Origin of the sequence: Microbispora bryophytorum, from assembly GCF_006874465.1 — a bacterium.
In the GTDB taxonomy this organism is placed as follows: Bacteria; Actinomycetota; Actinomycetes; order Streptosporangiales; family Streptosporangiaceae; genus Microbispora; species Microbispora bryophytorum.
Genome location: NZ_VIRL01000001.1, coordinates 168,970 through 223,075, shown reverse-complemented (window position 1 = coordinate 223,075; position 54,106 = coordinate 168,970). Strand labels below are relative to the sequence as shown.

Below are 54,106 nucleotides of genomic sequence, written 5' to 3'. Positions count from 1 at the left end.
CTCCTGCAACATGATGCCGACGTTGCCGCGCACCTCGGCGCGGTCTTTGACCGGGTCGAGGCCCAGCACCCTGACCGAACCGGTGTCCGGCTTCTGGAACCCGGTGAGCAGTTCTATCGTCGTGGTCTTGCCCGCGCCGTTGCGGCCGAGCAAGGCGAAGACCGTTCCCGCCTCGACCTCGAACGAAATGTCGTTGACCGCCTGGAATCCGCTGTAGCTCTTGCTGAGATGGTTCACCTGAATCGCTGCCACGCCTCGATCCTTCGTGAGGAGCGGTCACGGAAACAGTGAGCAATTCACAACCTGGTGCCCCGACCGGGCTGACGACCTCTCTGGATCGGGGGTTTCCGGACCCGAGGTCGGTCGATGGGTCAAGCCCTGCGGGAGGTGCTCATCCGCATCATCACTGTCAGTCGACCAGGCCGGCGCGGTAGGCGGCGATGGCCACCTGTACGCGGTTCGTGACGGCGAGCTTGTCGAACAGGTTCGCCCTGGCCGTCCTGACAATCCTCGCCGCCACCACCGCCCAGCAGCCTGACGCCGACCCGGAGATGATCGCGCTGACCGTCGCCGAGATCCGCCGACTCCTCAACGCCTTCGTCCTGGCCGTGGCGCTACCGCCAGAGCACACCCTGCACTGGTCAACCTGGCGACGAACATCCCAAGCCCGAGCCCGACGATCCCACTACCAGCGCAGACTCGGCCACTTAGCTTGAGACTTACTCGTCTAGGGCTCGAGTGTGGCGGGCATGCTGAAGGCGGCGACGTGACGGGCACCGATGAAGGCGTTGCTCTCTACGATCTTCCCGTTCTCGATTCGGAGTACGTCGACGACCAACGCCTCGTAGTGCGGGCTGCCGGGCCGGCGGAGATAGTTGATCAGTGCCGGGCGCCCGTTGGCCGAGGTGGGGAACGTACGCCAGTCGAGCGGTCGGCCGAGGAACTCCGCGGCCGCGTCGATCCCGACGACCGGCGGCTCGGGCGGCATCGTGATCCGTACGTCCTCGGCGAGCAGTGCCCGGATCGTCTCCGGGCCCTTCGCGTTGGCGTTGGCGTAGCGGCGCAGGATCTCTTCGTCCTCACTGGTGAGCTGCGGGCGGCGCCAATCCTTCGGGTCCGACGGAGCGCGCCGCCGGAGGGTGTGGCGGGCCCGCTGGAGGAGGCTGTTGACGGCCGCTACGGCGGTGTCGAGCGCGGCGGCGATCTCCTGCGGCGTCCAACCGTAGACGTCGCGCAGCACGAAGGCCGCCCGCTGCCGCGGCGGCAGGTACATGAGCGCTGCGATCACGGCCAGCTCGACGGTCTCCCGGGCGGCGAGACCGGTCTGCGGATCGTCGGCCAGCAGGGCGTCGGGATAGGGACCGAGCTCGATGGACCACTCCAGCGGATCACCGTACGGTACCGTCCGGTGACCGGCCGCCTTGCGGCTGTCGAGGAAAACGTTCGTGGCGATCCGGTAGAACCAGGTGCGTGCCGAAGCCCGACCCTCGAAGCGGTCGCGAGCCCGCCAGGCACGCAGGAAGGTCTCCTGCACCAGGTCGTCCGCGTCGGTGACGTTCCCGGCGAGGCGGTAGCAGTGGACGTGTAGCTCACGCCGGTGCTCGTCGAAGGCGCGCTGCAGCCAGACCGCCTGCTCATCAGGCGAGTCGGACATGTGATTTCTCCGGGGCTGAGTGATCCTCACAACCGTACTGACGACCGCGGACCCATCCGTCATCGGTCACCGATGACGATCGCCGACTCGGTCGTCTGTACCTGTGACCGATCCCCACTCCACGAAGGAGATAGCCATGACGGCAACCCCCGCGTCCAGCGCCGCCGCGCCCCCGGTCGTCGACCGGGAGACCTGGCTGCGCGAGCGCGACGAACTGCTGGTCCGGGAGAAGGCCCATACCCGCGAAGGAGACGCGATCGCAGCCGCTCGTCGTCAGCTGCCGATGACCTTGATGCCGACGGTGACGGTGCGGGGCCCTGGCGGGGACACCCCGCTGGTGGAGGTGTTCGAGGGCCGCCGGATGCTCATCGCCTACTTCCACATGTGGCACGACGGCAAACCGTACGAGCATCAGTGTGAGGGGTGCACCTTCTCGACCTGTCACATGCGGATGCTGGACTACCTGCACGCTCGGGACGTCACCTACGCCGTGTTCTGCGAGGGTCCCTACGACGAAAGTGCCCCGTTCGCGGAGTTCATGGGCTATAGGTTCCCTTGGTATTCGGCGAAAGACTCCGACCCGGCTCTGGCCGACGGTCGTGACTTCGGGTTCATCGCGTGCTACCTGCGCGACGGCGACAAGGTCTACGAGACCTACTGGACCACCGGGCGGGGCGTGGAGGCGTTGATGACCACCTACCACGCCCTGGACCTCACAGTGTACGGCCGGCAGGAGAACTGGGAAAACTCGCCTGAAGGCTGGCCGCGGGTCACCGGGCACCCGTGGCGTCTCAACGGCCGCCCCACCGCGCAATGGTCACGCCCCGGCGTCGCACCGCGATGACGTCCTGATGATCGAGGTGATCATGCTCGGGTCGGCCGCGGTGTCAGCCTGCTGCTGCGTCGTGCCGCGGGCGGGCGCTTCCCGCAGAGCCCGAATGCTTGCGGGTGCGACGGTGGCTGTCATGGTCGCGGTGACCCTCGACGCCGCACCGGTTGTGCAGCACGCGGGCACGCTGCTGCTCCTGGCCTTGGCGGTGGCAATCGTCGTCGGCGGTCCGACCGAGCGCGGTCCGGAGCTGGAGTGGCACCGTATGGCCGGGGCCGTGCTCATGGCGCTCGCCGTGCTGATGCATCAACACGGCGAGTCGATGGCTACTCACCACATGACCGCCGGGCCCCGGACGGACCACGGCACCGTCACCGGCCATGACGCGGCGCTCGTGTTGCTACGCGCGCCGCCACGGCGGCTTACCTCTGCTGGATGGCGACCGCACTCGTCCGGCTGCGCAATCGACCGATCACGGACCTGCTCCATTGGGAGCACCTGGCCATGGGGGCAAGCCTCGCGGCCATGATCTTCTTCATGAGCTAGCCGAGCAAGCCAGTCGGCCGATCAAATGACGTTGGAGTATTAGGCGATCCAGTCGAAGGTGAAGCGGTCCGGATCCCAGCGCTTGCGCGGGTTGGCCACTCCGACTACGACCGTGCGGACGGTCGCGGAGATGATCGCTCGTTGCTGGGAGACGTTCATCGCCTCCCACCGGTTCACCATCTCCTCCGCGGTGCCGATGAAGCCCAGCAGCGGGGACGCGCGCGACATACGGGCCAGCTGAGCGCGGGACTTCTCCAACCGCGCGTCGATCGGGGCACGGGCGGCCATCCACTCCTTGCGGCTGATCTCACGGGCGGCCCACGCTTGGGCCAGCTCTTCCAACTGCTCCTCATCCGCTCGCACGTCCTCGGCCAGGCCGTCGTCGTCTCCGGCCTGGTGGCGTACCCGCTTGGCCAGCTCGGGAGAGTCCAGCGCGGTCAACACCATGTCCCGCACGTGCTCGTCGGTGCGGGCGGCGTTGGTGGCCACGCCGCCGCAGGACGCGGTGCCGGGCACGTTCGGGCACACATAGCGCGGCACGCCGGAACGGGGGCGGCCGTTCATCCGCCACCCGCACCGGCCACACCGCAAAATCCCGGACAGCAGATAGGTCCGTCCGGTGGCGGCCTGGGCGCGGAAGTCACGGGCCGGATCGCTCAGCAACGTGCGCAGACGATCGGAGTCGGTGGCGCTGATGATGGCGGGCCAGACGGCATCGGCCACGATCACGCCCAGCAGCGGGCGCGTGCTCTCAGAAGCGCTGTGGGGCGTGTGCTCGCGCCGTCCGCTGATCCGCGCCGAGGCCAACAGCCGGCGCAACGTCGTCGGGACCCAGTGACCCCTGGTCGACGTCATGATGTCGCGCTTGCGGAATTCCCGGCACACGCTCGACAGCGACTCTCCAGCGAGCACCCGCCGGGCGGCCTCGCAGATCACCTCGGCTTCCTCATCGATGACCGTGATGCGGTCCTCGGCATAGCCGTACGGGCGCGTCCCGCCGCCGGAGACCTTGCCCGCCTCGGCACTCTGGCGGCGCTGGCGTTTCTGCCGCTCGGCTTTGTGTTCGGCCTCATGCCGGGCGGCGGCTCCAAGCATCCGGGCGATCAGACGACCGGTTGGCGTCGCGAGGTCGATCTCTCCGGTGACTGTGGCCAGCTCCACGCCGCGCCGGTCGGCCAGGTCGATCACGTTCTCCAGCTCACGCGGGGAACGGGTCAGCCGGTCCACGTGCCAGCAGGCGATGGCATCGATCGTCCCGTCTTCGATGTCGGCCAGCAGACGCTTCCAGGCCGGGCGTGGGGCTCCGGAGTAGGCGCTGACGTCGTTGTCGGGGTAGACGTCCACCATGACCCAACCCTTGCGGCCGATCAGGGCTCGGCAGTCGGCTTCCTGGCGGGCGACGCCCAACCCTGCGCCCTCGCGGTCCTGGCTGATCCGGCAGTAGATCGCTGCTCGTCGCATGGGTCACATAGTTACACCCTGGTAGGCACCGGCATCTCCTACCCCATAGTCTCACCGCCGGCGGAGCCCGAACCGTACCCCTGTGGACGAGGCTTGGCTTGGAAGTTGCCAGTGTGGCCTTCTTCGTCATGGGCCGCTTTCCAGACAGTCAGGTAACCGTGCCTGGCTGTTTCTCTTCCCTTTTCATACGTTTCGGGTGATGTGTCACACATCATCAAGGCGAGGGGACGTATGGCGACCTACACCGGGAGTGAGGAGGAGTCCGCCGCCACAATGTGGGTGCGGATTCGATCATGGTTCACCTGGCAGACGAAACTCACAAGACAAACGCTGCAGGCCGTCGAGGAAGCGCGCTCTGCTTCCGCGGCCGCCAGAGAGGCATCGGAGAGGGCGGCAGAAGCAACTGCCGAAACCCGAGCCGCCATCCTGAACTACCTTGACGGCGCGGCGACGGCAGCGAAGGAGGGGCCTCGGGGTACTCCCGAAGAAGAGCTCGGAAAGCTATTACACGCCTATTTGCAGAGGGGACGCTGGCGGAACATATCCATCACCAAGATGCTGACGGATCTGGACAACGAGGCCGGAAAACTCCACCGGGGTGCTCTATTGGCCGTCGACACCGTCCTTCTGGCTGATAGGGAGGAAAAAGACGCCGTCCCCGCCGGACCCATGAAGGTGCTCATGGACTGGAAGGTGCATGAGCTGGAAGGCGATCGGCCACCGGCCTGAGCGATGCCGGTCTCGAAGGTCGGCTTGAGTTCGCTGAGTATCCATGGCGTGAGGAAGCTGCCGAGTTGAGCGTGACAAGGCACGCTAGCCCGCGAATTGTTGCCCCAAGTGCGCCGCTACCACCAGCAACCCTTTTCAAGGTGCCGAACAATTTCGGCGGCATCGGCGGCTCCTGCTCCGGGGGCCTGACCGCCGGCGACGCCTGACTCGTACGAGCCCGCCCTCATCCGAAGGGCGGGCGTTGCGGGGCGTCAGTCCATGCCACGCCGTCCGGGAGTCCAGAACGGTTTCACGACGACGGCTTTACGGGGCCAGCCGCGTTCCCGGACGAGGTGAGCACGCACGGCCTGGCAACTACGGGCCTCTCCGGCGAGGTAAGCGACGCCCGGCGTATCTGGGAGCTCCAGGGAGCGGACCACGTCGGCGAGATCGGTCGGCCGACACCTCCAGGTGAGGCGATCCGCATGTTCCAGTGGGAGACGGTCGCCGGGGTCTTCGACCGAGATCGCGCCATGGGCGATCGCGGACGGCGGCAACGCGCGCAGCATCGCGCCGAAGGCGGCGGTCGCGGTCTCGTCGCCGGCGAACAGGTGGTACCGCGCATCCTCGCGGAGGACGAGCCTGCCTTCCGGCGGGGTGAGAGCCGCCTGGTCGCCGACGCGTACCCGCCGTGACCACTGCGCTCCGGGCCCGGCGGACGAGTGGTCGAGTATGCACAGGTCGAGGCGGCCGGTGGGGGAGTAGTCCCAGATCGAGTAGGTGCGGAGTAATCCACGCAGCCACGAGCGGGGCGAGCGGGGGTCGCCGACGCGCAGACGGGTGTGCATGCCTGGCACCCAGGTCAGGTCGCACAGATCAGGGCCGGTGATCCGGACCCGGCGCATGCGTGTGGAGATCTGCTCGATCTCCTGGATGGTTCCGTACAGGAACATGCTCATCGTGCCGACTCCCAGCGCTCGCCCGTGGGCAGGTTTACCACTGTCAGATCCGTTCCAGCCAGGGTGATCGCGTCTGAGGCGGTGCCTGTGGTGCGGAACAGCGCCGAGAGCGGATCGCGGCCGTGGGCGTCGTGCACCGGGACCAGCACCTTCGCGCCGAGTACGGACGCCCCGGCCACGGCCTGGGCGGGACCCATCACCAGCGGCGGTCCGAGCAGCGGCCGCAGGCCGTTCACCGGCAGCAGGGCCAGGTCCGCCGGTGGATGCTCGGCGCGATACCGCACCAAGAGCGCGACGTCGGCGATCTCTCCGCCGAAGAACAGCCGGGAACCCGCCGTGCTGAACGCGTAGGCGTTGTTGGGCCACACCAGGGTCCGCCCAGCAGGCACGACCCGCATGGACAGCTCGGGCGCGATCTCGCGCGTCTCGCCCCAGCGCACCTGCTCTACGCGCCGGAAGCCCAGCGCCCTCGCCCGGCGGGCCATGCCCGCGGTGGGCACGTACAGCGGCGTGGAGTCCTTGCCGGGGAACGCGCGCAGCCCGCGCAGGTCCCAGTGGTTGGTGGCCGGATTGGTGACGACGATCGCGGCGAGTGGCGGCAACTCGGCGACCCGCAGCCCGAGTGGCTCGCCGCGGCGCAGGAACCATCGTTCGGTGAACCACGGGTCGGTGAGCACCGCGTGGCCGTCCATTTCCAGCAGCACACATGAGTTGACCACGCGGGTGACGGCGATCGCTTGGTTGAGCATGCGGCCAACGGTGCCGGTTAATGTACGCATGAAGTCAAGCGAGGAACTGACCATCGGAGAGTTGGCGGACCGGTTCGGCCTGGCCACGCATGTGCTGCGGCACTGGGAGAGCATGGGCCTGATCGAACCCGCTCGGCGTGCCGGTGGTCAGCGCCGCTACGGACCGGACGCGCTGGTGCGAGTAGCGCTGATTCTGATGGGAAAGGAAGCCGGTCTCGGATTGCGCGAGTTGAGCGCCGTGCTGTCGGCTCCCGATCCGATGGACCACCGGGACCTGTTGCGCCGCCACGTCGTCGAACTGGAACAGCGCATCGCACAGGCGCACGCGGCCAAGGAGCTGATCGAGCACGCCCTCACCTGCCCGCACAGGTTCGCGGACTGCCCGCACGCCCACGAGCAGATCACGGCGCGTATCCCGGCCGGCCGGTCGGACCGCGCCGCGGATGCCTGAGACGAGGTGCTATCACCAGCACTGTTTGAATGCGGTGGGCAGTCGCAGCAGTGACCGCGGGTGCGTCAGAACCGGAACCGTACGATGCGAGTGGAACGTTTCACGGCAGCGACGCTACGCGGTCAAGGAACTGTGTGAACAGCTCCCGGGCTGCTGCCCGCTCGTCCGGTCTCCTGCCCCGTGGGCCTGACGACCTCCGAGCGGCGTCGCGCTGCTCGGAGGTCTTACGAGGCGCCGATGCATCGCTACGGCGAACGATCTCAGGGTTGCGCGTGCCGGTCGAGGCCGAGCGTGGCGATGAGGTCTTCGTGGAGCTCGAACCAGACGCGATGGCAGGAGTCCACGCCGGTGCGGTCGACCCAGGAGCCGTCCCCGGCCCGGGCGCGCGCCAGGGCTGTGGTGAATCGTGTGTCGTATCCGCGGAACCGCGTGAGGACGCGGCCGAGCCGGTCCGCGAGCGGCGTGAGTGCCCGGTCGACGCAGGCGAGCTCATGGAGCACACCGGCGTCCCAGGTGGGATCGGAGTGGTCGTTGACGGCGAGCCGATCGCCCGCGGTGGGCCGCAGCTGCCAGTCGGTGCAGGCTTGCAACAGGAGGGCGTTCAGCGGGAGGAACGCCCGGTAGACGTCCCGGACCTCGTCGGCGGCGCCGGCGCGGGTGAGTTCGGCCGCGAGCAGGCGCTCGTTCTCGGCCCGGCCCGGTTCGGTCAGCGACCAGCCTCCGTCGCCGGCGAAGGCCGTGTGCTCGACCCAGCCACGTGCCTCGGCGTCGAGCAGCACCTCTTTCGTCGTGGACGCGTCGAGGCCGTACCGACGAGCGATCACCGCGGTGTCCGCGAACCCGGTGATACGAACGGCGTGCAGCACCAGGAGGCCGAGAGGGGAGTCCCGCGTCACGAGCCGCCGTCCTGTCGCGCTGTCAGGCGGGTGTAGTGCTGCTGGCACGCCTGCGGGGAGTTGAACCCCATCACGTGCGCCATCTGCGCCCAGGTCAGTCCTGCGCTCCGGGCGATGAACAGCAGGGCGGATTCGAGTCCGTCGACCTCGGCTCGTGCGGCGGGCAGGAGGGCGAGCGCGCTCAGAACGTCCTCCGGGTCCAGGTCGGCGTTGCGCCAGACGGCGAACTGCACAAGGTCGACCGCGGACGGCGGGGCGGGTGAGGGGCGCCACGGGCGGGCGTCGAGCTCGTCCGCGCCCAGGTCCAGAAGACGGTCGCGTGCGTCCCGCTCACGCTGTGCCTGGGCGTGGTCGGCGTGCACGCCGTCAGCCATCTCGTGCTTGCGTTGCATGGCTCTCACAATGCACAATCAACAAATTGTTGTCAATCTTCTGTTGAAGGGCGGAGTGGGTGATCGTACCTCTCGTGGAGGCCGTCGCCGATACCTGCGGGGGCAAGGCCGGCGCACTCGGCGCGTTGCTCCGCGCGGGTCTGCCGGTTCCCGACGGCTTCGTCGTCCCGTTCGCCGCCTACCTGGCCGTTGCCCGCGACCTGGACCTCGGGCGATTCGCCGGTGAGCCGGACGACGCCGACGCGGTGCGGCAGACGATCGAGGCCCGCTCGGTGCACGCGGACGTCATCGATGCGCTGGGACGCGCGCTCGACGACATCGGCGACCCACCCGTGGCGGTGAGATCATCGGCAGCCGGGGAGGACACCGGTCAGGAGTCGGCGGCCGGTCAGCACGAGAGCTTCCTCGCCGTGCACGGAGTCAGTGCGGTCGCCGAGGCCGTGCGTGCCTGCTGGGCCTCGCTGTTCTCCCCGCGTGCCATCGCCTACCGGGCCGCCTACCGGGCCGCCTCCGGCCGCGACGGCCAACCGCCGGACGATCTTTTGATGGCCGTCATCGTCCAGCGCCATCTGGACGCCGAGATATCCGGCGTCATGTTCACGCCCGCGGACCCAGACGACGCGACCCGGATCGAGGCGTCCTGGGGCCTCGGTCCCAGCGTCGTCGAGGGCAAGGTCACCCCTGACGCCTACCGCGTCGCCGAGGACGGGTCGGTCACCCGCACCGTCGCGGACAAACAGAAGCGCCTTGACCGGCGCGGCACGCGGCTCGTCGTCCGCGACGTGCCCTCCGCCGCCCGGAACCAGCCGGCACTCGACGACGCGACCGCCGCGCGGCTGGCCACGCTGGGCGCACAGATCGCCGCCGCGCTCGGCGGACCGCAGGACGTCGAGTGGGCGATCGCCGACGGCCGCACCTGGGTTCTGCAAGCACGGCCGGTCACCGCCGCACCCCCACCACCGACGTCGCCTTCCGGCGCCTCCGACGTCCCGGCCGCCACCTTCGCCGGAACGCCGGGCAGCCACGGGACCGTGACCGGCACCGCGAGGATCGTCCGTGGTCCCGGCGACTTCGCGCGCGTGCGCCCCGGCGACATCCTCGTCTGCCCCTTCACCGACCCTGCCTGGACGCCGTTGCTACGCATCGCCGCGGGCGTCGTCACCGAAACCGGAGGCGTGCTCTCGCACGCCGCGATCGTCGCCCGAGAGCACGCCATCCCCGCCGTCCTCGGCGTTCCGAACGTGACGAGCAGGCTCCGCGACGACACCGTCGTCACCGTCGACGGCACCTCCGGCACCGTCACGGCGACGAACGCGTGACTGATCACCTCCGTTCGCGGGCGAAGCGTCCCGCCGCCGAACCGCCACGTACGGATCGAAAGGAGAGGGGAAACGGCCCGCGCGGGCCCCGTCCCCGCCTACGCATGACAACTCGACACCTCTACCTCACACGCCACGGCGCGGCCGACGCGTTCGGGGAGCTCACCGACGCCGGGCGCCGGCAGGCCGGCCTGCTGGGCGAACGGCTCGCCGGCGTACCGGTCGACGCCGTGTGGCACTCGCCGCTGCCACGGGCCGCGGCGAGCGCGCACGAACTCGCCCGCCATCTCCCGGACGTGCCCGTGGCCGAGGCCGCCGAACTCGTCGACCACGTGCCCTACGTGCCCAGCGCGGCCGAGACGCCCCCGTCCTGGGCCGGCTTCTTCGACGGTTACGACGACACCGAGGCAGCCTCGGGGCGGCGGCTCGCCGAGGCGCTGATCGCCCGGTTCGCGAAGGTCTCCGACCCTGGCACACAAGGGACCCGGCCCGGCGCACACGAGGTCCTGGTGACGCACGCCTATCCGATCGCGTGGCTGGTGCGGCACGCACTGGACGCGCCGCCGTCCCGGTGGCTCGGGTTGAACAGCGCCAACACCGCGCTGACGGTGATCGAGTATCGCGACGGCCTGCCGCCCACGATCGTGATGTTCAACGACATGAGCCACCTTCCGCCCGACCTGCGGTGGACCGGGTTCCCCGCAGGCATCCGGCCGTGAGGCGGTTCCCGCTGCCCGTACGCGCGTGACGCCCCGATCGTCACGGACCTCGGTGACTACGGCATCCCCGTGACGGTCGGCCCGCCGCCCGCCGGCCCCCGACCGGCCCGCCTGCTCCGGCGCGTGCCGGTCAGGCGTCCCGCGACGCGACCGACTCCCGGAGGCGGATGGGCATCGGCACGCGATGCACGGCGCCCTCCCCACCACTGCTCCTCCCGGCGGCGCCCTCCGCGCCGTCGCCGTCACGGTCACGGCCGATCTCCGTGAACAGCACGTCGACGGCCTTGCGGCCGAGCTCGTAATGGGGGAGGGCCACCGTCGTGAGCTGGGGACGCATCCACGCGGCGATGGGATGGTCGTCGAAGGACACGACGGAGACGTCGGCGGGCACCTTGAGCCCGAAGTCGTCGAGTGCCTGGTAGGCGCCCAGGGCGACCCGGTCGTTGAAGCAGATCAACGCCTGCGGGCGCTCCTTCTTCAGCAGTTCCCGGGTCACGGCGAGGCCGTACTCCGGTTGCCAGTCGGCGCAGACGTGGCCGCCCGCCAGTTTGACCCCCGCCTCGGCGAGCACCTCGCGGATGCCGATGAGCCGTTCGACGGCGGCGACACTTCCCCCGGCGGGGACGTTGCGCCGTCCGGGGCCGGCGCCGATCAGGTGGATGCCCTCGCGATGGCCGGCGTCGAGCAGGGCCCTCGCGGCGACGCGGCCGGCCTCGATCTCGTCGGGGATGACCGAGGGCAGCGCCGACGGCTGTTTGGGGAGCGCGTTGAGCAGGACCGCGGGGGCGGCCGCCATGCCCTTCGGCACCTTGATGGTTCTCGTGTACATCGAGGCCAGGATGATCCCGTCCACCTGACGGTCGTGCATGGCCTGCAGCAGGAGCCGCTCGAGTTCGGCGTCCCCCTCGGTCTCACCGATGAACAGCATGAAGCCGCGCTCCCGCGCGGCCTCGAGCGCTCCCTTGATCATGTCTCCGGCGAGCCGCGACGTGGCTACGGTGTCCGAAACAAAGCCGATAGTCCGCGTTGTCCCAGTTCGCAGGCCTACGGATACGATGTTTGGCCGGTACTGCAACTCGGCCGCTGCCTTAAGGACACGCTGCTCGACATCCTGAGAGATGCGCAGCTCCCGGCCGCGTCCTGACAGCACGAGCGACGCGGTGGTCGGCGAGACGCCCGCGATCTTGGCGACGTCCGCCAGAGTGACCCGTCGTGGGCTCACCGAGCGACCTCCTGCGATGTGGGGGTTGACACTCCGCGACTCGTGTGATGAGACTATCGCACTGCTAATCCGATTTAGCAAACCTGAGTCATGGGGCGTCCGGTATGTGCCGGCGGGTCCCCGAGCAATCAAGGAGACGCAGATGTCGCGTCGAACTCGCTGGAACGGGGCCGCACTCGCGGTCGTGATGGGGGGAACGCTGGCGGCGGGCTGCGGGGCGCCCGGCGGCGACGCCCCCCAGCCGGAGGCCACCGGCGCGTCCCTGGCGGCCGCGCCGACCTGTGGCACGGCGCCGGTCACGCTGAACGCCTACATCGAGACCGGCTTCCCCCTGCCGAAGGAACTCAGCACCGAGTTCTCCAAGCAGTACCCGAATGTCAAATGGAACATCCGCGAGGACCAGTTCGCGGTGATCACCCAGAACGCGCCGCGCGTCCTCGCCGACGATCCGCCGGACCTGATGCGGCTTCCGCAGGTGTCGGAGCTGGTGAAGAACAACCTGCTGAAGAACCTCGACGGCTACGCGAAGGCGTTCGGCTGGGACTCCTGGCCCGCCTCGCAGCTGGAGCAGATGCGGCTGGCCCCCGGCGGGAAGACCCGCGGCGAGGGATCGCTGTACGCCATGGGGCTGAACTTCAGCATGACCGGTGTGTTCTACAACAAGAAGCTCGCGGACAAGATCGGCATGTCGTCCCCGCCGACCACCCTGGCCGAGCTGGACGACGCGATGGCGAAGGCCAAGAGCGCGGGCATCACCCCGATCGCCCAGTTCAACGGCGGGGCCACCGGCGGTCTCGCCTTCCCGCTGCAGGACCTCATGGCCTCGTACGGTCCCTCGGGGCCGATCAACGACTGGATCTACCAGAAGCCGGGCGCCACGATCGACACCCCCTCCAACGTGCAGGCGACGCAGCACCTGGAGAAGTGGATCAAGGCCGGGTACTTCTGGAAGGACATCAACGCCGTCGACTACGCGACGATGATGAGCCGCTTCATCAAGGGCGAGGGCCTGTTCTCGTTCAACGGTGACTGGGAGTCGGGGAACCTCGACAAGCAGATGGCGGGCAACGTGGGCTTCTTCCTGATGCCGCCGGTGCAGCAGGGCGGCAAGCAGGCCGCCATGTCGGCGCCCCTGACCTACGGGATCAGCTCCAGGGCGAAGAACGCCGACTGCGCGGCGTTCTTCCTCAACTGGGTGGCGACCGACCCGAAGGCGCGTGAGATCGGCGTGAAAATCGGCGGGTCGCACCCGATGGGCCCGGCGGACGCCCCCATGCCGGAGGTGGCGGAGGGCACGGTCACCGCGAGCACCCTGGATGCAGGGGCGAAGATCGCCCAGGACAACGGCTCGATGGACTTCATCGCCAACGCCACCGGCGCGATCTACGCCAAGAGCTGGACGCCCCAGTTGCAGAAGCTGGTCGCCGGGCAGCAGACCCCGGAGGAACTGCTGAAGTCGGTGCAGAGCGACTACACGAGCCAGGTCGGGGGGAGCTGAGCACCGATGACACGGCCGACTCCCGACAGCGCGGTCGATTCCCCCGCGACCCGCCCCGGGCCGGCAGCCGTGACGAGGAAGCGGAGCCCCGCCCGCGCGGGCGGGCTCCGCACGCCGAGTCGGGTCGGCTGGCTGTTCGTGGCTCCGGCGCTCATCGTCTACGCGGTCTTCGTCCTACGGCCGATCGTTCTCACCGTTCAGTACTCGCTGTATCGCTGGGACGGTATCGGCCCGTCCACCTGGGCCGGACTCGGTAACTACGTCAAGGTGTTCACCGACCCCGACCTGTTCGCCTCCATCCTGAACGCGGTCAAGCTGATCGCCTTCTTCAGCGTGATCCCGGTCGTGCTGGGTCTGGCGATCGCCTCGACGATCCGCCGGATCGCCGCGAGCCGGCTCGCGCTGGTGGCGCGGACGGTGCTGTTCCTGCCGCAGGTCATCCCGCTCGTCGCCGCCGGCATCGCCTGGAGCTGGCTGTTGTCGTCGACCGGGCTGGTCAACCAGCTGCTCGGGTACGTCGGGCTCGACGGCGTGGCGCGCGCGTGGCTGGGCGACTTCTCCACGGCCCTGCCGGCGGTCGGCGTGATCGGGGCGTGGGTGCTGCTCGGCCTGTGCACGATCCTTCTGCTGTCCGGCATGAGCAAGATCGACCCGTCGCTGTACGAGGCGGCCCGGATGGACGGAGCAAACTCGCTGCGCGAGTTCATCTCGATCACCGTGCCCAGCCTGCGGCAGGAGATCGGTGTCTGCGTCACGGTGACCGTGATCGCGGCTCTGGCCAGCTTCGACATCGTCTACGTCTCCACCCAGGGCGGGCCGGGGAACGCGACCATGGTCCCCGGACTGGAGATCTACTACCTGGCCTTCTCGGAACGGCAGGTGGGCATGGCGTCCGCGCTGGCCGTCGTGCTCATGCTGCTCGTCATCCTCGTCGCCCTTCCCATCCAATGGCTCACCAAGGACAGGTCCTAATGATCGTCGGACGTCGAGAGGCCTGGACCGGAAGGCTGCTGCTCGTCCTGCTGATGGCGGTCACGCTCATGCCGTTCCTCAGCCTGTTCGTCACCGCTCTGCACCCGTCCGGCAGCTACCCGTCGGGCCTGGAGTGGCCGAGCGACCCGCAGTGGGGCAACTTCGTCAAGGCCTTCCAGGCCGCGCGGATGATCGAGCTGATCAAATCAAGCGTGCTCATCGTGCTCGGCGTGGTCCCCCTCTCGTTGCTCCTCGGGACGCTGGCGGGTTTCGCCATCGGTCACCTGCGGATGGCGGGACGGAACCTGGTGTTCCTCGTGTTCGTGCTCGGGCTGACGCTGCCGTTCGAGGGCATCATCACGCCGCTGTACTACCAGGTGCGCGACATGGGGCTGCTGAACACCCGGTGGGCCATCATCCTGCCGCTCATCGGGCTGTTCATGCCGTTCGGGGTCTTCTGGATGCGGGCGCACTTCGTCAACGTGCCCGAGGCGCTGTCCGAGAGCGCGCGGATAGACGGCGCGAACGTGTGGCAGCTCTTCTGGCGCATCCACGTCCCGCTGGCCATGCCGGCGCTGTCGTCCCTGGCGATCCTGCTGTTCCTGTGGACCTGGAACCAGTTCCTCCTGGCGATCGTCCTCGTCGACGACCCGTTGAAACGGACGATGTCGGGAGCCCTGGGCGCCTTCCAGGGGCAGTGGGGGACCGACATGCCGCTGCTGTGCGCGGGATCGCTGCTGATCCTGACCCCCACGCTCGTGATCTTTCTCATCTTCCAGCGCCGCTTCGTCACGGCTCTGCTCCAGGGTTCTTTGAAGGGGTGACGCGCGTGGACGGAGCTGCCCCGTTCTACGGGGGGATCGAAGCGGGCGGGACGAAGTGGGTGTGCGCGGTCGCCGACGCCGAGGGAGGCGTTCTCACGACCGAGGTGATCCCCACGACCACATCGGAGACGACCATCGGCGCCGCGGTGCGGTTCTTCGAGGACCATCCGCCGCTCGCCGCGCTCGGCGTCGGCACCTTCGGCCCGGTGGACGTGCGACCGGGTTCGCCGACGTACGGCCACATCCTGGCCACGCCCAAGCCGGGCTGGGCGAACGTGGACGTCGTCACCCCCTTCCGCGCCGCGCTGGACGTACCCGTCCGCCTGGACACGGACGTCAACGCCGCGGCGCTGGGGGAATGGCGGCGGGGTGCGGGCGCGGGGCTCGGCACGCTCGCGTACATCACCGTGGGCACCGGCATCGGCATGGGGGCGGTGGTGAACGGCGGGCTCGTGCACGGGCTCCTGCATCCCGAGTTCGGGCACATCCGCATCCCCCACGACCCGATCCGGGACCCGTTCGAGGGGAGCTGTCCCTTCCACGGCGACTGCCTCGAAGGGCTCGCGTCGGGCGAGGCGATGCGCCGGCGCTGGGGGCGTCCGGCCGAGTATCTGGACGACCCGTCGGCCTGGGAACTTGAAGCCGAGTACGTCGCCCTCGCCGTCATGAACCTGACCTACGCGCTGTCGCCCGAGCGGATCGTCGTGGGCGGGGGCGTCGCCAAGCACCCCGCGCTGCTTCCGGCCGTGCGGGCGCGGCTGCTCACCCTTACCGCCGGCTACCCCGGGGCGCCGGTGCCCGTCGGCCCCGCGGCGATGGGGGAGTACGTCACCGGCCCCTCCCTCGGCGACCGCTCGGGAGTGGCCGGTGCGGTGGAACTCGCACGCGCGGCACGGGCCGCGCCGAACTGACCCCGGTTCTGCTGACGCTTTTCTGATGACGCTTTCTGTGACGCGCCGGGAAACGGCCCGCGCGACTGAGTTGGAGGTTCTTCGCATGGCTCCATGGGGGCGGCGAGACGGCACGCCCGGACCGGAGATCCGGTCCGGCGCGTACGAGGTGCTCGCCGGCGGGCGGCGACGTGACGGGGGGACCGCGTGAACGGCGAGCCCGCGCGCTGGACGCGGGAGCACCTCGCCGCGCCGGCCGGCGACGCGGCGACGACCGCACCGGTCATCGGCCTTCCGGCGCCGCCGCGCGTGCTGCCGGACGACGACATCTGGGATCTGTGGCCGATCCAGGAGGAGGACGGCTCGACGTCCGTGGTGCGCGGCAGTGAGTTGTGGATGGCGCTTTCCGCGCCCGCCCTCGGCCACCCGGAGGAGCGGCACGACCGCGCCCGCCTCCGGCTGCTCGCCAAGGACGGCGACGGCTGGACCGACCTCGGTCACGCCTTCGCCGACGGAGTCTCACCGGGCAGCCGCGAATGGTCGGGATCGGCGGTCCGCAGACCGGACGGCACGGTGTCGGTGTTCTACACGGCCGCGGGCCGGCGAGGGGAGGCACGCCCGACGTTCGCCCAGAGCGTCGTCGAGGCCCGCGCCCGGCTGGTGACCGACGGCGGCCGAATCCTGCTGGACCAGGCGGCCGAGCACACGGAGATCCTGCGCTCGGACGGCGTGACGTATCTGCCGGCCGACGAGGTCGAGGGAGGACCTGGGCGGATCAAGGCCTTCCGCGATCCTGGGTGGTTCCGCGACCCCGCCGACGGGCGCGAGTATCTGCTCGTCGCCGCGTCCGTCGCGGCGTCCCCCGGCGCGGACCACGCCTTCATGGGCGCGGTGGCCCTCGCCGCCGCGACCCCGGACGGCTGGTCGCTGCGGCCGCCGCTCCTCGTGGCCGACGGAGTCAACCACGAGATCGAACGGCCGCACATCGTGGCGCACGGGTCGTCGTACTACCTCTTCTTCTGCACGCATCGTCACTCGTTCCACCCGCCGGGAAGCGCGCCCACCGGGCTCTACGGCTTCGTCGCCCCCAGCCTCACCGGGCCGTACACGCCGCTGAACGGCTCGGGGCTCGTGCTGCGCAACCCCGCCGAAGAGCCCGACCAGGCGTACGCCTGGGTGGTCCTGCCCGACCTGAAGGTCGTGGGCTTCGTCAACTACCGCTCCACCGGAGTGACGGATCCGTGGCAGGCCGAGGCCGCCGAGGCCAGGGCCGCCTTCGGCGGGACGATCGCGCCCGTACTCGAACTCACCCTGCACGGAGCCGCCACCTCTCTGGTCGTTCCCGTGTCCACGGGAGCGGGGCGTTGAGCACGCCGCGCGGCGCGGCGGCGGGAGTGGCCGCGGCGTCCGCCGTCGCGGCCACGGCGGCGGCCACGGTGGCGGTCTCGGTGGCGCGTCGTCACCACACGCTGTCGGCCGTCGCGCCGGAGCTGAGGACACCCGCGCTGTGGCTGCCGCGCCCGATCACCGGCAAGTGGAGCCTGTCCCGCGCCCGGCGGCGCTCGCGCCTGGCGACGGACCCGGTCGCGGGGGTGGCGATCACGCGGCACGACGTCCCCGGCGGCCGGGACGCCTTCGTGTACGAGCCGCCCGGTCACCGGCGCCCCGGCGGGGCGCTGCTGTGGATCCATGGGGGCGGCACGATTCTCGGCCACCCAGAAAGCGACCACGAACTGTGCAGCCGCATCGCCCGCGACCTGCGGATCGTGGTGGTGAGCCCACGCTACCGGCTCGCTCCGGAGCACCCCTTCCCCGCCGGGTTCGACGACTGCTTCGCCGCGCTGCGCTGGCTGCACGACGCCGCCCCCGCGCTCGGCGGGGAAGGCACGCGTGTCGCGGTGGGCGGAGCGAGCGCCGGCGGCGGGCTGGCGGCCTCGGTCGTGCAGAAGGCGCACGACCACGGGCTGCCGGTGGCGTTCCAGATGCTCCTCTATCCCATGCTGGACGACCGTACGGCGCTGGTGCGCGACCATCGGGGACGCGGCAGGGTCGGATGGACGCGGCGCTCCAACACGTACGCCTGGACCTGCTATCTCGGTCGCGGGCCGAGTGTCGCCGAATCCCGCCCCTACGCCGCGGCGGCCCGCCGGGAGGACCTGCGCGGTCTGCCGCCCGCGTGGATCGGCGTCGGCGACCTCGACCTGTTCTACGCGGAGAACCTGAGCTACGCCGAACGGCTCAGGTCGGCCGGCGTGCCTGTCGACCTCGTCGTCGAGCCCGGCATGTATCACGGCGCCGACTTCGACCACCACGCGACCGTGCCGTCCATGCACGCGTTCCGCCAGGGCATGCTCGACGCCCTGGCCGCCGGGCTCGCGCTCGGCCCGGCGGCCGAACGGTCATGAGGGAGCAGCGGCGCCGGTGCGCTCGTCCGGGCGCTCGTCCGGGCGTTCGTCCGGGCGCGCGGCGCCGCCGCGGGTCGCCCAGAGATAGACCAGGGCGCCGAGGAACAGCACGATCGAGGTCCACTGGTTGATCCGCAGCCCCAGGAGCGTCACCGCGTGGTCCACTCCGCCCACCGGGTCGATCCGCAGCCCCTCGATCCAGAACCGCCCGAAGGTGTAGCCGGCGACGTAGAGGGCGAACAGGCGGCCGTGGCGCAGCGTGGACCGCCGGCCGGCGGGGATCAGTCTGAAACCGATCAGTCCGAAACCGATCAGTCCGAAACCGAGCGCCGCGTCCCACAGCGACTCGTACAGGAACGTCGGGTGGTAGAGCACGCCCGGCTCGCCGCCGTGCGCCTGGTCGATCTCCAGGCCCCACGGCAACGTGGTCGGGCCGCCGTACAGCTCCTGGTTGAACCAGTTTCCCCAGCGGGCGATCGCCTGCCCGAAGGCGATGCCGGGCGCGACCGTGTCGGCCACGGCGCCGAGAGGCAGCCCCCGGCGGCGGCAGGCCAGCCACACGCCCACGCCTCCGAGGGCGACCGCGCCCCAGATGCTGAGCCCGCCTTCCCAGACGAACAACGCCCGGTAGGGCTCCTTGACCGCGCGCGGGCCGAAGTAGGTCTGCCAGTCGGTGATGACGTGGTAGAGGCGGGCGCCGATCAGGCCGAAGATCACTCCGGGGACCGCGATGTCGCTGATCGCGCCCTTCTCGCCGCCGCGGGCGCGCCATCGGCGCTCGCTGAGCCAGGTGCCGAAGACGATCGCGATGATGAAGCACAATGCATAGGCCCGGATCGGGATGAATCCGAGATACCAGACCCCTTGGACAGGGCTGGGGACCGAGGCGAGCGGCATGCCGGTGAGGCTAGTCAACGTGAGGCCACTCGACCGCCTTCGTGACCTGATCGCAAGGCGCCGTGGGGTGACGTAGAGGGCGAACAGCGGGGGCGGCGCCCGCTCGGGCGCCGCCCCCGGTGATCCTTGTTGATCAGGCGACGGTGCAGGGGCTGCCGTTGAGGCTGAAGGCGGTGGGCTTGGCGGCGTTACCGGTGTGGGTGGCCTGGAAGCCGACCTCGGTGGAGGCTCCGGGGGCCAGCGACCCGTTGTAGCTCATGTTTCTCGCCGTGACCTGTCCGCTGGTGGGGGAGTAGGTGGCGTTCCATCCGCCGGTGATGGTCTGTCCGCTGGGGAGGGTGAAGGCCAGCGACCAGCCGTTGACGGCCGAGGAGCCGGTGTTGGTGATGGTGAGGTTCTCGGTCAGGCCGTTGTTCCAGGCGTTGACGGTGGCGCTGACCCGGCAGGCGCCCGATCCGCCGCTGGGCGATGCCGACGGAGAAGGCGACGCCGACGGGGACGCCGACGGGGACGCGGACGGGGACGAGGAGGGCGACGCCGACGGGGACGGTGAAGGAGAAGGAGACGCGTCGGACTGGAACTGCGTGAAGAACTTCCACACCTCTGCCGACGTCCAGGTCCTGGCACCGCTGGTCGAGGTGGACCCGTCGTTCGGAGAGGGGGTGTGGTCCCCGTCGAACGCGGCCCAGACGACCGGGTAGCCGGCCCGGCATCCCTGGTAGGCGGTGATGATGTGCGTCAGGCTGCCCTGTGAGGGCTCTCGGGGGTTCGTGGGGGTGCAGCCGTTGTTCGAGACGAACCTGTCACGCAGCGAACGTCCCTGGGAGATGTTGAGCACCGAGTCGTGGATGCCGTGAATTCCCATGTACGCGACGGGCTGAGTGCCGCCGTTGCACCCGCTGAGCTGCGCGCCGGAGTAGACCGCGACCGCACGGAAGATCGTCGGCCGGGCACAGGCTTCCGCGAAGCTCATCGCGCCGCCGTAGCTCCACCCCATGGCGAAGCGCTGCGACGTGTCGACGCAGAGATCGCTCTCGACACGCTTCAGCACGTCGTCGGTGAAGGTCAGGTCTTCACCGTTGGAGTTGCCCCAGCCGTTGTTGATGCCCTGGGGTGCGATGAAGATCGTGCTGTTGTTCGAAAGCTGCTTGAGCCCGTAGTAGGCCCAGACGGATCCGTCCGATCCGCCCGTGTCGACGATCTGGGCGGTGCCGTTCAGCCAGTGATACGCGAAGATCAACCGGTACGGGCGGTTGTTGTCGTAGTTGTCGGGGATCCTCAGGATCCAGCTGCGATTCTTGCCGCTGGTCGTGATCGTCTGTGAACCGCTTCTCAGTGTCGGGGTCTTGCCGCATCCGGCGGTCGCCGCCGCCGCGGCGGCGGCGCTGATCGAGGACGGTGCGGTCGCACCGAGGCTGTCACTCAGTGCCATGCGTCCCGTACCCAGGACGAGGACCGCGGCGGCCGCGATCGCGGTAAAGATGGATCTCTGTCGCAACTTCACGCAACTCCCTTTGCCGTTCGAACAATCGACAGATGTCGATGGGGAAGCAATTGGTTTTTCCTTCAATTCGGTGGAGCGTCCGCGGCCGGCAGGTGCGTGCCGGCCGTACGGCCTCCCCGGACGGATTCGAACGCTAAGTGAGCCCACCGTCCGTCGACCCGGAGGAGCGCGGCGACCGACCGGCGTCGGCGTGTACGCGCTCGCCCCTTTCCTTGCTGGAAGAGCAAGGCGAGTTCAGCTGTCCGTCAGCGTCGGCATGGCCCTGCCGTGTTCTCTCCTCGGCGGTGCGCTGGAGAACGCGGCGGAATTCGTCCTGGCGTCGAGCCATGATTGTTAGCGCTAACAGCAACGGAGGGCGACCAAGTGCTCCTCTCTGCCGGGCGACTGGAGGTGGTGGTGAGCCGGAGCAAATAAGAAGTCATGAGATCTGTCAATGATCTCGACTTCTCATCGTCGTCCTTCGCCTGCGACCGTTCGTTCCATCGGTTGTGACCAGGGAAGAAGTCGTGGCTGTCATTGACGCCGCGATGAAAATTACATCGTCTGACGCTTCGCGCCCGCGGCGGCGAGACCGTCCGTTTCCCCGCGCGGACAGAGGTGGCCGGGGTGGCCGGGGTTGGCCGGGCGGTAGAGAGGTCAGGCGACCGGGCCATCCCCGGGCGGGACCCTGCGGGCGGAGGCCGCGAGCCGATCCGCGAGCGCGGCGACGAGGTCGCGCAACTCGTCCGGGCGCTCGATGACGAACGGCCGGTCGAACGACGCGAGCAGCGGAGGCAACCAGTCGAGCCGCTCGGCTCGCAACTCGACGCGGAGCCATCCCTCGGCCGCGGGATCCGCGCCCTGCGCGGGCGCAGACTCCTCCACGGTCGCGACGCCGGCGGGAAGCCGGACGCGGATCTGCTCGACCGTTCCCTGCATCCGCAGGACCACTCGATGCCGATACGGAGCCGTCGCGAACCCTGACAGGACGTGCTGCGCCGGATCGAACCCGGCGGGCGGCTCGAACGAACCGGGCAGCGCCCTCGCGTCCGCGATGCGATCCAGCCGGAAGGTCCGGTCCTCGCCGATCGCGGGATCCGCACCGGTGACGTACCACCGGCCCGAGTGGGCGACGAGCCCGTACGGATGCAGCGTGCGTTCGCTGCGCCGGCCGTCGGCGGCGGTGTATCTGATCGAGATCGGCCGGTGATGGCGCACGGCATCGGCGACGCAGAGCAGGACCGCGGTCTGCGGGGTGGCGAACTCGCCGGGCGGAGCGGTGAAGGCGAGGGATTCGAGCACCGTGTCGAGCTTGTGGGCGAGCCGCTTGGGCAGGACCCGCCGGATCTTGGCCGCCGCCGTCTCACTCGCGGTGCCGGTGGTCGTCGTCAACCCCGACCGGCGACCGGCGACCAGGCCGAGCAGCACGGCGAGCGCCTCGTCGTCGCTCAGCATGAGCGGAGGCATGCGATATCCGGGAGCGAGCCGGTATCCGCCGTAGCGGCCGCGCACCGACTCGACGGGCACGTCGAGGTCGACCAGGTGGTCGACGTACCGCCGCACGGTGCGCTCGTCGACACCGAGCCGGTCGGCGAGCTCGGCCATCGTCCGAATGCCACCCGACTGCAGGAGCTCCAGCAGCGTGAGAACGCGATGAGTAGGTCGAGCCACGTCCACAACCTAAGGGACAATACTGGGCGGTTTCTGTCCGGTATTCGCCCTAGTGTGCCATCGGAGAACGACCCGACGAACCAGGGAGATCACCATGGACTTCGTATCGATCCGCATCATCACGGGCGACGTCGCGCGCCTCGTGGACTTCTACGAGCGAGCCACGGGAGTGGAGGCCAAGCGGTACAGCGAGGACTTCGCCGAGCTCAGGACGGCCTCCGCCACCCTCGCGATCGGCAGCACCCGCACCGTCCCGTTCCTCGCCTCCGGCGCCGCCCGGCCGGCCGGCGACCAGCGCGTGATCATCGAGTTCCTCGTCGACGACGTGGACGGCGTGTATCGGAACCTGTCCGGCTTCGTCGAGGAGTTCGTCCAGGAGCCCACCACGATGCCCTGGGGCAACCGGTCGCTCCTGCTGTCCGACCCCGACGGCAACCTCGTCAACTTCTTCACTCCGGTCAGCCCGGCCGCCATCGAGAAGTTCGCCCGCTGACGACGGCCCTGAGGGGACTTCAGCGTTCGGGGCGGCGGATGCCTTCGAGCACAAGCGTGACGTGTCTGCGCCAGCCGGCGGCGTCGGTCATGTTCGCCATGGCGCCACGGGTGATGAGGACGAAGTCGTCGGCGCGGAAGTCTTCGCGCAGGCGGCCGGCGTCGACGGCGCGCCGCACGATGCGTTCGGTGATCGCCGAGAAATCCGTCTTCTCCGTGGCGATGTCGTTCCAGCGCGGCTCTTCCGGGCCGAGGAGCGCGAAGCGGAACGCGGCGTCGGCCTGTGCGGACTCCAGGTAGCCGTAGAGCAGCGTCTCGAACGCCGTCCAGGGATCCTCGGCCTCGTCGGCGGCGCGGGCGAGGGTGGCCATCGCCTCGAACCGGCGGCCGATGATCGCCGCGAGTAGCGCCTGCTTGTCGGCGAAGTGCCGGTAGAGGGTGCCGACACCGAGGCCCGCGCGCTCGGCGATCTCGTCCATCTGCACGGCGTCGCCGCGCCGGGCGAACAGCTCACCGGCGGCGTCGAGGACGGCTTCGCGGTTGCGCCGGGCGTCGGCGCGCAGCGAGCGTTCGGGAGCGGTCATGGTCATTCCACTGTAGTTGACGGTGCGCGGCGACGGTCTTTATATTCGGAACCGGAATTCAGGTTCAGGTTAGAGGAGATCCGATGATCGTTGTCACCACACCGACAGGACAGATCGGCAGCCGGCTGGTCCGCCGGCTGCTCGACCAGGACGAGGAGCTACGGGTCGTCGTCCGCGACGCCTCGCGTCTGGACGACACGGTCCGCGAGCGGGTCGAGACCATCGAGGGCTCCCACGACGATCCGGCCGTGCTCGACAAGGCACTGCCCGGGGCCGAAGCGCTGTTCTGGCTCGTCCCGCCGAACCCGGCGGCCCCGAGCGCCGCGGAGCACTATCTGCGTTTCGCCCGGGCGGGCGCCGACGCCGTCGCCCGCCACGACGTCGGCCACGTCGTCGGGGTCTCCAGCGCCGGGCACGGCTGGCCGGCCCCGGCCGGCGTCCTGTCGGCGGCCTTCGCGATGGACGCCGAACTCGGCAGGTCCGGTGCGGCCTACCGGGCGTTGTCCATGCCCTTCTACATGGAGAACCTCCTCGGGCAGCTCGATGCGATCCTCGGGCAGGGCGCGTTCTCCCTGACCTGTGCGGGTGACCTGCCGCTGGCATCGATCGCGACGCGGGACATCGCGGGCGTGGCCGCCGATCTGCTCACCGATCTGTCCTGGACCGGGCAGGAGAACCTCCCCGTGTTCGGCCCCGGCCGGCTCACCCCCGACGGCATGGCCGAGGTGATCGGCCGGGAACTCGGGCGCCCGGTCGCCTACCGTCGCGTGAGCCTGGACGACTACGCGTCGTTCCTGCGCTCCCGAGGCGCCGGCGACCAGGCGGTCAAGGATCTGACCGAGGCGTTCGCCGCACAGGACCACGGCATCTACGACGCGGACTGGGCGATCGCCGCGCCCACGTCGACGGACTTCCGCACCTGGTGCAGGGAAGTGCTCAAGCCCGCCGCGGACGCCCGGGCATCCTGATTCGGCGACGCGGGCGACGCATCGAGCACCATCTCGCCGAGGAGGTCTCCACGGCCCGGCTCAGACGCCGGGGCGTACGGCGGCGAGGAAGCTGCTCCTCCAGTAACCGTTGAGCTTGTCGATGTTGACCACCGCGCCGCTGTGGGGGGCGCTGATCACCTTCTTGTGCCCCACGTACATGCCCACGTGGCCGCCGCCGCTGGTGAAGATGAGGTCGCCAGGCTTGAGGTGCGCCAGGGAGACCCTCTTCTTTGCGGCGCTGAGCATCGACCACGTCGTACGCGGGAGCTTGACGCCCGCCTTGCGCCAGGCGAACTGGACCAGCCCGGAGCAGTCGAACGCCCGTGGGCCCGTGGCGCCCCACACGTACGGATCGCCGAGCTGCTTCTTCGCCACCTCGACGGCGTGCTCGGCCTTCTCCTGCCGGAGGGCCGACCTGGTGAGCTTCCTGTTCGCGGAGTCATCCGCCGCGGCCGGCGCGGGAGCCGCGCCGTCGTACAGGGTGGTCGCCGTAGCGGGGGGCTCGGGAGGAACGATCGCCGGGGCGGCCGAGGGCGGGACTGTCACCGCCGCAGACGCGGCGGCCGCGGGCAGTGCGCTCAATGCCCCTACGGAGGCGGTGAGCGCTGCGCTACTGATAGTGACGCAGGCAATGCGGAGCAGAGGGGTGGAGTTGGTGAACAGGGGATCTCTCCCTAGGGTCTTCCGCTTGCGCCTACCGGGTTAGCTGACGGATTCGGGCAGGGAAGTCGCCCTACGGCGCTGGCGCGCCGATTCACCCCGGACCTTCACCGAAGGTCGATTGGTTCCCCGGCTCCGCGCCTCCTTGCCGGCGCGGACTCGGCGTCACCGGCGCCCAGGGGGGCGGAGAGGGCGTGGCGGCCGGTGACAGTGGATGGTCGTTTCGAACCACGACCGGGCCGGTCTCCTGACAGCGGCACGTGGACCCGGTCGTTGGGCAAGGAAACTACCAAGAGCCCCATATGGGTGCAAAGAGTATGAAAAGGATAAAGATCGCACAAAGGGGATGAAATCAATAAAACCGCAGGCCAGGGCGGCTGTGGAAGGCGAGTGTGACGCTCGTCACACTCGCCGAGTGTCCTGCGGGCCACCAGGGCGCGCGCATGGTCCGCGACCGGCTCGCGGGGATGACGTGTTCGCCTTTACCGCTTTACCGCGTACGCCAGAGCGTGCCGTCGGCCGAGGGGTCGTCGGGGTCGCCCTGCGGCACGGTGAAGCCCGCGCCCCACAGCGTCGTCGTCCCGGGCCTGCGCGCGATCGAGAACAGGACGGCGTCGGTGCCGGCCTTCCGGGGAACCGGGGCGCTGCGCCACGTCGAACCCGTGACGTGCCACAGAGTGGAGTTCCAGTTGCTCTGCACGATCCACACGCCGCCCTTGCCGTCGGGCTCGACCTCCGTGTAGGGCTGCGCGTTGCCGGCGCCGATCGAGGTGGTCCATGAGCGGCCGTTCCAGTGCATGACCAGGGTGCGGCTGTAGGTCACGTCGTCCCCCTCGTCGTCGGCGCCCTCCCAGCTGACGCCGCCGACGGCCCACACGTTGCCGGGGCCCACGACGGCGATGTCGTTGAGGACGGCGGCGGCGCCGGGAGCGGGAAGCGTGATCGCGGGGGTGGGCACCGCCGCCCAGGACCTTCCGTTCCACCGCATGATGGCGGGGCGGTCGCCCTTGGTCCCCGCCGCCCAGACGTCACCGGCCCTGTACGCGTCGACGGCGGCGGCGCGGGCCGGCAGCCGGACGCTCTTCCACGAGGACCCGTTCCAGTGCCTGGCCGAGGCCGAGGACTCGGCGACCGCCCAGACGTCCTTCGCGCCCGTCCCGTCGGCGTCCGTCGCGGCGAAGCCGCCGCCGAGCGAGGCGGTGGTCCACGCGCGGCCGTTCCACCGAGCGGCCTTGCCCGGGCCGAAGACCCATACGTCCCTGTCCGAGGTGGCGGTCACGGCCTTCAGCTCGTACGGCGGGCTGCCGGGGATCACCTTCCACGATCGGCCGTCGAACCGCTGGACCAGGCCCCGCTGCCCGCCGTTCACGAGCCGGTGACCGGCCGCCCACACCGACCCGCTGCCCAGGGCCGTCACGTCGTTGAGGACGTCGTCCCCGGGCAGGGTGTTCACCCTGGTCAGCCGCCACACCGGCGCGCTCTCCCCGGCCTGGTGTCCTTGGTGGGTCACGCCTGAGGCCGCCGTGCCCGGCATGCACGCCAGGCCGAGCGCCGTCACACCCGAGACGAACACGGTACGCACGATGCCTTCCCCTTCCGCTCACCCGTACGACGTCTGGCGGAGGGGGGCCGTTCACACCGATCTGCCGAGGATCCCGGCCCCGGCGCCGGGGGCTACGAGACCGACGTCCGGTAGTCCCTGATCGTGATCGCGGTCGCGGCCCTGCGGATGGGCCCGGTGACGCGCTCGATCATGCGGTCCTTCCCGGGCAGATGCGGCATCAGCCGCAGCATCAGCATCTGGAAGCGGATCTGCGCCGCGGACTTCAGCACCATGCCCTTGAGGTTGTTCGCGGCGAGCTTCTGGTTCTCCTCCGCGAAGTGCCGCATCTCGCGCTCGTAGGCGGCGAACCCCGCCGCGTGGTCTCCCGCCGCCTCGGCGAGGCAGCCGGCGAGGACGTACGCGCCGACCAGGGCCAGGCTGGTGCCCTGGCCGGACGCGGGTGAGGCCGCGTACGCGGCGTCGCCCACGAGCGCCACCCGGCCCGACGACCAGCGGTCCATGCGCACCTGGCTGATCGAGTCCAGGTAGAAGTCCGGCGCGTCCCACATCGCGTCGAGGAGGCGCGGAACCTCCCAGCCCTGGCCGGAGAAGAGGTCGGCGAGCAGTTTCTTCTGCTGGACGGCGTCCCGCCGGTCGAACTCCACCGGCGGTGAGGGGAAGAGGAACATCGCCTTGGCGTCGTCGCCGCGCCCGGTGCTGTACATCCCGGTGCTTGTGCCCGGTGCCGGATACATCATCTCCGTACGGTCCAGGCCGAGATGGTTGGGCACCGTGAAGATCGAGATGTGGTGCCCGAGGTCGTGGACGAACCGGGACTCCTCGCCGAAGGCCAGCGCGCGCACGGTGGAGTGCAGGCCGTCGGCGCCCACCACCAGGTCGAACGTACGGGCGGGGCCGTTCGCGAAGGTGACCCGCACACCTTCGGGGGTCTCCCGCAGGGCCGTGATGGAGTCGTCGAAGACGTATTCGACGCCGTTTCCGGCCGCCGTGTGGAGGAGCCGGGTCAGGTCGCCGCGCATGATCTCGACGTCGTCGCCCTCGCGGCCGCCGAACAACTGGGCGCTCATCGTGCCGATCTGCCGGCCGCGGGCGTCGACGAAGCGGGCGACCCGCATGTCCGTGCTGTGCCGCCGCACCTCGTCGAGCAGGCCCATGCGGGCGGCGACGTCGAGGGCAGCCCCCCGAATGTCGATCTTGTAGCCGCCGTCCCGCAGCGAGGGCGCCCGCTCGACGACGGTCACCGCGAAGCCGTGCTCGCGGAGCCAGAAGGCCAGCGTCAGCCCGGCGACGCTCGCGCCGGAGATCAGGATGTTCGCCATGCCGTGAACTGTACAAGCGTCTAAGTCATACGTCTAGTACGGATGTACAAGACGTTTGTGCTGGCATGGGCTAGGCTCTGGCCATGGGAAACCGGGAAGATCTGCTCGCGGGCGCCAAGCGGTGCCTGATGGAGAAGGGATACTCCGGCACCACCGCGCGTGACATCGCGGCGGCCGCCGGCACGAGCCTCGCCGCCATCGGCTATCACTTCAGGACGACGAAGGCCCTGCTCGACGCGGCCCTCATCGAGGCGATGGAGGAATGGGGAAAGGAGATCGAGCAGACGCTCGCCGCCGACGCGGCACTCGACGGCGCGCCCGCGCAGCGATTCGAGGCGACGTGGACGCGGATCATCGAGTCCTTCGACAGGCTGAGACCGCTGTGGGCCATCCAGTTCGAGCTCATCGCCCAGATGGACCGGCTCCCCGAGCTGCGCGAGGCGTTCGCGACCGCCAACCGGCAGGCGAAGCTGGGCCTGGCGGCGATCTTCGAACACCTCGATCCGGCCGCGGACGAACGCAGGGCGATGGCGGTCGGCGCGTTCTACCAGGCACTGCTGGGCGGGATGGCGGCCCAGTGGCTCGTCGATCCCGAGCAGGCTCCGTCGGCCCGCGATCTCCTCGACGCACTGCGCACGATCGGCGCGGGGCTCGGGACGCGGTGACAGGCGGAAACCTGGCTCCGCCGCTCGCGGCCGGCCGAGCGGCGCATTGGCGCGCTCCTCGGCCGGCCTTCCGGCGGACGCGTCAGTCCGTCGCGGTCAGGGGTCCGTCGGCGTGCGGAACCCGCTCGGCGGGGATGACCCCGAGGCGGCCCGCCTGGTAGTCCTCCAGCGCCTGGACGATCTCGGCGCGGGTGTTCATCACGAACGGCCCGTAGTGCGCGACCGGCTCGCGGATCGGCCGCCCGCCGAGCAGCAGCACCTCCAGGTTGGGCTCGGCCTGAGGCTGGGCGGTGTCCGCCGCCAGGGTCAGCGACCCACCCGCGCCGAAGGCGGCCAGCTGCCCCTTGCGGACCGGCCGTCGCTCGGCGCCCACGGAGCCCTGCCCGGCCAGGATGTAGGCGAGGGCGTTGAACTCCGGGTTCCACGGCAGGTCGAGCCGGGCGCCGGGGCTGACGGTCGCGTGCACCATCGTGATCGGGGTGAACGTGACGCCCGGGCCGGCGTGCCCGTCCAGCTCCCCGGCGATCACGCGCAGCAGCGCGCCGCCGTCGGCGGAGGCGAGCAGCGCAGCCTCTCGTGCCCGGATGTCCTGGTAACGGGGCAGGTGGAACTTGTGCGCGCGAGGAAGGTTCACCCACAGCTGGATGCCGTGGAAGAGCCCGCCCGAGACCACCAGATGCTCCGGCGGCTTCTCGATGTGCAGCAGCCCGGCCCCGGCGGTCATCCACTGGGTGTCGCCGTTGGTGATGGTGCCGCCGCCTCCGTTGGAGTCCTGGTGCTCGAAGACGCCGTCGATGATGTAGGTGACGGTCTCGAAGCCGCGGTGCGGATGCCACGGCGTGCCCTTCGGCTCGCCGGGGGCGTACTCGACCTCGCCCATCTGGTCCATGTGGATGAACGGGTCCAGCATCGCCTGCGGCACTCCGGCGAACGCGCGGCGTACGGGGAAGCCCTCGCCCTCGAAGCCGCTGGGCGCGGTCGTCACCGAGCGAACGGGTCGTGGTGCCGCGACGGCGGGATCCGGTGCGGCGACGCGGGGGAGCGTCAGGGTGTCGGCGGTGACAGCGGGCATGGCCGCCCTCCTAATTGAATCTTCAACTTCCGTTCGCCTTGAACCATCCGAGATCGCCGAACATTCCCGCCCGCGGATCGCACTGACACCCGCATATCGTCACGGCCCGTGGAGAGAGACTGGTATGGCTGGAACCATGATCTCCATGAGACGCACTCTCCAGATCGCCGTGCTGTCCCTTGCGGTCCTCCCGATCACCGCTGTCTCCACGGCCCCGCCGGCCGCGGCCGACGCCCGTGGGCGGGCCGATGCCGGGGCGCCGGCCCGCCGCATGCTGGCGCAACTGAAGGTCGCCAAGCCGTTGTCGCTCCGCGGCTACAGCCACCGGCGGTTCCAGCCGCGCTGGGCGCATCACAAGGGGGAGTGCGACGCGCGGGAGGTGATCCTCGCCCGCCAGGGCCGGGGTGTGCGGAGGAACGGAGCGTGCCAGGCCGTGAAGGGTGTCTGGCACAGCCCGTACGACGGCAAGGTGCTGAAGAGCGTGAAGCAGATCGACATCGACCACGTCGTCCCCCTGGCGTACGCCTGGCGTTCCGGCGCGAAGAGATGGAGCCAGGCGAAGCGGCGCGCGTTCGCCAACGACCTCAGCCGCCCCGAGCTGGTCGTGGTGAGCCACGCCGTCAACATGGCCAAAGGAGGCCAGGGGCCGCAGAGCTGGCGTCCGCCGCGCCGTGCCTCCTGGTGCCGCTACGCGACCTCGTGGGTCGCGGTGAAGCATCACTACCGGCTCTTCGTGACCCGTGCGGAGAAGGTCGCCCTGCTCAACATGCTCCGCACCTGCGGGAGGTGAGCGGACCCGGCGGCCGGGGACGGGGACGGACGGGTTCGTCCCCGAGGTCAGCCGCCGCTGGCGGCGCGGGCCTGCTGGATGACCTTGCGGAGGGCCGACGCCACCGGGCCGCCGCGTTCGGACAGCAGGGCGATGCGCTGCTTGTGCGCCCGTCGGCTGGCGCGCGGGAGGATCGTCCCGAGCTCTCCCGCCGCGGCCAGGCCGACAAGGGCGGCCTCCCGGTCTCCGATCCGCGAGACCGGGCCGGTGAGAGCGGTGGAGACCTGCGCCGTGAGTCGTTTCACCACCCGCGTGTCGCGTACGCGGACGTGGCTCGTGCTGAAGACGAGGAACGGCCGGCGCGGCTCGACCCTGATCCAGCGTCCCGTCTCGAGTTCGTCGCGAACCGCCCGCACCGTCGCGCGTCCGTCCTTGCCGATCCAGTGCCGCCAAGGCCGGGGCCCCGACTGGGCGATCTGGTGCAGCAGGCCGTCGAGGACCGGGTCGGCGAGCGGATCCTCCGACACCACGCGCACCTTGCCGCCGTCGTCGGCGATCCGGCCGGTCAGCAGCAGGTCGGTGAGCGCGGCCGCGCGCAGCAGGTAGGGGAAGCGGTGGTTCGTCACCACCCGCTCCTTGCGGGCGTCGTAGGCCAGCAGGTAGAGCTGAGCCGTCAGGGAGCCGGGGACGTCCACGTGACCGCCCTCCTTTCAGTCGTCGGGCCGATCGGCGGTGGGGGCCTCCGGAGGCGGGGTCCCCTTCTTGGCGGGCCGGCCGCGCCGGGGGATGCGACCGGCGTCGCCCGGCAGTCGTCCCGCCTCTGCCAGCGCCCGGCGCAGCAGGAACTCGATCTGGGCGTTGGTGCTGCGCAGCTCGTCGCCGGCCCAGCGGGCCAGCGCGTCGTGCACCGCCGGGTCCAGCCGCAGCAGGACGCTTTTTCTCTCGGTCGCCACAAGTCGCCTGCGGTCTAGCGGTACAGGGAGCCGGTGTTCACCACGGGCTGCACGTCGCGGTCGCCGCACAGGACGACGAGCAGGTTGCTGACCATGGTGGCCTTGCGCTCCTCGTCGAGCTCGATCACGTCGTGCTCGTCCAGCCGGGCGAGCGCCGCCTCGACCATGCCGACGGCGCCGTCCACGATCCGCTGACGGGCCGCGACGATCGCTCCGGCCTGCTGGCGGCGCAGCATCGCCTGTGCGATCTCGGGGGCGTACGCCAGGCGGGTGATGCGCGACTCGATGACCTCGACTCCGGCGGACGCCACCCGGGCCTGGATCTCGGCCGACAGGCGGCCGGTGATCTCCTCGGCGTTCTGCCGCAGGGACAGCATGTCGTCGTGCCCGTCGTACGGGTAGCTGCCGGCGATGTGACGCACCGCGGTCTCGGTCTGGAAGGCGACGAACTCCATGAAGTCGTCGACTTCGAAGACGGCCTTCGCCGTGTCCTCGACCTGCCACACCACCACGGCCGCCATCTCGATCGGGTTGCCGTCGGCGTCGTTGACCTTGGTGATGTCGGTCTCGTGGTTGCGGATCCGGGTCGACACCCGGCGCTTCTGCGTGAAGGGCGCCACGAACCGGAGGCCGGGCGTGCGGACGGTGCCCACGTAGCGGCCGAGTAGCTGGATCACGCGGGCCTCACCCGGGGCGACCGCGGTGAGGCCGGTGAAGACGACGACGGCCGCCAGGAGGAGCAGCACCCCGGCGGCGATCAGGGCGACTCCCGCGCCGCCGCTGCCGCCGGCCGCGAGGACGGCTCCGATCGGGACCAGCGCGGCCGGGCTGAGCAGGCCGAGCAGGGCCAGGACCAGCAGCGGCCACCCCGAGGTCGCTCGCGCCGTCCGCTCGTGGGTCTGGGGGGCCGGCATGTCCACGGCGATCTGGAGGTCTGTCATGTCTTCTCCTCGGTGTCTGGCACGACACTAGCAAAGTGATATCACTTTTTGCCAGACCTGCCCTCGCCGGGGAGCCGAACCCTCAGTCGCCGGTTTCCAGGCCGGTTTCCAGGCCACCGCGCAGGAGTGCGGTGAGCCGTCGGGCGTGGGCCACGTCGGTTGCGGTGAGTGCCGCGCCGCCGGCGAGGGCCAGCAGGTCCGTCACGGTGAGTCCGGGCCGTACGGCGCCGGCGTCCTGGGCCCGCCGCAGCAGGCCGGACGCGGTGGTGTGGATCGAGGTGTGCCACTGGTCGAACAACGCGCTACGGCGGCCGGTGGCACCTTCCGTGGCCGCGAGGGCGAGCGGCCGTTTCGTCGCGACGTGCACGACGAACGCGTCCAGCCAGGAGAAGAGCGCGTCGGCCGGGGAGAGCCCCGTCGGCAGGTCGGCGCCCTGGTGGCACAACTCCGCCACCTCGTCCGCGTACATGGCGACTAGCAGGTCGGCGCGGGTGGGGAAGTGCCGATACAGGGTCGCGTTGCCGACGCCGGCCCGCCGCGCCACCTCGTCCAGCGCGACCTCGGGCCCCGACTCCGCGACGAGTTCGCGGGCGGCGGCGAGCAGCAGTGCGGCGTTGCGTGCGGCGTCCGCCCTGCGCGTACGGCCGGGCGGTGCGGGCTCGGGACCACTCGGCGTCATCCGCGCTTCCCTCTCTTGCTAACCGGGGAGTTCCCCACTTACGGTAACAGCTCTAACCGGGGAGTTCCCCACTTGGATGAAACGGGGAGGACGATGACCCTGACCGCCGACGACCGCACGGCCATCACGGACGTGATCAACCTGCACGGCCATCTCACGGACAGCGGCGACTTCGACGGCCTGCGCGAGGTGTTCCTGCCCGACGTCGTCTACGACGTCGGTGATCTCGGCGGCGGGGTGATCGTCGGACTCGCGGCGCTGTGCGATGCCGCGCTCGCCCTGGGCGAGGGGAACCCCGTCGCCCACCACGTCACCAACATCGTCGTCACCGAGGCGGCGGACGGCCGGGCGCGAGCGATCTCGAAGGGCATCGGGGTCAACGCGGACGGGACCACGGGCAGCGTGACCTACGAGGACACGCTCGTGCGCGGCGACCACGGCTGGCGGATCAGCCACCGCACGGTCCGCGCCCGCCGGATCCCCCTGACTCCCTGAGGGTGGTCACACGGTGACGACGACCTTGCCGGCGGGGTGGCCTTCCATGAGGTGGCGGATCGCGTCGGGCGCCTCGGCGAGGGGATAGGCGCGGTCGATCGCCGGGACGACGGCGCCGGACTCGATGAGCCGGGTCAGCTCCTCCAGGTGCTCGGCGCGCTCGCGGGAGAACATCGGGCGCAGCCGCCGCCCGCTGAACATCGACCCCGTGAACAGTGACAGCAGCGGAGCCCGGACCGTGCGTCCCATGCCACCGGTGAAGCGGTACGCGGTGTGCCCGCCGCCGACGATCACCAGCGTGCCGCGCGGGGTCAGGGCGCGCCGCAGCAGGGACAGCGGCCGGTTGCCCGCGGTGTCGACGACGACGTCGTAGCGTGCGCCGTCGCGGTCGATCTCCTCGCGGGTGTAGTCGATGACGTCGCCGGCCCCGAGCGACCGCACGAAGTCCGCCTTCGCCGCCGCGCACACGCCGGTGACGCTCGCGCCGAGCGCCTTGGCGATCTGCACGGCGAACGACCCCACGCCTCCCGACGCGCCGATCACCAGCACCCGCTGTCCCGGGCGCACGCCGGCGACGTCCCGTACGGCCTGCAGCGCCGTCATGCCGGAGACCGGCACCGCGGCGGCCTGTTCGAACGTGAGGTCGGCCGGCTTCGGCGCGAGGCGGGCCTGCGGCGCCTTCGCGTACTCGGCGAGCGAGCCGGTCGGGCAGGTGCCGTACACCTCCTGGCCGGGCCGGAAGCGGGTGACGCCGGCGCCGACGGCCGTCACGACCCCGGCGACGTCGCGGCCCCGGACGGGAACCTTGGGGCGGCGCAGCCCGAATCCGGCGCGCGCGAGGTACGGCGTGCCGGTCATGAGGACCCACACGCTGGGGTCCACGGCGGCCGCGCGGACCTCGACGAGCACCTCCTCGTCGCCGATCGAGGGACGGTCGATGTCGCGTAATTCGAGCACGTCGGCCGGGCCGTACGTGTCCTGGACGATTGCCTTCACTTCGTCTCCTCGGGGAGGTCGGGATACTGGAACACGTCGTCGAGCGGTGCGCCGAACACCCGGGCGATCCGGAAGGCCATCTCCAGGGACGGCGAGTATCGGCCCTGCTCGATCGCGATGACGGTCTGTCTGGTCACGCCGATGCGCTCGGCGAGTTCGGCCTGGGTCATCTCGTCGTGGGCGAACCGCAGCGCGCGGATGCGGTTCGTCACGCGGGTGGGCTTCACCACTCCGGAACGCTCCTGCGATAAAGAATGATCTTGGTGACATCGCTGAGGACCGCCGACAGGACGAAGAAGAGGTAGATCACGTTGGCGATCCAGAACCTGTCCCACTCCGCCACGGCCATGAGCATCGCCGCGAGCGCCCCGATGGCCACGAACGCCTGACCGGTGTAGTCGCCGAGCCGCCCGATCTCCTTGTCGCGGACGTCGATGACGCGTGAGGCCCGCGGGTTGACGATCGCCATGCCGATCTCGGCCAGGATCGCCGCGACGATCGCCCCGCCGATCGTCCACAGCAGGGCGGCGGCGTACGGCACGTCGGGTAAGGGGCCTCCGTCCGCCCGTCTGAGGACGGCGACGACGTACGCGGCGTAGGCGATCACGGCGACGACCAGCCGGATCCAGGCGCGCTTCTCCTCGTGAGTCATGATCGATCCCCTTCGGATGTACAACATCTTTGACATCACGAAGGTAACCCGTCTTTGACGTGATGTACAGAATTATTTACATCGAACCCGCCGACGGAGCCCCGGCCGGCCGAGCGGGGAGACGGACGTACGCGGACGCGGGTCAGGCCTCGGCGGGCACCTGCTCGGCGCCGACGACCTTGAGGAACTGCAGGGACTCGTACGCCGGGGACCCGGGCTCGGCGGTGAAGATGACCACCTGCTGCTCCTGGTCGGGCACGGTCAGCACGTCGTAGTCCAGCTCGATCGGCCCGACGCGCGGGTGCCGCACGGTCTGGTGCAGGTGCCGCTCGATGTGGAACCGCTGCGAGTTCCACAGCCGGGCGAAGTCCTCGCTCCCCGCCACCAGTTCCTCGATCAGGCTGTTCAGCTCGTGGCTGTCCGGGTAGCGGGTCGCGGCGACGCGCAGGTAGCTGACCGCTGTGACGGCGAACCGTTCCGGGCTGCTCATCCCGTAGTGCCGCCGCTCCGGGTCGGGGTGCAGGAAGTAGCGCCTGATGACGTTGCGCTCCTGGCCGGCCAGGGCCGAGAAGTCCTCGAACAGGGCGGCCGCCAGCGGGTTCCAGGCCAGCACGCGGCACATGTCGTCCACGACGATCGCGGCGGCGTCGGTCAGCCGGTTGACCAGGCTCAGCGTGCTCGGGCGCACCTCGCTCACGGGCTCCGCGGACCGGCTCTCCTCCCGCTCCCCGGCGAGGTGGAACAGGTGGGCCCGCTCCTGGTCCGACAGGCGCAGGGCGCGGGCGATGCCGTCGAGCACCCGCCGTGACGGGTGACGGCCCCGCGCCTGTTCCAGCCGCGTGTAGTGGTCCACCGAGACGTACGCGAGCTGGGCGACCTCCTCGCGCCGCAGCCCCGGGGTGCGGCGGCGTCGTCCCAGGGGCAGGCCGACGTCGGCGGGGTCGATGCTCTCCCGCTTGCTCCGGAGGAACCGCGCCAGGCCAAGCTTGTCCATGCTTGTGACCGTACGCCCGGCATCGGGTGCGCGGACTCCCGCAGCCACGGACTCTCGGTCCCTGGCTGTGCGGGACGGCCCGGGGCGACGGTGGGGTCGGCACCGACCGGCGGCGAGCACGAACGCGCCGCGGTCACCCGACCTCACGGAAGGCACACGATCATGCGGATCTTCATCACCGGTGCGAGCGGCTACGTCGGCGCAGTCGTGGCCGAGCACCTCGTCAGGGCCGGCCACGAGGTGGTCGCCCTGGCCCGCTCGGACAAGGCGCGCGAGCGGGTCGAAGGGCTGGGCGCCAAGGCGGTGCCCGGAGGCCTGCGCGACCTCGACGTCCTGCGCGGCGCCGCCGCGGCGGCGCAGGCCGTGGTGCACACCGCCGTGGACTACGCCGATCCGGACATGGGCGAGATCGAGCGCGACACCCTCGCGGCGCTGCTCGACGGCCTGAACGAGGGCGGCCGGTTCGTCTACACCAGCACCGGCCTGGTCTACCCCGACCGGCAGGGCGCCACGGTGGACGAGGACCACCCCGTCGCCCCGGAGACGTCACCGCAGCCGTACAAGGTCCTCGGCGAGCGGCAGGTCCTGGCGGCCGGTCACGTGGCGGGCACGGTGATCCGGGCGGCGCTGGTCTACGGGCGCGGCGGATCGGGCCTGCTCCAGGGGCTCATCGCCGCCGGACGGCAAGGCGGCACGGTGCCCTACATCGGCGACGGCGCCAACGCGTGGTCGTCGGTGCACGTCGACGACCTCGCCGCGCTGTACGTGGCCGCGATCGAGCACCGCGACGCCGGGACCGTCGTCAACGCCGCCTCGGCCGAGCGGACCCCGATCCGGCGGATCGCCGAGACGGTCGCCGGCCTGACCGGCGCCCAGGCCGTGTCGCTGACCCTGGAGCAGGGGATCGCCGCGATGGGGCCGCTCGCCGCCACGCTCACCCGTTCGTCGCCGATGGACGCCTCGCGGGCACGGCGGCTGTTCGGATGGGCCCCGGAGCGGCCCGGACTGATCGAGGAGCTGACGACCGGCTCCTACGCGCAGTCCTGATCGGCGACCCGTTCCCTTCCCGGGCGGCGCAGGGCGCGTCGTACGCGCGGGCCGTGCCTGCGCCACCAGGCCCGCGCCCAGAGCACCTGGAACGCGACCGCGGACAGCAGCACCGCCGCGGCGTCCAGCCCGGAGAGCGGATCCGCGGGGGCGGCCAGCACGCCCACGGCCCGGCCGAGCAGCGTCAGCGTCGCCGGCACCGTCACCGCGAACGCCACCCCCAGGCAGGCCGCGGTGCCCGCCACCAGCAGCACCGCGTAGGTCCTGAGGGCGCGGCGCTCCCGGCGCGGCAGCCCGGTGAGCGGGTCGGGGGAGGGACGGCGCAGCACCCGCAGCGCCAGGTGGCGGGCGTAGGCGGAGGCGTCGCCGTACATGTTGCGGCATCCGCTCAGGTCCTGCAGCAGGAAGTAGACGTCGGTGCGCATGAACACGAGGAACTGCGTGGCCAGCATGCCGAACGAGGTCAGCGCGACCAGGGAGAGCACGGGACGGTGTCCCAGCACGGCGGTCAGGAGGAGCGCGGCCGAACACGCCGCCGCGTCCGTCGCCATCCCGGCGAGATAGACCGTCAGGCGGACCCGCCGCCCGGCCAGCCACACGCCGGACACCTCGGTCTGGACGGCCAGGAACTGCAGCCGGGTGCCGAGCCGGATCCTGCCCGGCACCCCGGCGGCCCTGGCGGTCGACAGGTGGGCCATCTCGTGCAGGAAGATCAGGATCCAGCCGACCGCGATCTGCGACGCGAGCACGAGCGTGCCGCGCTCGCTCCACAGCAGGTCGCGCCAGCCCGGCAGCGTCTCCCGCCGGGTGACCGCCGTCGCGATCCCGGCGGCGATCAGGCCGGCGACCAGCAGGTGGACCAGCGGGTGCAGCGTCCACCGCACGTGCCCGGGGCGCAGCCACGGAAAGGTCGGCGGCGCGGCGGGGGCGGCCGGTCCGCCGGGCTCCTCAAGGAATCCCAGCTCGCCCAGGGCGCGGACGAAGCCGCGGACGTCGAGATCGGCGCCGGTCTCGGCACGCAGCCGCCGTTCCGTCTCCTCGACCGTCGCTCCCGCCGACAGCAGCCCGATGGCCCGCACCCCCTCGTACGGCACGGCGACGAACGCGTCCCCGTCCGGGCGGCCGACGATCCACTGGGAGCCGTCCTGCCGGAACGCGAGGTCGCGCAGCCGCACCACGCTCGCATCTCCCACCATGGGCCTCCAGGCGCGGGGTCAGGGGCGGAAGACCCCGGTGTGGTGCGAGTAGCCGGACAGGAGGTCGCGCCTCCGGGCGGTGATCACGGGTGGCGGCAGCGGGGCGACCTCCCGCTCGACGTACGCCCGGACGTCCTCTCCCCGGCCGTAGAGTTCCTTGATCGCGGCCAGGCAGGGCCCGACGAGGGCGGGATCGGTGATCCGCCGGGCGCCCATGTGCGCGCCGATCTCGTCGTATCGCACCTCGTAGAGCAGAGTGGGGCCGAGCACGACGATCTCGGGCAGCGGTGTGGGGTGCTCCAGCTCCCGCACGGCGTCCGCGTGCAGCACCCGGGGCCGCTCGCCCGCCGTCGCCCGAACGGCCAGGACGTGCAGCTCCCACTGGAGATAGGGGGTGAGCGGTGTCTCCACGACGCGGACCCGGCGGGCCGTGGGCCGGGTCCGGTAGTAGTCGACCAGGAACTCCCGCAGCCCCTCCAGCAGGGCGAGCGACCCGTCCCAGTCGCCGGCCATCATCGCCCGCCAGCTCGCCACGTCGGGTTCGAAGAACTCCTGAGCGCGTTCGAGCTTCCACACCCCGTCGGGGGCCCGCTTGAACTCCTCGGTGAACTCGGCCTGGTAGGCGTCGGCGGACAGGACCCGCGCCTCGGCCTGCCGTACGTCGTCGAAGACGGTGCCGGCGTTCGCCACCCTTCCCTCCCTGAGTTCCGGCTGCGGGCTCTCGCCGGCCGTGGCGTGCGGGCGGCCCCGCGGCACCCCCGCACGCCGCGGCCGGCGCTTGGTCAGTTGCCGACGCTGTTGCTGCTGGTCGTGGTCTCGATCTTGTCGAGCAGCCGGATGGTGATCGTCGTCTTCGCCGGCACGACGGCCTCGTCGACGGCCTCGGTCTCGTGCTCGTTCGTGTTCATCCGGTTCCTCTCGGAAGGGGAGGGGACATGGATGTTCTCGCGAGAACCCGTTCATGATTCGTCCGTTGACCGGCGCAGTCAAGGCCTGGTTCTGTTCGCACGGCCGGCGTCGATTTCGGTCATTCGGTGCATTGAATTGTGTTCCGACCCGTCGGCCCGGGTCCCGCACACCGGGCAGCCGGGCCGAGGCGGATGCCGGACCCACACGTGGTGGTCCGCGGCGATCAGGTTGACCCCCTGGATGGTGCCGACCGGCGGCACCGGCACCCCGGTCAGCAGGCCGAGCAGCGCGTGGGCGACGAGCTGGCCGGACACGCCCGCCGAGGTGGCGATCACGCCGGGCCCGCCGAGGTCCACGGGCGTGCCGGGGTGGCGCCGCGCCTCCTCGCCGCTGCTCAGGCACTCGTAGCAGGCGCCCGCTCCCGGCGCGAAGCACCCCACGGTGACCAGCGGCCCGTTGTATCCGCCGCCCGCCCAGGGGATGCCCGCGGCGGCGCAGGCGCGGTTGGCCCACACCCTGATGTCGTGCCCGGTGGGCCGGTCCGCGCAGAGGGCGAGCGCGTCGTAGCCCGCGATCAACTCGTCCAGTTCGCGCCTGCTGCCGATGTGGCGGCGTTCGCCCGTGACGGAGATGTCGGAGTTGACGGTTCGCAGCCGGGCGACGGCCGCCTCCGCCTTCGGCCGCCCGACGTCGCCCTCGCCGTAGAGCACCTGGCGGTTGAGGTTGGACAGCTCGACCAGGTCGGGATCCACGCAGTGGATCGTGCCGACGCCGACGGCCGCGAGCGCCCAGGCCGCGTGGCAGCCCGTGCCGCCCAGGCCGAGCACCACGACCCGCGCGGACTTCAACCGGAGCTGGGTCTCCCAGCCGTGGCCGCGCGGCACGATGTCGACCGTGCGGAAGAACGCGTGGTTCCTGCTGTAGCGGTCGCGCTCGCGCTCGCTCAGCCCGGCGGGCGGCACCGCCGCGGCGTCCTCGACGTATCGGGTGGCGGCCAGTTGCTCGACGATCGACTCCGGGTCGGGCAGCTCCGGATGGGCCAGCCGCAGCCGCTCGATGATCTCGTCGAGAGAACGGGTGCCGTCCATCAGCGTGAGGGCCGTCCACGCCCAGCCGTATGGGTCCGCGATTTCGGCGGCGATCCCGTAAATCTCGCCGCCGATGCGAATGGTGCCGTCCTCGTATCGGTGAGGCCGATGCTCGAATTTCACGCGGGGCAGTCGCACGTGATGACGACTACTGGGCGATAACTGTGTGAGTCAACATCGAATTCTACAGAAGGGAAAAAAGCGGTCAGCCGTAAAACGTTCCCGCCTCCTCGGACGGCTCTCGCAGGGCTCTCGCAGGGCGCCGCTTCGCCGTGAAGGAACATGAAACGTCCCCGCGCGGCATACGTTGGTGACGATGAACGATCAGCCTGCCGTGATCTCACCGCCGATGCCGCAACATACGATGCCGCGCCACACGATGCCGCAACGCACGATGCCGCGCCACGCGATGCTGGCCGCCGCGCTCGCCGCCGTGGTCGTCCCGCTCTCGGGATGCGGAGGCTCAGTGGGCGAGGCCGCCTCGGTCGCTCCCCGCGAGAGCGTGACCGCGCCCGCGTCGGAACGGTCCCCCGCGAGTACGGAGCGGCCGGAGCCGGCCGCACGGGACCTGCCCGCGCCGGACGAGGCGATCCCCAAGGACCCCACGCGGCTGGCCGACGCCCTCAGCCGTACGTCGGGGCGACTGCGTGACGCGATCGACGACTGGAGGCGCACGGGCGACCCCGCGAAGGGGGAGGCTCCCGAGCCGGTGGTCCTGCTGTCCCTGTACGAACAACGCGTCTACCGCTATCTCGCCCGCCATTCCACAATCGCGTCCCGGACGTACGGAAAACTGCCGGAGGACATGGCCGCGCGGGCGCGGGACAACGTGACGGCCATCCGCGACCTGCTCTCCCTCGCCCATCCCGTCAGCGGTCCGATCAAAATCAAGGTCGAGGCGCCGCAACCCGCCGACGCCCTGCTCGCCGCCTTCCGGCGCGCCGAGCGCCGCTTCGGCGTCGAGTGGGAGGTGCTCGCGGCGGTGATGCTCGTGGAGACCAAGTTCGGGCGGGTGCGCTCGCCGAGCTACGTGGGCGCCAAGGGGCCGATGCAGTTCATGCCGGGCACCTGGAAGGCGTACGGCATGGGCGGCGACATCGACGACACCGGCGACGCCCTGCTCGCCGCGGCCAACTACCTCCACGCGTCGGGCGCGCCGGGCGACTACCGGCGCGCGCTGTACGCCTACAACCACTCCCAGGCGTACGTCGACGCGGTCCTGCTGCACGCGCGTCAGATGAAGCGGGACGTCAGGAACTACTACGCCTACTACACCTGGCAGGTCTACGTGATCACGACGAAGGGGGAGCGCCGCCTGACCGGCCCCTGACGACGGCGAGCGCGCCGCCGCCTGCCGCCTGCCGCCGCCCGGCGGCAGGCGCCTGTGGAGCCGGCTCGGGAACGGCGTCAGGCAGGACGCGTCGCGGGCTCACAGAGCGGGGTAGGCGTTCTCCACCAGCATCACGAACTGCTCGTGATGCCAGTCGCCCGCCAGCGGCGCGTCGGGGAGGGCGCCGGTCGGCCGGAAACCGTCCGACCCGGGGGTGAGGGAGCCGTTGGGATCGCACCTGTAGTCGACCAGCCGGTCGGAGTCCTCGGGCAGGAGCGGTCCGCCGACGCCGTCCGACTCGCCGGGCCGCTTGATCCACTGGTAGGCGTCCACGCCCGGAACGGGCGCGGCCACCGGCCGGGCGCCCAGCCCCGCGCCGTTCTGGTTGCACTCCGCGGCGCGTGACGGACGCCGGTCGACGCGGCTCTGGTCCACGAACGTGTCGATGTTGAGGGAGGTGCTCGCCGCGGTGGGCCGGGCCGGGCCGCCCCAGCCGTCGCGGGAGGTGTCGACGACCACGCCGAGCAGGCTGGAGAAGCCCTTGGCGATCAGGGCGCTTCGCATCGCGACGGCGTAGTCCCGTTCGTTCAGGTAGGGGTTCCAGTCGATGAACCTGCTTTGCTTGATCGGCTGGCCGGCCACGGTCTGATCAGGGCCGGTCAGGAACGGCTCCTCAAGGGGGATGTAGTCCGCGACGTTCGTGGCGATGCCGTCGAGGCTGTTCAGGCCCGCCGCCGTGCCGCGCACGGTCTCGGTGACGGAGGTCGCGAGCGCGGCGAGGTCAGTCTCCCACCCGGTCCATCCCGCGCTGCCCGCGTCGAGATAGGTGTAGACGTTGGGCAGGGGCGACAGCTTGTCGAGGGCGTAGCGGATGCCCGTCACGTAGACGCCCGACCCCGTCGCCTGGACACACGGATAGATGCCCAGTGCGCCTCCCACGACGAGGTCGGCCAGGGCCCGCGGCTCGACGACGGCCGCGACGCGCAGGTTCCGATACTCGGGCCTGGCCAGGAGGGCGGCGACGGGGTCCACGAACTCCGCCTTGTAGCGGTCGAGGCCGTTGTCCCGCTCGTGCAGCTCGGCGCTGGAGACGCGCGACCGGCAGTCGCGGTCGGGCAGGTCGTGCAGGACGAGCGTGATGTACCCGGCCCCCTGCTCGACGGCGGTGTCGAGGTGGTCCTTCAGCGTGCGGGTGACGCCGGAGCCGCCGCCGACTTCCGCGATGCGGTCCAGCCAGACCGCGGTGGGCGTGTTCTTCAGGCCGCGCATCTTCGCCGCGGTCGCCTCGTTCACCTTCGCGGCGGAGGACTCCACGTCGGCCGCCCAGCCGGGGTCGACGTACCCCTTGGCGCCGGCGAACGGGTTGTCCACCGGCACGTCCCCGCCCGGGCTCGGCGTGATGCTCGCGCTGGGACCGGCGGGCGGGCTCGGCGACGTGCCCGGCACGATGACCTGGCAGGGCACGCCGTTCAAGGCGAAGTCCATGGGCGGCATGTTGTCGCCGGTCCAGGCGCCGTTGAAGCCGAGCTGCACGGACCCGCCGGACGCCACCGTGCCGTTCCAGGACTCGTTCTCGGCGGTGACGTGGCCGGCGAGCTGGGTCCATCGGGCCGACCAGCCCTGCGTGAGCTTCTGCGAGCGGGGGAACGTGAACGTCAGTTTCCAGCCCGTCAGCCTTTCGCCGGTGTTCCTGACGGTGATCCCGGCGGTGAAGCCGCCCGAACCCGTGCCCCACTGGGTGCTCGCGTAGGTGACCTGACAGGTGACGGCAGCGTCGGCGGACGCCACGCCCAGGACCGGTCCCGCCGCGGCCAGTGCTGCGACGGGGACGGCCGCCGCCGCGGCCGTCAGGATTGCGCGGACAGACCGGCGGTGGCCGAAGGACATGGGAGATCGTCTCCAGGGTGAGGTGACCGGCTCGGGCATGCCGGCGCCCGGTCCGGCTCGCGCGTGGGGGCCGACGCTCCTCAGACTCGGCAATCGCCCGGCTCATGTACACGATTCGCCGAAGTGGAAATATCCCTTTCCGCGCCGAGTTCGCCGAAATCGTGCGGCACCTCGGGAAACGCCATCCGATACCTGCCGGCCGGGACCGAATCCCGTGAAATATTCAGCGCGTCGCAGGACCCGTCACGGGCCGTCGCCGAAGCGGAGGTGGCCGCCGATCTGGGCCGCCATCTCCAGCTGGTCGTAGAAGAGCCGGTGACTGAGGATCGTCCCGCCCTCCACCGTGGAGAAGCTGCACGAGCGTACGAGGACAGGCCGCCCGGTGCCCTCCAGCACGTCCCCGCCGGGGACGAGCAGCGGCCCCTTGTGCGTGCCGCTGATCGTGAACTCCACCGCCACCGTGTCCTGGAACATGGTCACCGACTGGGGTGTGATCAACATGTTGGGGAACGCGTCCATCCACTCGCCGTAGTAGGAGGCGATCTCCTCCTTGTTCTCGGCGATGCCGTCGGGGGCCACCAGAACGGCTCGCTCGTCGAAGCACCGCGCCAGGGCGTCGAGGTCGTGGCGGTTGATGGCCTGTCTCAGTCTGTCCAGGGGGCGGAGCACTTCAGACATCGGACTCCCTTTCTTGACGTGAGCGGCCGTCGGTGTGCTGTGCCGTGACCGGCACGACGCCCGGACATCGGCGGCATTTTTCACGATAGCCCAGCTCAGGGGGTGGGCCATGTGAGGTCGTGGAGGACTCATGACTCAGGCGGGGCACCGGCGTCGTTCCCGAGCGCCCGCGGGCGCGGCCTCGGCGGCGCACCTGGAAACCACTCGGCCGCGCACTCGGCCACACACTCGGACACGTGCCGACGCGCCGGACCGCTCGCTACCGGCTCGACCTTTGATGGCTCGTGAAACCGCGCCCGAGCGGCGGGCCCAGCCGCAGCTGGAGAGCCGGATAGCGGGGCTCGTCGAACCCGAAGGACTGGTACAGCTCGATCCCGTACGACGTGGCGTTGAGGTCGATCGTCCGGACCTCGGTTTCGGTGCGATACCAGGCGAGCAGCGCGTCGAGGCAGAGGCGCGCGAGGCCGAGTCGGCGACGGCGCCGGTCGGTGCAGATGTTGAAGACGTGGCCCTGCAGGCCGCTCGGGTTGGTCGGCCCCGGAGCGTGGGGGTCGCAGGTGCCGGCCGCGCAGCTCACCACGCCGAGCTCCGGGTCGTCCACCACGAACGCGGCGAAGTCCTCCGGATCGCCCAGCCGCCGGGCGAACCACGCCTCGGCCGACGCCCGCCAGGGCGCGCTGTCGTCCCCGACCTCCGCCCCCATGTCCTCCAGCATCACGGCGCGCAGGCGGACGAGAGCCGCGGCGTCCGCCGCTTCCGCCCGGCGGACCACGGTCCCCGAGATCGTCATGGTCACCATTGTGGCCGCGCCCGCGGGCAGGCGTGCGACCCCGATCAGGCCGTGGCGGCGGGGTTGCCGGCGGCAGGGTTCCCGGCGGCGGCGTTCTCCGCAGTCCAGTTCTCCGTGGCGGCCACGACGTCCTTCAGCCGGCCCATCGCGTGGTAGGTGCCGAACACGTCCATGTAGTCGCGCGTCTCCACGATCTCGCCGTCCCGTACGCGCAGGGTCAGCAGGCCCGTGGCCCGGAACGGCCGGCCGTCCGGCTCGACCGTGCCGGTGCCCTCCCACTCGCCGGTGACAACCTCGGGATCGGCCGCATCGTGGACGACGACGTCGTGGATCTCGGTGAGCCGTACGGGGCTCGCGCCCCACGTCGCGCGGTAGAGGGCGCGGATCTCCTCCCGCCCCTCCAACCGGGCGGGGAACAGCGGCGCCCGGAACGGGAACGTGTGAAGGGCGCCGGCGGCGTAGAGGTCGGCGAGGTCGTCGGCCGACCTGTCGACCATCGCCCGGTGATAGCGGGCCAGGACCTCGCGCGGGGTGAGCTGCATTCGTTCGCTCCGATCAGTGGAAAAGCACTTCGCTCAACACTTGTTGACTCAACGACTGTAGAGCGAACGGGCCGATGTGGTCAACGCCGGTAGAGTCGTCCCGTGGAGGGGACGCCGACGAGCCGGGCAGAGCGCCGGCGCCGCACTGAGGAGCGCATCCTGTCCGCCGCGCGGGCGATCTTCGCCGAGTGCGGCTTCCAGCGCACGACGATCCGGGCCGTGGCGGCGGCCGCGGAAGTCGATCCGGCCCTGGTCATGCAGTACTTCGGGTCGAAGCAGGAGCTGTTCGAGCAGGCCGTGCGGATCCCGTCGATCCCGCCGCTGGACGGCGAGCTGGACCCGGTCGAGGAGCTGCTGGGCAGGATCGGCATGAAGACGGGGCCGCTGCCGCAGGCGACGCTGGCGATGATGCGCTCCATGCTCACCCACCCCGACGCGGCCGAGGAGGTGCGCGGCAAGCTCGACGGCCAGGTGGCGCAACTGGCGGACGCGATCGATTCCGGCGACGCCGAGCTGCGGGCGGCCCTGATGGTCAGCACGATGCTGGGCGTGACGATCGCCCATCAACTGCTCGGCCTCACGGCCCTGCGCGGCGCGTCTCCCGAACGGATCGCCGAAACGCTCCGCCCGTCCCTGCGCGCCCTCGCCGACGGCTGAGCCGTCCCGTACGGCGTGACCGCAGGTCAGGCGCTCCTGAGAATCATGTGACCAGTGTGATTAGGGCGGCCGGCCGGGGGCAGTGCCGCTTCCATGGTCATCTCGGCATCCCCCCGCGCTCGGCGGAGTGAGCGGGGGCTCTGTTCGGCCTGCGTGCGTGAGCTGTTCGACCGGACCGGCCGCAGGTATTTGTATCCGCTCGTCTGCTGCGACGACTGCCGCCCGCCCACGGCCGCGACGCCCTCGGCCGTCCTGTGCGAGGACTGCGGACGGGAGAGCCGGGAGCCGGACGTCCGCAGATCGGCCTCCGTCGCGACGGGCTGCGCGGCCTGCGGCCCCGCCCTGTGGTGGGAGGCCGTCACGGGCGTGGACGCGCTGGCGGCGGCCGTCGCGGCGATCGGGGCCGGGGGAGTGGCCGGGGTGCGCGACCTGTTCGCCGACCAGGTCGTCTGCGACGCCAGGTCCGAGCAGGCGCTGGCCCGCATGGACGGCGCGTCGGGACCGGTGCGGGTGCTGGTCAGGAACGTCTCGACGGCCCGGGAGGTGGCGAACCTCTCCGCTCCCGACATCCGCGCGCTGGTCGAGCGTGCCGAGCCGGCCACGCTGGTGCGGCTGCGCGAGCCGATGCTGCCCCGGGCCGTACGGCACGCGACGCCCGACGTCGACCTGTTCCTGCCGCGCACCCCGCTGCAGTATCTGCTCACCGCGAGTCTGGACGGTCCGCTGGCCGTGTGGGACCGGTCGTCCGAGCGGGCGGACGGGTGGCCGTGCGACGGGACGCTGACCGTGAGCGGGCTGGCACGCGCCGGCCGTCAGAGCCTGACGACGGGGTTGCCGGCCCGCCTGACGCTGGGCGCGACCTCCTCCCCCTGCGTCAGGAGGGAACCGGCCGCGAGCCCGGAGCCGTCGCCCGTCAGCGCTCGCTGACCGGCGCGTCACGGCGTCATGCGCGCGGGGGAGCGGGCGCTGCCCGCTCCCCCGCGCAGCGTGTGACTTGATCAGGCGTTGGCGCAGATGGCGTAGACGCTGATGCCGACGGTGTTGTAGGAGTTCTGCCGGCCGAGCGCGATCCATCCGGCGCCGTCCGGGGTGGGGAAGCTGCCCACGAGGACCGCGTCGTTGCCCTGCGCCTCGCCGCCGCCGCCCACGGCGCGCTTGCCCGCGGGGCAGTACACGGTGCGCCGGGTGAAGTTCGGCACGTTCGCGTTGGGCAGCGTCACGACCTGGTAGCCGTCGACGACGGCGCGGGACGTGGGCTGCGGGCCCGCGTCGGCCAGCGCGCTCGCGCCCGCGCCGGTGACCGCGCCGGTGACAGTGAGGCCGCTGAGGACCAGCGCTGCCGTGATTCCGTGAACAAATCGCACGTAAAAGCTCCGTTGTGTCGGAAATGACCGGATTTCGAACCGAAGAACGGGTTGCGAACGGCGTCAACGCCGTCCCCGTCGGTTCCGTGGCCTCACTTACCCTTGATCATCCGTCGTCACACTTCGCAATGGTGTATTTACTTCCTGTATTGCATGCGTCGACTTCGATGTGACGCAGGTCACGACCGTCCATGCGGGCCCGGCGCGGCGCAGGGGGGCGGCCGTTCGCCCGTGGGTACGTTCCTGCTCGGGAGGATCGCCATGAGAAAGATCGTCGCTGTCGCCGTGCTCGCTGCGATGACCATGCTCGGCACGGTCGCCGCAGTCGCCACGGTGGCCGCCGGGACCGGCGGCCACCCGACGATCGGCCCGTGGGCCGGGAGTCAGCCGCAGGCGCCCGCGCTTCCCAAAGGGGGCGTGAAGCGGCAGGAGGTGAGCCAGGAGCAGTACGACATCCTCGTCGGCCAATGCCGCTACGCGAAAACGCCGGAGGCGCGGGACCGCTGCCATACGCAGGTGCGCGAGCAGTACAAGGTGGGTGCGTTCAATCCGGGCCTCGACTGCCGCGCGTACTCCGGGGTCAGCGTCTGCGGCGTGCTCGAACTCAGCGCCCCGCAGCGTTCCTGCGTCGAGGAGTCGGTGGGCGGCGGGCTGACCCGCCGGCGGGCCGAGGTGGAGTGCTACGCCTTTCGCTGAGGCCGCCCTTTTAGGGGAAATCTCCGGTCCAACCTAAATATTGGCCAAACCGCAACTTTCCATGATCTACCCTGCGGGGGTGGACGCCAACAGTCAGGGTGCCGCCGAACTCCTGGCAACGTTGATGCGAACGGCGGCGCGGTTCAGCGAGATGGGACGGTCCGTCTCCCGCGACTTCTTCCCCCACGTCCGCGTCGAGCCCGTCTCCGACCTGGCCGGGCCCGCCGTACGGCTCGGCGCCGCGCTGGCGCTCCCGGGGCACGACCTCGTGTTCGAGACCGCCGTCGCGGTCGGCGGGGAGATGTTCAGCGTGCGGGGCGGCCTCGTGCTCGACGGCGAGGAGGAGATCCTGGTGCTGCCGTCGGTCGAGACCGCCGACGCGGTGGCGTGCGCGGCCCTGCTGGACCGGTACGCCGACGAGCTGACGACACCGGCCCGGTGGCATGTGCAGCGGCTTCTCGAGTCCTGCGAGACGGACTGGTGACGGACCGGTAAGAGCGGGCGACGCCCCGCGAGGGGGACTCCCGACGCCTCACAGCGCCTGGAGTCCCTGGATCACCTCGCGGAGGATGCGTTCCTCGGGCAGCTGGGCGACGGTGGCCTGCGGCCGCGCGCTGATCAACCCCTGGTCGCGCAGGTCGCTCAGCAGGATGCGCACGACGTTCAGCGACAGGCCGAGCTCCGAGGCCAGGTCGGCCACGGACACCGGGATCCGGCACAGCTGCAGGATCCGCCAGTGCTCGGGGGCCAGCCCGGAGATCCCGCTGTACGCCGCGGGAGCCGTCCTGATGACGGTCATCAGATCGAACTCGGGCCCGCTCGGACGCGTACGGCCACGGGTGAGCGTGTAGGGACGCAGTAGCGGCCCGTCCTCCTGCTCGGTCACGAGTCCTCCTGAGCGCGTCGCCAGCCCGCCTGGAAGGAGGAGAACAGGTCACCCTGCTCCTCCATGAGCTGCGGCGCCAGGTTGGCCTGCCGCACCCGGCGGGGCAGGGAATCCTGGGCGCCGCCGCCGCCGATCGGCGGCGTGAGGGCCAGGGCGGGGGGCGGGGCCTCCGGCTGGGCGAGGCGCTCGACCGTCGGTTCCCTCGTGTCGTTCTCCACCACGATCTCCTGCGGGAGCAGGAGCACGGCGCTGGTCCCGCCGTACGGCGAGGTGCGCAGCGAGACGCGGATGTTGTGCCGCCGGGCCAGCAGCCCGACGACGAACAGCCCGAGCCTGTCGCTGTCGGCCAGGTCGAACTCCGGCGGGTCGGCGAGCCGCGCGTTGATGTGCGCCAGCTCCTCCGAGGGGATGCCGAGCCCGCGGTCCTCGACCTCGATGGCGAAGCCCCGGGCGACCAGCTCCCCCCTGACCTGCACGCGGGTCTGCGGCGGGGAGAAGACCGTGGCGTTCTCGATCAGCTCGGCGAGCAGGTGGACGACGTCGGTGACGCTGCCGCCCGCGAGCGAGTACCCGTGCGGCATGTTCACGTCGACCCGCAGGTAGTCCTCCACCTCCTCGGTGGCGGCGCGGGCCACGTCGTACAGCCGGACCGGGTTGCGCCAGCCGCGGCCGGGCACGGCGCCGGACAGGATGATCAGGCCCTCCGAGTGGCGGCGCATGCGGGTGGTGAGATGGTCGACGCCGAACAGCCGTTCCAGCAGGTCGGGGTCGGTGATCTCCTTCTCCAGGCCGTCCAGCATGCCGAGCTGCCGCTGCAGCAGCGACTGGCTGCGCCGGGCCAGGTTCAGGAAGACCTTGTTGACGCCCTTGCGCAGCTCGGCCTGGCCGACGGCCGCCTCGATCGCGGTGTGCTGCACCGAGGTGAAGGCGCGGCCGACGTTCTCGATCTCGACGGTGCCGCTGGCCTGGGCCATCGGCGGCGTCTCGGCCGCCACGTCGACGTCCTCGCCGCGCCGCAGCCGTCGTACCAGGTCGGGCAGTCGCCGTCCGGCCAGGTCGGCCGCGGCCCGGTGCAGCATGCTCAGCTCGCCGGTCACCGTACGGGCGAACCGGAAGGAGATGAACGCGGTCGCGAGCACGGCCGCGAGGCCGAGCCCGCCGACGATGCCGATGTCCCAGAGCACGCTCTGCGCCAGCGGCGCGGCGCGGGCGGCGGTGACGCCGGCGGCCGCGCCGGTCGTCTCGGTGAGCTGACGGGTCAGGGCCTGGGCCGTCGTCGGCCAGGCGATCGCCTCCGGCGGAAGCGGCTGCCCCGGCCGCACCCTGGCGATCACGTCGTCCTCCAGGGAGAGGAACGACGTGTAGGTCGGGGTGGAGTTCAGCGTGCCGTACTGCTTGAGCAGGCCGGCGTCGAGCTGGCTCGTGCCGAGCTGGTAGAGCAGGCGGCGCTTGCCGACCATCCCGGAGAAGGCGTCCCGCTCGTCCTGCGTCATCCGCCCGGACGCCTGGGCGCCCAGCACGAGCGCGGACTGCTGGCTCACCATCTCGCGGCTGCGGGTGATGAGGATCAGCGCCTTGGTCTGCTCGATGATGTCGATGTCCGGGGAGATCATCAGCCGGTCGTAGACCTGGTGGGCGGTCTCGACGACCGAGCTGTACTCCTCGATCACGTCGAGGCGGGTGAGCCGCTTGTCGTCGACCTGGCCACGCAGGACGTCGAGCCGGTCCAACTGCCGGATCAGGTCCTGGAGCCGGTCCCACATGGCGGCAGGCGTCTCGTCGCGGGCCTGCTCCGACAGACGGGTCAGCAGAACCGCGGTGGCGTCGGTCTTGCGGCGCTGCACCCGAAGGTCGGTGTGCAGCGCAGAGGTGCGCCAGGCGAGGTAGCTCACCGACACGAACCGCTCGCTCTGCAGCTCGTTGATGGCCTCACCGACGGGATAGACGATGTTGTCGTAGACCTTCTGAATGCGCAGGAGCTGCTTCCCCTGCTCGATGGTCAGTGCGGCGGCGAACCCCCAGATCACCACCAGGGCGGTCAAAGGCACTAGCAGAATCGCGAATATTTTGAAGCGGATGGACCGTTTCCGACCAGCCATCAGACCTGCCCGTCGGTTACACACGTGTTAACAGTGGCGAAACCATAGCAATGCGTCAGTCTCCGCTACCAGGGATCGTTCCTAACGACTTGGGCCACAGCCCCATATCGGCACAGTCTCGACGTTGTGGAGCAAAGCTCTTGCTGATCGCTGTCTAGTTGTCAGACAATCTGCCCATGAACTCCAGATCCGGCCCGCTCGCGGTGGTGGCGGCGGCCGTCCTGTGGGGGACCGCGGGCACCGTCGGCACCCTCGCCTCCGCCGCCTCCGTATCGCTGGCCGCGGCCCGCCTCGTGCTCGGCGGGGCCCTGCTGGGGACGTTGGCGCTGGTCACGTACCGCCGCACCTCGAATGGGAACGTTCCCGCGCGCCGGTCGCCGATCGTGTCGCTGATCTTGGGAGCCGTCGCGGTCGCGGCCTACCAGCTGTGCTACTTCGCCGCGGTCGCCAGGACGGGCGTGGCGATCGGCACGGTCGTGGCCATCGGCAGCGGCCCGGTCTTCACCGGTCTCCTGTCCTGGATCGCCGGGCGCGAGCGGCCGAGCGGGCGCTGGGCGCTTGCCACGGCCGCCGCGGTCGCCGGATGCGCGGTGCTCGTCACCGGCGGGAGGGGAACGGGCGGTGTGGGCGCGGGAGGCGTGGACGCGGGAGGTGTCGCGCTCGCCCTCCTCGGCGGGCTCCTGTACGCCTTCTACGCGGTCGTGGCGGCCCGGGCCATCGGCGGGGGGATGGCGTCGGGGGTCGTCATGGGCGCTCTGTTCGGCGGCGCGGCCGTGCTCATGCTGCCGGTCCTCGTGCTGACCGGACCGGGCTGGCTCGCGCACCCGGGCGGCCTGCTCACCGCGCTCTACCTCGGCTGCGCCACGACGGGACTGGCCTATCTCCTGTACGGCCGGGGCCTGCGCACGACCCCCGTCGCCACGGCGGCCACGCTCGCGCTGGCCGAGCCGGCCGTCGCGGCCCTGCTGGGCGTCGTGGCGCTGCGCGAGCACCTGTCCCCCGTCTCCTGGGCCGGTCTGGCGCTGCTCGCCCTGGGGCTGGTCGTGGTGGCGCTGCCCGCCGGGGCGCGCGACCCGGACGCCGTCACACCCGGGACGGCGCGGGCGGCGGCGGGAAGCCGCCAGTAGGCTCGGCCCGTGACCACCCTGAGGCCCGTCTCCACCGTCGAGGCGCTCGCCGCCGCGCTGCGCGAGCGGGTGCTGTCCGGGGACATCGAGCCGGGGGCCGCGCTGCCCGAGCAGGAGCTGTCCGCACGGTACGGCGTGGCCCGCCCCACCGTGCGGGAGGCGCTGGCGCTGCTCGTCCACGAGGGACTGCTGCGGCGCGAGCGCAACCGCAGCGCCTACGTCCCGGTGATCACCTCCGCCGACCTGGCCGACCTCATGTACGTACGCGCGCCGCTGGAGGAGCTGATGGCCGAGGCCGTCGCGGGGCGGCGGGTGACGGCGGCGGAGGAGGCGCTGGACCGCCTGTCCGGCCTGCCGCCGGGTGCGCCCTGGGCGGCCGTGGTGGCCGAGCACATGGCGCTGCACGAGGCGCTCGTCGCCGCCGCCGCCAGCCCCCGCCTGGAGCGCCTGTACGCCACGCTCGCGGCCGAGACGCGGCTCGGGCTGGCCGGGCTCAGGACCGCGTACGAGGATCCGCGCGAGCTCGCCGCCGAGCACGCCGCGCTGCTGCGGGTCATCGCCGAGGGGCCGGCGAGCGAGGCCGTCCGGGCGGTGCGCGAGCACCTGCGGTGGCGGCACCCCTGAGCCGGGAGGAGCTTCGGGCGATTCCTCCTGCACGTTCTCCACGGGTGCGGATTTCCCCCGCGCGGTTCCCCGTGGTTCCCCGTGGCCGCGATTCCCCCGCACCGCTTTCTCGGCGCGGTTTCCCTTGCACCGCTTTCTCAGTGCGGTTTCCCTTGCACCATGCCGCTCCAAGTCGTCACAATCGCGCCCATGCACGGCAACCCAGTGCCGGACACCTATGTGTACGTCACCGAAGAAGGTGTGACACGTCACTACGCCGACGGCAGCGTCGAGGCCCTCGCTTGGGAGGATGTGGTCGAGGTCCGCGTCGGCGGCCATGACGACCAGGATCCGCCCGGGCAGCCGGAGGACGTCTTCATCGTCCTGCTGGACCGTGAGGGCGAGGGCTGCGTGGTCCCGCACTCGGCGACCGACGCGAGTTTCCTGGCCCGGTTGCGCTACCTGCCGGACTTCGACCTCGACCGGCTGAGCACCGCGGTCGAGAGCGCATGCTCGGACTACGTCGTCGTGTGGCGCAGCCCGGAGCCGCCGTCCCCGCTACCCGACCTCGAATACGACTAGAGGTGGGGGCGGCGGGCCCGCCGACGGGGCGGGGTGGGCTTCCTGCGCTGTTTCGAATGCGGTTCGGTGAGTTCGGGCCCGCGCTCGGCTGTCCAATCGGCATCGCAATCGATGTCATTGAACCGGCGGGTAAGGCCGAGTCGGATTGTGGAGTCGATTCGGCCAAATAGCGTTCTCGAGGTCCAGGGAGGCACGTATTCGCTCATTCGCGAGCCCGTCACTCCTCGTCCCGGGCGCGTATGAGGCGGCCGTATAG

Annotated in this window: 62 protein-coding genes and 1 riboswitch (1 of these 63 cut by a window edge); of the genes, 26 read left to right on the top strand and 36 right to left on the bottom strand. The window is 70.8% G+C overall.

The genetic code is table 11. The annotated features are described in order from the left end of the window. The 3 genes from FLX07_RS01135 to FLX07_RS01125 all read right to left on the bottom strand — a co-directional run. Nucleotides 1-252, bottom strand: the 5' end (the start) of a protein-coding gene (locus tag FLX07_RS01135; RefSeq protein ID WP_142567540.1) for an ABC transporter ATP-binding protein. It extends 717 nt beyond the left edge of the window; 252 of the gene's 969 nt are visible here — the first part of the coding sequence; it begins with the start codon at nt 250-252; its stop codon lies off the left edge, out of view. 157 nt (nt 253-409) lie between these two features. Then, nucleotides 410-592, bottom strand: a complete 183-nt coding sequence (locus FLX07_RS36220; protein ID WP_167748068.1) for a helix-turn-helix domain-containing protein — start codon at nt 590-592, stop codon at nt 410-412. 135 nt (nt 593-727) lie between these two features. Next, nucleotides 728-1,654: an RNA polymerase subunit sigma-70 gene (locus FLX07_RS01125; RefSeq protein WP_142567538.1), complete on the bottom strand. Its 927-nt coding sequence runs from the start codon at nt 1,652-1,654 to the stop codon at nt 728-730. 136 nt (nt 1,655-1,790) lie between these two features. Here FLX07_RS01125 and FLX07_RS01120 point away from each other — a divergent pair, with 136 nt between their 5' ends. Both FLX07_RS01120 and FLX07_RS01115 read left to right on the top strand, forming a co-directional pair. Beyond that, nucleotides 1,791-2,498: a DUF899 family protein gene (locus tag FLX07_RS01120; protein ID WP_142567537.1), complete on the top strand. Its 708-nt coding sequence runs from the start codon at nt 1,791-1,793 to the stop codon at nt 2,496-2,498. Between the two features lie 7 nt (nt 2,499-2,505). Further along, nucleotides 2,506-3,012 carry a hypothetical protein gene (locus FLX07_RS01115; protein ID WP_110702363.1) on the top strand — a complete coding sequence of 169 codons (507 nt, stop codon included), beginning with the start codon at nt 2,506-2,508 and terminating at the stop codon, nt 3,010-3,012. Nucleotides 3,013-3,068: 56 nt separating this feature from the next. On the opposite strand, the gene FLX07_RS01110 is transcribed toward FLX07_RS01115, so the two are convergent. Further along, entirely contained in the window at nt 3,069-4,490 is a 1,422-nt protein-coding gene (locus tag FLX07_RS01110; RefSeq protein ID WP_142567536.1) for a recombinase family protein, read from the bottom strand. Between the two features lie 231 nt (nt 4,491-4,721). On the opposite strand from FLX07_RS01110, the gene FLX07_RS01105 reads away from it, so the two are divergent. Beyond that, nucleotides 4,722-5,219: a hypothetical protein gene (locus FLX07_RS01105; protein ID WP_142567535.1), complete on the top strand. Its 498-nt coding sequence runs from the start codon at nt 4,722-4,724 to the stop codon at nt 5,217-5,219. A gap of 251 nt (nt 5,220-5,470) precedes the next feature. On the opposite strand, the gene FLX07_RS01100 is transcribed toward FLX07_RS01105, so the two are convergent. After that, nucleotides 5,471-6,157 (bottom strand): siderophore-interacting protein, encoded by a 687-nt coding sequence (locus FLX07_RS01100; protein ID WP_142567534.1) that lies wholly within the window; start codon nt 6,155-6,157, stop codon nt 5,471-5,473. Further along, the gene (locus tag FLX07_RS01095) at nt 6,154-6,906 is read right to left on the bottom strand and encodes an MBL fold metallo-hydrolase (protein ID WP_167748067.1); all 753 of its coding nucleotides are present in this window, start codon (nt 6,904-6,906) and stop codon (nt 6,154-6,156) included. Before FLX07_RS01095 ends, FLX07_RS01100 begins: the two co-directional genes overlap by 4 nt. Nucleotides 6,907-6,934: 28 nt before the next feature. Here FLX07_RS01095 and FLX07_RS01090 point away from each other — a divergent pair, with 28 nt between their 5' ends. After that, nucleotides 6,935-7,357 carry a MerR family transcriptional regulator gene (locus FLX07_RS01090; RefSeq protein WP_142567532.1) on the top strand — a complete coding sequence of 141 codons (423 nt, stop codon included), beginning with the start codon at nt 6,935-6,937 and terminating at the stop codon, nt 7,355-7,357. Between the two features lie 260 nt (nt 7,358-7,617). Here the strand turns inward: FLX07_RS01090 and FLX07_RS01085 are convergent, their stop codons facing one another. Further along, entirely contained in the window at nt 7,618-8,253 is a 636-nt protein-coding gene (locus FLX07_RS01085) for a transcriptional regulator (protein WP_142567531.1), read from the bottom strand. Beyond that, the gene (locus FLX07_RS01080) at nt 8,250-8,645 is read right to left on the bottom strand and encodes a DNA-binding protein (RefSeq protein ID WP_142567530.1); all 396 of its coding nucleotides are present in this window, start codon (nt 8,643-8,645) and stop codon (nt 8,250-8,252) included. The genes FLX07_RS01085 and FLX07_RS01080 overlap by 4 nt, the downstream gene beginning before the upstream one ends. 59 nt (nt 8,646-8,704) lie before the next feature. On the opposite strand from FLX07_RS01080, the gene FLX07_RS01075 reads away from it, so the two are divergent. Next, entirely contained in the window at nt 8,705-9,964 is a 1,260-nt protein-coding gene (locus FLX07_RS01075; protein WP_142567529.1) for a PEP/pyruvate-binding domain-containing protein, read from the top strand. 104 nt (nt 9,965-10,068) lie between these two features. Then, nucleotides 10,069-10,683 carry a histidine phosphatase family protein gene (locus FLX07_RS01070; protein WP_142567528.1) on the top strand — a complete coding sequence of 205 codons (615 nt, stop codon included), beginning with the start codon at nt 10,069-10,071 and terminating at the stop codon, nt 10,681-10,683. 130 nt (nt 10,684-10,813) lie between these two features. On the opposite strand, the gene FLX07_RS01065 is transcribed toward FLX07_RS01070, so the two are convergent. After that, nucleotides 10,814-11,905 carry a LacI family DNA-binding transcriptional regulator gene (locus FLX07_RS01065; RefSeq protein ID WP_142567527.1) on the bottom strand — a complete coding sequence of 364 codons (1,092 nt, stop codon included), beginning with the start codon at nt 11,903-11,905 and terminating at the stop codon, nt 10,814-10,816. A gap of 142 nt (nt 11,906-12,047) precedes the next feature. Here FLX07_RS01065 and FLX07_RS01060 point away from each other — a divergent pair, with 142 nt between their 5' ends. The 6 genes from FLX07_RS01060 (at nt 12,048) to FLX07_RS01035 (ending at nt 18,494) form a co-directional block, all read left to right on the top strand. Continuing rightward, complete coding sequence (locus FLX07_RS01060; RefSeq protein ID WP_142567526.1) at nt 12,048-13,403, top strand: ABC transporter substrate-binding protein; 1,356 nt, start codon at nt 12,048-12,050, stop codon at nt 13,401-13,403. A 6-nt stretch (nt 13,404-13,409) separates the two neighbouring features. Beyond that, nucleotides 13,410-14,375 carry a carbohydrate ABC transporter permease gene (locus tag FLX07_RS01055; protein ID WP_142567525.1) on the top strand — a complete coding sequence of 322 codons (966 nt, stop codon included), beginning with the start codon at nt 13,410-13,412 and terminating at the stop codon, nt 14,373-14,375. Beyond that, the gene (locus FLX07_RS01050; protein ID WP_142567524.1) at nt 14,375-15,199 is read left to right on the top strand and encodes a carbohydrate ABC transporter permease; all 825 of its coding nucleotides are present in this window, start codon (nt 14,375-14,377) and stop codon (nt 15,197-15,199) included. Before FLX07_RS01055 ends, FLX07_RS01050 begins: the two co-directional genes overlap by 1 nt. Nucleotides 15,200-15,204: 5 nt before the next feature. Further along, nucleotides 15,205-16,110 carry an ROK family protein gene (locus FLX07_RS01045; protein WP_142567523.1) on the top strand — a complete coding sequence of 302 codons (906 nt, stop codon included), beginning with the start codon at nt 15,205-15,207 and terminating at the stop codon, nt 16,108-16,110. Nucleotides 16,111-16,296: 186 nt separating this feature from the next. Beyond that, nucleotides 16,297-17,457, top strand: a complete 1,161-nt coding sequence (locus FLX07_RS01040; RefSeq protein WP_142567522.1) for a glycoside hydrolase family 68 protein — start codon at nt 16,297-16,299, stop codon at nt 17,455-17,457. After that, nucleotides 17,454-18,494 carry an alpha/beta hydrolase gene (locus tag FLX07_RS01035; protein ID WP_167748066.1) on the top strand — a complete coding sequence of 347 codons (1,041 nt, stop codon included), beginning with the start codon at nt 17,454-17,456 and terminating at the stop codon, nt 18,492-18,494. The genes FLX07_RS01040 and FLX07_RS01035 overlap by 4 nt, the downstream gene beginning before the upstream one ends. On the opposite strand, the gene lgt is transcribed toward FLX07_RS01035, so the two are convergent. The 3 genes from lgt to FLX07_RS01020 all read right to left on the bottom strand — a co-directional run bounded on the left by lgt (nt 18,489) and on the right by FLX07_RS01020 (nt 22,545). Next, complete coding sequence (gene lgt, locus FLX07_RS01030; protein WP_142567521.1) at nt 18,489-19,391, bottom strand: prolipoprotein diacylglyceryl transferase; 903 nt, start codon at nt 19,389-19,391, stop codon at nt 18,489-18,491. The two genes, FLX07_RS01035 and lgt, sit on opposite strands and share 6 nt — an antisense overlap. Before the next feature lie 133 nt (nt 19,392-19,524). Continuing rightward, nucleotides 19,525-20,823 (bottom strand): CE1 family esterase, encoded by a 1,299-nt coding sequence (locus tag FLX07_RS37350; RefSeq protein WP_142567520.1) that lies wholly within the window; start codon nt 20,821-20,823, stop codon nt 19,525-19,527. 708 nt (nt 20,824-21,531) lie between these two features. After that, nucleotides 21,532-22,545: a helix-turn-helix transcriptional regulator gene (locus FLX07_RS01020; protein WP_142567519.1), complete on the bottom strand. Its 1,014-nt coding sequence runs from the start codon at nt 22,543-22,545 to the stop codon at nt 21,532-21,534. Between the two features lie 94 nt (nt 22,546-22,639). On the opposite strand from FLX07_RS01020, the gene FLX07_RS01015 reads away from it, so the two are divergent. Then, the gene (locus FLX07_RS01015; RefSeq protein WP_142567518.1) at nt 22,640-23,038 is read left to right on the top strand and encodes a VOC family protein; all 399 of its coding nucleotides are present in this window, start codon (nt 22,640-22,642) and stop codon (nt 23,036-23,038) included. Nucleotides 23,039-23,057: 19 nt separating this feature from the next. Here FLX07_RS01015 and FLX07_RS01010 read toward each other — a convergent pair whose 3' ends face one another. Further along, nucleotides 23,058-23,621, bottom strand: coding sequence for a TetR/AcrR family transcriptional regulator (locus FLX07_RS01010; protein ID WP_142567517.1), 564 nt, complete (start codon nt 23,619-23,621; stop codon nt 23,058-23,060). Between the two features lie 83 nt (nt 23,622-23,704). Here FLX07_RS01010 and FLX07_RS01005 point away from each other — a divergent pair, with 83 nt between their 5' ends. After that, complete coding sequence (locus FLX07_RS01005) at nt 23,705-24,589, top strand: NAD(P)H-binding protein (RefSeq protein WP_142567516.1); 885 nt, start codon at nt 23,705-23,707, stop codon at nt 24,587-24,589. Between the two features lie 60 nt (nt 24,590-24,649). Here FLX07_RS01005 and FLX07_RS01000 read toward each other — a convergent pair whose 3' ends face one another. The 3 genes from FLX07_RS01000 to FLX07_RS00990 all read right to left on the bottom strand — a co-directional run bounded on the left by FLX07_RS01000 (nt 24,650) and on the right by FLX07_RS00990 (nt 28,153). Continuing rightward, nucleotides 24,650-25,156, bottom strand: coding sequence for a C40 family peptidase (locus FLX07_RS01000; protein ID WP_229689438.1), 507 nt, complete (start codon nt 25,154-25,156; stop codon nt 24,650-24,652). A 130-nt stretch (nt 25,157-25,286) separates the two neighbouring features. Beyond that, nucleotides 25,287-25,445: riboswitch (cyclic di-AMP (ydaO/yuaA leader) on the bottom strand. A 315-nt stretch (nt 25,446-25,760) separates the two neighbouring features. Continuing rightward, nucleotides 25,761-26,852 carry a hypothetical protein gene (locus tag FLX07_RS00995; RefSeq protein ID WP_142567515.1) on the bottom strand — a complete coding sequence of 364 codons (1,092 nt, stop codon included), beginning with the start codon at nt 26,850-26,852 and terminating at the stop codon, nt 25,761-25,763. Nucleotides 26,853-26,944: 92 nt separating this feature from the next. Further along, on the bottom strand, nt 26,945-28,153 hold the full coding sequence (locus FLX07_RS00990) for an FAD-dependent monooxygenase (protein ID WP_142567514.1): 1,209 nt from the start codon (nt 28,151-28,153) through the stop codon (nt 26,945-26,947). 83 nt (nt 28,154-28,236) lie between these two features. Between FLX07_RS00990 and FLX07_RS00985 the strand changes: the two genes are divergently transcribed. Next, nucleotides 28,237-28,818 (top strand): TetR family transcriptional regulator, encoded by a 582-nt coding sequence (locus tag FLX07_RS00985; protein WP_142567513.1) that lies wholly within the window; start codon nt 28,237-28,239, stop codon nt 28,816-28,818. 82 nt (nt 28,819-28,900) lie between these two features. On the opposite strand, the gene FLX07_RS00980 is transcribed toward FLX07_RS00985, so the two are convergent. After that, nucleotides 28,901-29,890, bottom strand: coding sequence for a pirin family protein (locus tag FLX07_RS00980; protein ID WP_142567512.1), 990 nt, complete (start codon nt 29,888-29,890; stop codon nt 28,901-28,903). 145 nt (nt 29,891-30,035) lie between these two features. On the opposite strand from FLX07_RS00980, the gene FLX07_RS00975 reads away from it, so the two are divergent. Beyond that, the gene (locus FLX07_RS00975) at nt 30,036-30,680 is read left to right on the top strand and encodes an HNH endonuclease family protein (protein WP_223852883.1); all 645 of its coding nucleotides are present in this window, start codon (nt 30,036-30,038) and stop codon (nt 30,678-30,680) included. A 47-nt stretch (nt 30,681-30,727) separates the two neighbouring features. Here the strand turns inward: FLX07_RS00975 and FLX07_RS00970 are convergent, their stop codons facing one another. The 4 genes from FLX07_RS00970 to FLX07_RS00955 form a co-directional block, all read right to left on the bottom strand. After that, entirely contained in the window at nt 30,728-31,354 is a 627-nt protein-coding gene (locus FLX07_RS00970) for a GOLPH3/VPS74 family protein (protein WP_142567510.1), read from the bottom strand. A 15-nt stretch (nt 31,355-31,369) separates the two neighbouring features. After that, nucleotides 31,370-31,612 carry a type II toxin-antitoxin system antitoxin gene (locus FLX07_RS00965; RefSeq protein WP_142567509.1) on the bottom strand — a complete coding sequence of 81 codons (243 nt, stop codon included), beginning with the start codon at nt 31,610-31,612 and terminating at the stop codon, nt 31,370-31,372. Nucleotides 31,613-31,626: 14 nt separating this feature from the next. Then, a complete protein-coding gene (locus tag FLX07_RS00960) occupies nt 31,627-32,553 on the bottom strand; it encodes an SPFH domain-containing protein (RefSeq protein ID WP_142567508.1) in 927 nt (308 codons plus the stop codon). 82 nt (nt 32,554-32,635) lie between these two features. After that, a complete protein-coding gene (locus tag FLX07_RS00955) occupies nt 32,636-33,232 on the bottom strand; it encodes a TetR/AcrR family transcriptional regulator (RefSeq protein WP_142567507.1) in 597 nt (198 codons plus the stop codon). Between the two features lie 93 nt (nt 33,233-33,325). On the opposite strand from FLX07_RS00955, the gene FLX07_RS00950 reads away from it, so the two are divergent. Continuing rightward, nucleotides 33,326-33,727 (top strand): nuclear transport factor 2 family protein, encoded by a 402-nt coding sequence (locus FLX07_RS00950; RefSeq protein WP_142567506.1) that lies wholly within the window; start codon nt 33,326-33,328, stop codon nt 33,725-33,727. A 6-nt stretch (nt 33,728-33,733) separates the two neighbouring features. Here the strand turns inward: FLX07_RS00950 and FLX07_RS00945 are convergent, their stop codons facing one another. The 4 genes from FLX07_RS00945 to FLX07_RS00930 form a co-directional block, all read right to left on the bottom strand. Further along, nucleotides 33,734-34,723: an NAD(P)-dependent alcohol dehydrogenase gene (locus FLX07_RS00945; RefSeq protein WP_142567505.1), complete on the bottom strand. Its 990-nt coding sequence runs from the start codon at nt 34,721-34,723 to the stop codon at nt 33,734-33,736. Continuing rightward, nucleotides 34,720-34,953: a helix-turn-helix transcriptional regulator gene (locus tag FLX07_RS00940; protein WP_030510150.1), complete on the bottom strand. Its 234-nt coding sequence runs from the start codon at nt 34,951-34,953 to the stop codon at nt 34,720-34,722. Before FLX07_RS00940 ends, FLX07_RS00945 begins: the two co-directional genes overlap by 4 nt. After that, the gene (locus FLX07_RS00935) at nt 34,947-35,375 is read right to left on the bottom strand and encodes a hypothetical protein (protein ID WP_142567504.1); all 429 of its coding nucleotides are present in this window, start codon (nt 35,373-35,375) and stop codon (nt 34,947-34,949) included. The genes FLX07_RS00940 and FLX07_RS00935 overlap by 7 nt, the downstream gene beginning before the upstream one ends. 142 nt (nt 35,376-35,517) lie before the next feature. Continuing rightward, nucleotides 35,518-36,369, bottom strand: coding sequence for a helix-turn-helix transcriptional regulator (locus FLX07_RS00930; RefSeq protein WP_142567503.1), 852 nt, complete (start codon nt 36,367-36,369; stop codon nt 35,518-35,520). 162 nt (nt 36,370-36,531) lie between these two features. Here FLX07_RS00930 and FLX07_RS00925 point away from each other — a divergent pair, with 162 nt between their 5' ends. Further along, nucleotides 36,532-37,416 carry an NAD-dependent epimerase/dehydratase family protein gene (locus FLX07_RS00925; RefSeq protein WP_142567502.1) on the top strand — a complete coding sequence of 295 codons (885 nt, stop codon included), beginning with the start codon at nt 36,532-36,534 and terminating at the stop codon, nt 37,414-37,416. On the opposite strand, the gene FLX07_RS00920 is transcribed toward FLX07_RS00925, so the two are convergent. From FLX07_RS00920 to FLX07_RS00910, 4 genes are all read right to left on the bottom strand, one after another. Beyond that, the gene (locus tag FLX07_RS00920) at nt 37,401-38,612 is read right to left on the bottom strand and encodes a hypothetical protein (protein WP_142567501.1); all 1,212 of its coding nucleotides are present in this window, start codon (nt 38,610-38,612) and stop codon (nt 37,401-37,403) included. The genes FLX07_RS00925 and FLX07_RS00920 overlap by 16 nt on opposite strands. Nucleotides 38,613-38,630: 18 nt before the next feature. Further along, nucleotides 38,631-39,302, bottom strand: coding sequence for a DUF6879 family protein (locus FLX07_RS00915; RefSeq protein WP_142567500.1), 672 nt, complete (start codon nt 39,300-39,302; stop codon nt 38,631-38,633). Between the two features lie 92 nt (nt 39,303-39,394). Continuing rightward, entirely contained in the window at nt 39,395-39,520 is a 126-nt protein-coding gene (locus FLX07_RS38215; RefSeq protein ID WP_263407591.1) for a hypothetical protein, read from the bottom strand. Nucleotides 39,521-39,598: 78 nt separating this feature from the next. After that, nucleotides 39,599-40,732 (bottom strand): HesA/MoeB/ThiF family protein, encoded by a 1,134-nt coding sequence (locus tag FLX07_RS00910; protein ID WP_142567499.1) that lies wholly within the window; start codon nt 40,730-40,732, stop codon nt 39,599-39,601. Nucleotides 40,733-40,988: 256 nt separating this feature from the next. Between FLX07_RS00910 and FLX07_RS00905 the strand changes: the two genes are divergently transcribed. Next, the gene (locus FLX07_RS00905) at nt 40,989-41,939 is read left to right on the top strand and encodes a lytic transglycosylase domain-containing protein (protein ID WP_167748065.1); all 951 of its coding nucleotides are present in this window, start codon (nt 40,989-40,991) and stop codon (nt 41,937-41,939) included. A gap of 99 nt (nt 41,940-42,038) precedes the next feature. Here FLX07_RS00905 and FLX07_RS00900 read toward each other — a convergent pair whose 3' ends face one another. The 4 genes from FLX07_RS00900 to FLX07_RS00885 all read right to left on the bottom strand — a co-directional run bounded on the left by FLX07_RS00900 (nt 42,039) and on the right by FLX07_RS00885 (nt 45,836). Further along, entirely contained in the window at nt 42,039-43,826 is a 1,788-nt protein-coding gene (locus tag FLX07_RS00900) for a glycoside hydrolase family 6 protein (RefSeq protein WP_167748064.1), read from the bottom strand. Between the two features lie 243 nt (nt 43,827-44,069). After that, nucleotides 44,070-44,504: a nuclear transport factor 2 family protein gene (locus FLX07_RS00895; protein WP_167748063.1), complete on the bottom strand. Its 435-nt coding sequence runs from the start codon at nt 44,502-44,504 to the stop codon at nt 44,070-44,072. 259 nt (nt 44,505-44,763) lie between these two features. Then, a complete protein-coding gene (locus tag FLX07_RS00890) occupies nt 44,764-45,294 on the bottom strand; it encodes a GNAT family N-acetyltransferase (protein WP_208762020.1) in 531 nt (176 codons plus the stop codon). Between the two features lie 44 nt (nt 45,295-45,338). Next, nucleotides 45,339-45,836, bottom strand: a complete 498-nt coding sequence (locus tag FLX07_RS00885; RefSeq protein ID WP_142567495.1) for a nuclear transport factor 2 family protein — start codon at nt 45,834-45,836, stop codon at nt 45,339-45,341. Between the two features lie 102 nt (nt 45,837-45,938). Between FLX07_RS00885 and FLX07_RS00880 the strand changes: the two genes are divergently transcribed. Then, on the top strand, nt 45,939-46,493 hold the full coding sequence (locus tag FLX07_RS00880) for a TetR/AcrR family transcriptional regulator (protein ID WP_142567494.1): 555 nt from the start codon (nt 45,939-45,941) through the stop codon (nt 46,491-46,493). A gap of 93 nt (nt 46,494-46,586) precedes the next feature. Then, the gene (locus tag FLX07_RS00875) at nt 46,587-47,420 is read left to right on the top strand and encodes a carbamoyltransferase HypF (protein WP_142567493.1); all 834 of its coding nucleotides are present in this window, start codon (nt 46,587-46,589) and stop codon (nt 47,418-47,420) included. A 71-nt stretch (nt 47,421-47,491) separates the two neighbouring features. Here the strand turns inward: FLX07_RS00875 and FLX07_RS00870 are convergent, their stop codons facing one another. Continuing rightward, a complete protein-coding gene (locus FLX07_RS00870) occupies nt 47,492-47,857 on the bottom strand; it encodes a hypothetical protein (RefSeq protein WP_142567492.1) in 366 nt (121 codons plus the stop codon). Nucleotides 47,858-48,118: 261 nt separating this feature from the next. Between FLX07_RS00870 and FLX07_RS37345 the strand changes: the two genes are divergently transcribed. After that, nucleotides 48,119-48,553, top strand: coding sequence for a hypothetical protein (locus FLX07_RS37345; RefSeq protein ID WP_223852882.1), 435 nt, complete (start codon nt 48,119-48,121; stop codon nt 48,551-48,553). Nucleotides 48,554-48,632: 79 nt separating this feature from the next. After that, nucleotides 48,633-49,037: a hypothetical protein gene (locus FLX07_RS00860; protein ID WP_142567491.1), complete on the top strand. Its 405-nt coding sequence runs from the start codon at nt 48,633-48,635 to the stop codon at nt 49,035-49,037. A gap of 48 nt (nt 49,038-49,085) precedes the next feature. On the opposite strand, the gene FLX07_RS00855 is transcribed toward FLX07_RS00860, so the two are convergent. After that, complete coding sequence (locus tag FLX07_RS00855; RefSeq protein ID WP_142567490.1) at nt 49,086-49,439, bottom strand: DUF742 domain-containing protein; 354 nt, start codon at nt 49,437-49,439, stop codon at nt 49,086-49,088. Then, nucleotides 49,436-51,481: a sensor histidine kinase gene (locus tag FLX07_RS00850; protein WP_167748061.1), complete on the bottom strand. Its 2,046-nt coding sequence runs from the start codon at nt 51,479-51,481 to the stop codon at nt 49,436-49,438. The genes FLX07_RS00855 and FLX07_RS00850 overlap by 4 nt, the downstream gene beginning before the upstream one ends. Before the next feature lie 233 nt (nt 51,482-51,714). Between FLX07_RS00850 and FLX07_RS00845 the strand changes: the two genes are divergently transcribed. The 3 genes from FLX07_RS00845 (at nt 51,715) to FLX07_RS00835 (ending at nt 53,850) form a co-directional block, all read left to right on the top strand. Beyond that, entirely contained in the window at nt 51,715-52,665 is a 951-nt protein-coding gene (locus tag FLX07_RS00845) for a DMT family transporter (protein ID WP_142567488.1), read from the top strand. A gap of 9 nt (nt 52,666-52,674) precedes the next feature. Continuing rightward, nucleotides 52,675-53,289, top strand: a complete 615-nt coding sequence (locus FLX07_RS00840) for a GntR family transcriptional regulator (protein WP_142567487.1) — start codon at nt 52,675-52,677, stop codon at nt 53,287-53,289. A gap of 189 nt (nt 53,290-53,478) precedes the next feature. Then, complete coding sequence (locus FLX07_RS00835; protein ID WP_142567486.1) at nt 53,479-53,850, top strand: hypothetical protein; 372 nt, start codon at nt 53,479-53,481, stop codon at nt 53,848-53,850. Nucleotides 53,851-54,106 lie beyond the last annotated feature (256 nt).

Excerpts from the sequence above, each read along its gene's own strand:
- FLX07_RS00885 (WP_142567495.1), bottom strand. The coding sequence starts at position 45,836 with ATGCAGCTCACCCCGCGCGAGGTCCTGGCCCGCTATCACCGGGCGATG.
- FLX07_RS00950 (WP_142567506.1), top strand. The coding sequence starts at position 33,326 with ATGACCCTGACCGCCGACGACCGCACGGCCATCACGGACGTGATCAAC.
- FLX07_RS01015 (WP_142567518.1), top strand. The coding sequence starts at position 22,640 with ATGGACTTCGTATCGATCCGCATCATCACGGGCGACGTCGCGCGCCTC.
- FLX07_RS01080 (WP_142567530.1), bottom strand. The coding sequence starts at position 8,645 with ATGCAACGCAAGCACGAGATGGCTGACGGCGTGCACGCCGACCACGCC.
- FLX07_RS01005 (WP_142567516.1), top strand. The coding sequence starts at position 23,705 with ATGATCGTTGTCACCACACCGACAGGACAGATCGGCAGCCGGCTGGTC.
- FLX07_RS00985 (WP_142567513.1), top strand. The coding sequence starts at position 28,237 with ATGGGAAACCGGGAAGATCTGCTCGCGGGCGCCAAGCGGTGCCTGATG.
- FLX07_RS01125 (WP_142567538.1), bottom strand. The coding sequence starts at position 1,654 with ATGTCCGACTCGCCTGATGAGCAGGCGGTCTGGCTGCAGCGCGCCTTC.
- FLX07_RS01105 (WP_142567535.1), top strand. The coding sequence starts at position 4,722 with ATGGCGACCTACACCGGGAGTGAGGAGGAGTCCGCCGCCACAATGTGG.
- FLX07_RS00960 (WP_142567508.1), bottom strand. The coding sequence starts at position 32,553 with ATGACAGACCTCCAGATCGCCGTGGACATGCCGGCCCCCCAGACCCAC.
- FLX07_RS00935 (WP_142567504.1), bottom strand. The coding sequence starts at position 35,375 with ATGACTCACGAGGAGAAGCGCGCCTGGATCCGGCTGGTCGTCGCCGTG.
- FLX07_RS37350 (WP_142567520.1), bottom strand. The coding sequence starts at position 20,823 with ATGGCACTGAGTGACAGCCTCGGTGCGACCGCACCGTCCTCGATCAGC.
- FLX07_RS00925 (WP_142567502.1), top strand. The coding sequence starts at position 36,532 with ATGCGGATCTTCATCACCGGTGCGAGCGGCTACGTCGGCGCAGTCGTG.
- FLX07_RS00900 (WP_167748064.1), bottom strand. The coding sequence starts at position 43,826 with ATGTCCTTCGGCCACCGCCGGTCTGTCCGCGCAATCCTGACGGCCGCG.
- FLX07_RS00920 (WP_142567501.1), bottom strand. The coding sequence starts at position 38,612 with ATGGTGGGAGATGCGAGCGTGGTGCGGCTGCGCGACCTCGCGTTCCGG.
- FLX07_RS01115 (WP_110702363.1), top strand. The coding sequence starts at position 2,506 with ATGATCGAGGTGATCATGCTCGGGTCGGCCGCGGTGTCAGCCTGCTGC.
- FLX07_RS00975 (WP_223852883.1), top strand. The coding sequence starts at position 30,036 with ATGAGACGCACTCTCCAGATCGCCGTGCTGTCCCTTGCGGTCCTCCCG.
- FLX07_RS38215 (WP_263407591.1), bottom strand. The coding sequence starts at position 39,520 with ATGAACACGAACGAGCACGAGACCGAGGCCGTCGACGAGGCCGTCGTG.
- FLX07_RS01110 (WP_142567536.1), bottom strand. The coding sequence starts at position 4,490 with ATGCGACGAGCAGCGATCTACTGCCGGATCAGCCAGGACCGCGAGGGC.
- FLX07_RS00905 (WP_167748065.1), top strand. The coding sequence starts at position 40,989 with ATGCCGCAACGCACGATGCCGCGCCACGCGATGCTGGCCGCCGCGCTC.
- FLX07_RS37345 (WP_223852882.1), top strand. The coding sequence starts at position 48,119 with ATGAGAAAGATCGTCGCTGTCGCCGTGCTCGCTGCGATGACCATGCTC.
- FLX07_RS00990 (WP_142567514.1), bottom strand. The coding sequence starts at position 28,153 with ATGGCGAACATCCTGATCTCCGGCGCGAGCGTCGCCGGGCTGACGCTG.
- lgt (WP_142567521.1), bottom strand. The coding sequence starts at position 19,391 with ATGCCGCTCGCCTCGGTCCCCAGCCCTGTCCAAGGGGTCTGGTATCTC.
- FLX07_RS01010 (WP_142567517.1), bottom strand. The coding sequence starts at position 23,621 with ATGACCGCTCCCGAACGCTCGCTGCGCGCCGACGCCCGGCGCAACCGC.
- FLX07_RS01050 (WP_142567524.1), top strand. The coding sequence starts at position 14,375 with ATGATCGTCGGACGTCGAGAGGCCTGGACCGGAAGGCTGCTGCTCGTC.
- FLX07_RS01055 (WP_142567525.1), top strand. The coding sequence starts at position 13,410 with ATGACACGGCCGACTCCCGACAGCGCGGTCGATTCCCCCGCGACCCGC.
- FLX07_RS00955 (WP_142567507.1), bottom strand. The coding sequence starts at position 33,232 with ATGACGCCGAGTGGTCCCGAGCCCGCACCGCCCGGCCGTACGCGCAGG.
- FLX07_RS00980 (WP_142567512.1), bottom strand. The coding sequence starts at position 29,890 with ATGCCCGCTGTCACCGCCGACACCCTGACGCTCCCCCGCGTCGCCGCA.
- FLX07_RS01095 (WP_167748067.1), bottom strand. The coding sequence starts at position 6,906 with ATGCTCAACCAAGCGATCGCCGTCACCCGCGTGGTCAACTCATGTGTG.
- FLX07_RS00890 (WP_208762020.1), bottom strand. The coding sequence starts at position 45,294 with ATGACGATCTCGGGGACCGTGGTCCGCCGGGCGGAAGCGGCGGACGCC.
- FLX07_RS01100 (WP_142567534.1), bottom strand. The coding sequence starts at position 6,157 with ATGAGCATGTTCCTGTACGGAACCATCCAGGAGATCGAGCAGATCTCC.
- FLX07_RS00895 (WP_167748063.1), bottom strand. The coding sequence starts at position 44,504 with ATGTCTGAAGTGCTCCGCCCCCTGGACAGACTGAGACAGGCCATCAAC.
- FLX07_RS01070 (WP_142567528.1), top strand. The coding sequence starts at position 10,069 with ATGACAACTCGACACCTCTACCTCACACGCCACGGCGCGGCCGACGCG.
- FLX07_RS00930 (WP_142567503.1), bottom strand. The coding sequence starts at position 36,369 with ATGGACAAGCTTGGCCTGGCGCGGTTCCTCCGGAGCAAGCGGGAGAGC.
- FLX07_RS01120 (WP_142567537.1), top strand. The coding sequence starts at position 1,791 with ATGACGGCAACCCCCGCGTCCAGCGCCGCCGCGCCCCCGGTCGTCGAC.
- FLX07_RS00875 (WP_142567493.1), top strand. The coding sequence starts at position 46,587 with ATGGTCATCTCGGCATCCCCCCGCGCTCGGCGGAGTGAGCGGGGGCTC.
- FLX07_RS00835 (WP_142567486.1), top strand. The coding sequence starts at position 53,479 with ATGCACGGCAACCCAGTGCCGGACACCTATGTGTACGTCACCGAAGAA.
- FLX07_RS01060 (WP_142567526.1), top strand. The coding sequence starts at position 12,048 with ATGTCGCGTCGAACTCGCTGGAACGGGGCCGCACTCGCGGTCGTGATG.
- FLX07_RS00845 (WP_142567488.1), top strand. The coding sequence starts at position 51,715 with ATGAACTCCAGATCCGGCCCGCTCGCGGTGGTGGCGGCGGCCGTCCTG.
- FLX07_RS01090 (WP_142567532.1), top strand. The coding sequence starts at position 6,935 with ATGAAGTCAAGCGAGGAACTGACCATCGGAGAGTTGGCGGACCGGTTC.